Source organism: Paenibacillus caseinilyticus, from assembly GCF_027533645.1.
GTDB lineage: Bacteria > Bacillota > Bacilli > Paenibacillales > NBRC-103111 > Paenibacillus_G > Paenibacillus_G caseinilyticus.
On the sequence record NZ_JAQAGY010000013.1, the window covers coordinates 1 to 57671 of the forward strand.

Consider the following 57671-nt stretch of genomic DNA (forward strand, 5'->3'; position numbering starts at 1 on the left):
GTTGGATCATCCGTCTCACCCACTTTTCGTGATGACTCAATTATACGTCAAAAAAAGCACAGCCACTTCAATTTTCTTGAAGTGCTGTGCTTTTTTATAGGACGGACTTTTTCAGTGGCCTCGAGCTCTCGGCCGGGTTTTTGCCGCGCTGCAAGCCGCCTGCCCGGCGCGATGCCCGGGAATCGGGAAGCCAAGCTGAGAGCTCCTCATCCCCCTCCCGTGGGGAGGGATCCGCGATTTCACTGCATGGACTATTCTGCCTTCCGCCGCCCCGGATACTCCATCCGTAAATCTAGTATTGACACTGAGAATGATAATAGTTATCATTCTTATTGCCACATCGCTCATGAGAATGAATTTCATTATCAGGAAGTTGCGGCGCAGAAAAACATACATAAGAACACTGGGGTAAGGGAGTCAACCGTATGCGCAAAGCCATGTTAAAGATCCACTTGTTTCTCAGCTTGCTTCTCGGCCTATTCATCGTCACGACATGCACGACGGGCAGTATAATCATGATCGAGCCCGACGTGGAGAGCTGGCTGTATCCCGTTCAGAAAGAGCCGACGCCGGGCGATGTCGGGGCGGCTGTGATCCAGCGTAACGCCAATGCATTGAATCCGGAATTCAAGACGGACCGGATCGAGCTGCCAGGGAAGGACGGCTTCTACCATGTCCATCTCTCCAAGGACGGCAAGGACGGCCGGATGATCTATGCCGACCCGGGTACGGGCGAGGCTTTCGGGAAGGTGCTGGAGGGGCGCCCGGAACCGTTCGCGACGATCTATAATCTGCACCGCTACTTCCTACTGACTGACGTGATCGGCAAGCCGCAGGCAGCCTCCTTCGTCGGATGGATCGGTATCGGGCTGTTCGTCATCCTGGCGACGGGGATTTATCTGTGGTGGCCTGGCATCCGCAAGCTGGCGCTCGGCTTCCGGGTGGTGCGAAGCCGGGGCAGGCTGATGCATAACATGAGCCTGCATAAGACGGTCGGGATCGTATCGATTCCCCTTCTGCTCATCCTCACGGTAACCGGCGTAGTCAACGCCTTCGAGAAATCGATCCCCGGATGGGTAGGCTTCAAAGCGAAGGAGGAAGTGCCCGCATCGGCCCTGAAGTCCAAATCCGGTGACACGGCCCTGCTTCCGGTCGATCAGGTGATCGGCTATATCAAGCAATCGTATCCTGACAGCAAGCTGATTAAGATTCAGCTCCCCCTCAAACCGGACCAATCGTACCAGATCGGACTCAAGGAAGGCTTCGGCGCCTCGGCGGGGAGCAACAGCACCGTATATATGGATGCCTCCACCGGTGAGGTGCTGTACAAAACAGACCCGGACCTGGCTATCAATCTGTATAATGCCTGGCGGAAAGGCCTGCACTTCGGAAACTGGGGCGGTGAAGCGACCAAGCTGATCAGCTTCGTCTTCGGCATGATGCCGCTCGTCCTGATGATCACCGGGATCGTGATCTGGAGGCTTAAGGCTTCCGCACGCAAGCGGAACCGGAACAAGCATACGGCCACGCCGGCAGCGGCTTGAGTCATCCAATCGCATAAGCGCTGCATAAGCAAACCCCCGTGCCGGCCGGCACGGGGGTTCTTATTCATTCGTCATGGCTTCGATTCGGTCCCGCTATTCCAATTCTACTGAGAACTGGTGCAGCCACTCGTCGATCCCGGCTGCCGGCACCGCGAGGGCGCGATAGGCCGGAGCGGCTGACGGATAGCCGCCGACCTCGTTCTGGCTGTCCAGAATTCTGCCGGTGCCGTTCAGCGTATCGGTAACGATGCGCCGGTCGACCGTGTCCCGGTCCTTCGGGCGGGCCCCCGCATGCTGGGTGACATAAGACAGCACTTCGCCCGACGGGCGTACGGTCAGCCCGGACGACGGCCAGGAGGGCTTGATGCCGAGCAGCTTCACCCCGCCGAAGGTCTGCGGCACGGCCTTCCCCGTGCGGTCCAGCGCTTTGTTGTCCGCCAGGTAGGCTTCCCCGCTGTTCGAATTCGTTCCCACGAGGCCGAGTCCGGAGACCGTATCCGCTCCATGCTTCATGTAGTTCCCTACGATGCTGACTTTGGGTCCTTGGGGCGTAATGGATGACGAAGTCCACTCTCCCGGCACATAACCGAGCCTGATCGCCCATTTGCCCGGATTGTGGATCACGTTATTGACGATGACCCCGGTCGCGAAGCCTTTGAACCAGGGGTTGCGCTCATCATTATGGGCGAAGAGATTGCCGACGAGAGCCGCATCGTTCACATAATCATGGATCAAGGTTCCCATGGAATGCGGCCCCTTCTCATGCACCGAATCGTGGAGTCCTTCGGCGATGATATTGTTGCTGAACGTCAGCTTCCGGGACGTGCCAGACGGTCCGTCGAACCGGGGACCCGAAGCAGACAAGGTCTCGTCGACGCCCCAGGCGAACGAGCAATGGTCGATCACGATATGGTAGGCATTCGCCCCGTAAGTGGATACATCCGGCTCATACCCGCTCCCCTTCGCTGCTCCCGCATCCCCCATCCGGAAGCGGATATGCTTCATGAGGACATCATGGGTCTTGATCTGCAACCCTCCGCGGATGAACGTAATGCCCGGGGAAGGAGCCGTTTGGCCCGCGATGGTCACATACGGCTCGGCAGCCACCAGCGTCTTCTTGTTCAGATCGATAACGCCGCCCACTTCAAATACGATAATGCGGGGTCCCTTGGTTTCAAGGGCCGCCTTGAAGGAGCCGGGTCCGTCCGCATTCAGATTCGTGACTTTGAGGACAGCCCCTCCGCGTCCGGCGGGAGAATCCACGCCGTAGCCCTGGGCCCCGGGAAATACAGCAGCCGCAGCGGCAGCCTGCGGTGCAGCCCCTGCCGCCGTCAGCAGCGAAGCGAAGATCAGGATGGACGCCACAAGGTTACGGAACAGGTTTCGTTTGATTTCGGTCAGCATCAGAATACCTCCTTTTTTAGTTGCCCGGATGGGTCTTGGTTTGCCGTGCGGATGACTCATCCCCCTCTCTGCGTACGAGGCAGGCAAGCTTGCCCCCGCCTCCTCTCTTATACCTGATCTGGGAAATTACAGCAATGCGCCGATTTTAACTTCATGAGATTCAGGCATGGTCTCGTACCCAGACTGGGCTGTTGATTATCGCGTTACGGCTGCATACAAGATCAACGGCTTCGCCGTCCTTTACAGGACGATGCCCGTTGATAAGATATATAAGAAGACAGGATCGAGCCCTGGCGAGATATAGACACTTATGTATAGAAAAAACCGAACTCCTTGGTAAGGAATTCGGCGGGAAGGAATGCGCAATGTGTTCAAACGCTTCGTTATCGATAAGCCCTCATGGCAGGTTAAGCTTCGCTCAGAGCTTCTTCAATTCATCGATAATATCCTGGGTTTCCATCCGCTGCATGAAGTCCGGGTTGACGTGGGTGCGGCGGACGATGCCCTCCTGGCCCAGAATGAACGTCGCCGTAACCGGGAGTACCCAGCGGCTGGTTTGGTTGAACTCGGTAAGATCCAGCCGAAGCGAATGTTTGAATGTGTTTTGAAGAGAATCGGGCAATTCAAACAAAAGGTTGTATTGTTCGGCGACACGCCCGTCCGGGTCGCTCAGCACCTGGAAGGTCAGCTGCTCTTTCTCCTTCTGGGTCAACGAGTGGTCGGGGCTCTGCGGAGAGACGGCAATCAACCGGCCGCCGTACTGCTGAATCCCAGGCAGTGCTTGCTGATAGGCCCTAAGCTGTACATTACAGAATGGACACCAGGCTCCTCGGTAGAAGGTCAGGACAACCGGACCCTTCCCAAGTTCATCCTGCAGGGAGACTTGCTCGCCAAGCGGATTGCCCAGCGTGAAATTCGGGGCTTGCTCCCCTTCCTTCAAACCAAAAACGGTACCGGATTGCTGCTGCTCCCTGATATGGTGAAGAATCCGCTCCTGGGCCTCTGGGGGCACTTTCGTGATAAAGCCTGCCTTGATTTGTTCCAATTGCTCTTTTACCGACATACGGCAACGCTCCTTTGCCAGATCTTCCGTGATTTCGCTTCACGTCAATAAAAGATACCACTCGGTATCTTTTATTGTAGCATACTTCCAGTCTATGACAAGGGCGCAGCCGCAAAAATTTGTTATAATGACTTATTGGACTATGATCCGTATGGAGGGCTTCATGAAAAAAGGGGACAAAACACGCGAACACATTATCGCCAAATCGGCTGAACTCTTCAACCGGCTCGGCTACGCCGGGGCATCGCTGAACGATATTATTGCCGCCACCGGCATCAAGAAGGGCGGCATATACCGCCACTTTAGCAGTAAAGACGACATTGCCCTTGAAGCTTATGAGTATGCAGTCAATCAAGTCGGCATGAGAATCTCCGAAGCTGCCGGTAAAGAGGAGTCCGCTGCAGGCCGGCTGCTCGCCTTTTTCCGCATCTACGAGGATGTTGTGAACAATCCCCCGTTCGTAGGCGGTTGTCCGCTGCAGAATACGGCCGTAGAGAGTGACGACACCCATCCCGCCTTGCGCCAAAGCGCCCAGCAGGGAATGTACCGGATGCTGGACATGATGAAAAGTATAATTCACGATGGGATCCGCTGTGGTGAATTCAAGGCAGATCTGGATGCGGATGCCCTGGCCACGTTCGCCTTCTCCTTATTGGAAGGGGGCATTATGCTCAGCAAGCTCGAAGGCAGCAACAGGCATATGCAGATGAATATTGCCAGCTTCTCTGCTTATCTGCAGCAGTGTTGTTCCCAAGCACACTGAATGGCCTCCCCTGCTCCCTCTCCGCATTCCAGAACCACGCAAACGAGCCCCCGCTGAAGGAGAACGCACTGACGTTCAACCTCGGGGGGAGCTTTCCTTTCTTTAATTAGTAATTTCAGGAAGGGAATCTACATGTACCTACTCTTTCGTATGCGCTGCAGCGGCATACTTCGTGCGGACGATACGCGTGGCTTCTACCATGTTGCCAAGGGAGTGGACCGTTTCCTCCAGGCCGCGGGTCTTGAGGCCGCAGTCCGGATTAATCCAGAATAACTTTGGATTCAGCACGCGGAGCGCCCGTTCGATCATGCCCGTCATTTCGTCCGTATCTGGTATCCGCGGACTATGAATATCATAGACGCCCAAACCGATCCCAAGCGGGTAGGTGCTGCGTTCAAAGCTGTCAATCAGCTCCCCGTGACTGCGGGAGGTCTCGATCGAGATGACGTCGGCATCCATCGCTTCAATCGAATGAATCATATCGTGGAACTCGCAGTAGCACATATGCGTGTGAATCTGCGTCGTATCCTGTACCGTGCAGGTAGTCATACGGAAAGCTTGGACCGCCCAGGCCAAGTAGCCGGCCTGTTCCTCTTCCTTCAGCGGCAAGCCTTCGCGAACCGCAGGCTCGTCGACTTGGATCATCGCAATGCCCGCCTGCTCCAAGGCTTCCACTTCTTGTCTAAGCGCATAGGCCAACTGGTACGCGATGATCTCGCGCGGAATATCCTCGCGGATGAACGACCAATTCATGATCGTGATCGGTCCGGTCAGCATCCCCTTCACCGGGCGGCCGGTACGCGACTGGGCGTACTTCGTCTCCCGGACGGTCATCTCCCCCGTGAAGGCCACATCGCCGAAGATCATGGGAGGCTTCACGCAGCGCGAGCCGTACGACTGCACCCAGCCGCCCCGGGTGAAGGCAAAGCCCGCCAGCTTCTCGCCGAAAAACTCGACCATATCGGTCCGCTCGAACTCCCCGTGCACGAGAACATCCAGGCCGATATCCTCCTGCAGTTCGATCCACACATCGATCTGCTCCCGGATGAACGCCTCATACTTCTCGCTGCTCCACTCCCCCCTGCGCCATAATTGACGGGCCCTGCGCACCTCTGCGGATTGCGGGAAGCTGCCGATGGTCGTTGTCGGTAATAGCGGCAGCTGCCATTTCTCCTGCTGCAGGGGATGACGCTCGGCGAAGGGACGGCTGCGGCCCTGCGGCTGATGGCGGATCGCGGCGACAGCCTGCTGGATGTCGCTCCGATTGCGCGCCTCCGAACTCTGGAGCGACTGATGAATCCGGTCGTTTTGCTCCAGCGCCCCGGCCAGATCAGCGGCGTTCCCGGTGAGCGCCCCCGCGAGGAGAACAATCTCACCCAGCTTTTGGTCGGCAAAGGCGAGCGCATTCTTGAGCTCGGGCGCAAGTCCAGTTTCCCCCTCTACTGTCACGGGCACGTGAAGAAGACTGCATGAGGATTGAACGATGAGACGCTCCGGACTCACTAATCCGGCGAGCTCTTCCAAGAGGGCCTGCTTCTCGCGAAGCGGCGCCTTCCATATGCCGCGTCCGTCGATGATCCCCGCACCGAGCACCTTGTCGGCCGGAAACCCCAGTGCCCGGATGGATGCCAGATTGCCGGATCGCCCGTGCACGAAGTCCAGACCGATGCCTTGGACAGGCAGCAAGACGATGTCGCTGTAGTGCTCCACGGATTCGAAGTAGGTCTGCAGCATAATGCGGATACCCGGTACTGACGCTGCAAACGTGTGATAGATGTTCTTCAACCGCTGCAGATCCTCCTCGCACAGCTTCGTAACCAGAATCGGCTCATCGATCTGTACCCATCTGACCCCTTCCCTCGAGAGCTCCTGGAGGATCTGGACATATAACGGGAGCAGCCGGCCGAGGCAGGCATCGGTCTCCGATCGCTCGTATCCCTTGGACAGCTTCAGGAAGGTGAGCGGCCCGACGATCACGGGCTTGCCTTCCATCCCGAGCTTCTCCTTGGCTTCCCGGTAGGCAGCCAGCGGCTTATTCTCGGTGAGAACCGGCTGCCTCCCATCCCATTCAGGCACGATATAATGATAGTTGGTATTGAACCACTTGGTCATTTCGCAGGCCGTGGCGTCCTTCGTCCCCCGGGCCATGCCGTAGTAAGTAGACCAAGGGACGACGCCTCCCTCGTAGGGAAAGCGCTGCGGCACGAGGCCGAACATGGCGGCCGTATCCAGCATATGGTCGTAATAGCTGAAGTCATTCACCGGGATCAGGTCGATTCCCTTCTCCTGCAGCGTGCGCAGATGATTCAGCCGGATCTCCTGCAATGCTCCCTGCAGCCCGGCTTCGTCGTGCTGCCCTGACCAGTAGGCTTCCAGCGCTTTCTTCCATTCCCGGTTCTTGCCGATACGCGGGTATCCCAATACACTGCTTCTGACCATCTTGTAAACTCCCCCAAATTCCATATTTTTGTACTGCTGCGGTGGTTTACAAGAAAGATAACATGGATTCCGGGTTATAACGTAACTCCATATAACTATATCTGGCTATATCTTTAGGCTATAGCGAAGCGCGTTAAAAGAGCATTCATAAGTGAAACACCTGCTTCAGTGCCTCTATGTAGGCGGCGCCGAGCTTGGAGAGCGTTATATTCCGGTGGGCGATCCAACCCACATGAATCGTCTCCGTACTCTCGAGCGGGATGGGGATGATTTCATTCCCGTTGAGATCGGCGCTTAGCACCCCCGTCGAGACCGTATACCCGTTCAGGCCGATGAGCAGATTGAACAGCGTCGCCCGGTCATTGACACGTATGCTCTTCTTGCGGGTCATCGTACTGAGAATCTCCTCCGAGAAATGAAAGGAATTGTACTCCCCCTGATCGAAGGAGAGATACGGATAATGCTGCAGCTGATCCACAGTCACACTGGACTGCCGGGCCAGCGGGTTGTGGATGCTGATAAAAATATGCGGGCTCGCCGTAAATAAGCTGTGGAAGAGCAGATTGGCATCCTTGAGCAGTTTGTTGATCACTTTCGAATTGAATTCGTTCAGGTACAAGATCCCGATCTCGCTGCGCAGGCTTTTGACATCCTCGATGATCTCGTGGGTTTTGGTTTCGCGCAAATGAAACTCGTATTCCTCCTGGCCGAATTCCCGGACGAGATTCACGAAGGCATTCACGGCAAAAGCGTAGTGCTGGGTGGATACCGAGAAGTGCTGCGGGGAAGGCTTGCTATTCAGATACCGGCTCTCGAGCAATTCGGCCTGCTCGACGACCTGCCGCGCATAGCCTAGGAATTCCACCCCTTCCTTGGAAAGCGAGATTCCCTTATTCGACCGCTCGAATATCGCAATCTGCAATTCTTCTTCCAGATCCCTGATCGCGTTGGAGAGGCTCGGCTGGGAGATAAACAACCGCTTAGCAGCCTCGTTAATGGACCCCCGGCTGGCTACCTCTATCACGTACTTGAGTTGTTGCAGAGTCACTTGCATGCCCCCCCTTACAGAAGAAACCCGGACCCGGATTCCTTGAATTATACTTCATTATACTGAAATGCCAGGGGTGGATAGCAAATATTCGTTATGATTCATCGGCTGGTTTGCGTAAGCTGCGGCTCTTTTTTTCATTCTAAGGCAAAAAAGCTGCTCCGGCATCCAGCCGGCAGCAGCTCTTCTCTTATGGATTCATAAAATGCAGTTGTTGCAGCGTGCGCTTCAGCATGACTGCCGCTTGGGCACGGGTAGCGTTGTCCTGTGGCGCGAACCTCGACTCCGAGATTCCTTCGATCAGGCCTGCGGACAAGGAGATCGCAGCAGCCTCTCTAGCCCATCCGGCAACACTCGCGTGATCCGAGAATTTCTCCAGCAGTCCATCCTGCGTCTTCGCTTCCAGTCCGCCCAGTTTCAGCGCCCGTACCATCATCGTAACCATCTGCTCGCGGGTAATGGCCGCATGGGGCTGGAATGTACCATCTTCATAACCGCTGATCAGATTCGCTTTCTTCGCCGCCCCGACTGCGCCGGAGAACCAATCCTTGATTGTGACATCAGCGAATCCAACCGCCTGCTCTTCCGTCAAGCCTAATGCGCGTACCAGGAGTGCCGCGAATTCGGCGCGTGTGACCTGTCCATCCGGTGCAAACTGAGCTGGGGATACGCCTTCTACAATCAGCTTGCCGGCGAGCGTTTCCACATCCTTCTTCGCCCAGTGACCGTTCAGGTCACCGAACGTTTTCGAATGCTCGATCACCGTGTAGATGCTGTTCCCTCTGCGCAGCATAGTGGCTTCGGCACCTTCGAACAGCGTCGGTACCGGCACGAGCTTCTGCGTCTGCGGATCATACATCACACCGGCGGCCGACTGCGGATTCACCTCACCCTGCAGTTTGAGCTTGCGTCCGACATAGGTATCGAAGGTGTCGATCGCCTCTGTCTTGCCTTTCACATCAACGAGGATTTCAAAAGAGACCGGCTCACCCAGGATCGTGGCTCCCAGCTTGGAAGCCGCCCCCTTCACGCCTTCTGCTGTGCCGCCTTGAACTTTCCTGATGAGGATGTACAGCTTCACATCGGATTCGGACACGAGATGCTGTCTGGCAAGGACTGATGTGTCCAGCAGCTTCACCGGAAGGCTGTAGCTGCCATTAGCCGAGTCGATCTGCAGGATCGCCCCTTTGTTCTTCGAGTACAATGCTTTCAACAGTTCGGAAGTTACTTCTACCTTGACCGTGTTTCCTTCGGATCCGGCCTCCATCTGGAATACAGTCGTATCTGCCGGTGCCCCGGCAATGAATTCAGCCGCCTTGGAAGCGTCAAGGGTAACCAGCACCGTGCCATTCTGTACGGATTCCTTCAGGAAGTCGTTGAGCTTGACCCCTCCCGGCTTGCTGCTGCCCGTGTTAGTATGGCTCCCATTACTGGCAGGAGGAGCAGCGCTTCCGCCGCTGCTGCCACCGGAGTTGTCGTGATCATCATCGTCGCTGCCCGTACCATCTCCCGGCTCCTCGGTTTCGCCGCCAGCACCGTCTCCCGGCTCCTCGGTTTCGCCGCCCGTACCGTCTCCAGGCACTTCGGCCTCGAACACACCTGCTTGCGCCTTAACGATCACAGGTACTTCCTTCGTGTCATCCAAGGTGGTATACAGCGTCGGCGTCCATGCCACTGCCTGCAAGCCGCCGTGACTCTGCGCAATGTTGACATCCGTTCCATTCAGAACCGAACCGGTGTCCGTGAACTTGGTTCCTTTGCTGACTTGAATGATGGCAGCCGGCTGGGTGCCGGGATCATTCACGAAGTAGTTGTTCTGTGCATAGATCTGCGATTCGTATCCTACGCCCAAAGAATATACGTACGGATTGGTAGGATGGGTGTAGGAGCCTGCGTAATAGTTGTTATACACATGAACCTGACCGTAACGCACGCGCGGTACGCGCTGTCCGGCGTTCTCGTAATAGTTGTGATGAATCGTAACTCTCAGCTTGCCGGCATCGCCTGTCGCCTCATCGCTTCCGCCGATCAGGGTCGTTTTGTCATGATCGTGGAAGTGATTGTACGAGACCGTAACGAGATCGGAAGCATTCGTGATGTCCACGGTACCGTCATGCTGCTGATATTTGCGCCCGAAGTAGGTGTGCTTCGGATCATCCAGCCCGCCGTCATCGCTGAACACGTTATGGTCGATCCATACATGGGTGGACCCTTTGACCGAGACGCTGTCGTAAGCGGAGTTCCAGTTGCCCGACTCCCCGTCGGTCGGGTCCCACTGCGGGAAGTGATCGAACGTATTCTCGAATTCGATGTTGCGGATGATGATATTGTCGACTTTGTCCAGATTCAGGCTGCCGCCGAGAATCTTGGCACCCGATCCCGGAAGGCCGACAATCGTGGTGTTGGAGCCGACCGTGACCTTGATCCGGCTGGCCTGATTGGCTTGGGACTTGGCACGCGCGTCCTCCAATGGGCCTGCCGGGGAATTCTTGCCCCATACGGCAGGGTCGTACGTCTTCAGGTATTCTTCCAAATCATACGCCGGATCCTCGTAGTATTCCCGGCCGACCGGATGGTTGTTGTCATCGACATTCATATCGATGGATCCTTGGATGTAGATGATCTTCGGCGTATTCCCTGCGGCCGCTTTGACAAGCTCACTGCGGCTGCTTACTACGAAAATATTGTCTGAGCTCGCCGCAGAGCCCCCGGTTGTGCCTGTCGTGAAGGAGGCCCACCCGTCATTGGCTGCCAATACTTCCCGGCCGAGATCCGTGCTGCCTGAATTGACGATGTGAATCAGGAGTGGCACGGAGATGCCGTCATATTGGAATGTGAGACTCGCTGTTCCTTCCGGCAGTCCGGCAAGGTACGACTTGCGGATGACGTACCCGCTGCCCGCCGCCTTGTAAGCGGATGAATCGAGCGCCGTATCGCCGTTCTTCACGCTCGTAAGGGTGTATCCGCTGCCGTTGCGTACCGTGACATACACATCCGCTCCATTCGCCTTGTCGAAGCTTGCGAATGAGGCCGAGATCGCCGGTTTATACTGTACCTTCGGCATGAATACCGGAGTCGAAGGATCCCAGCCGTCGAACATGGCCGGTATCGTCATGCTCGCTTCTTGTCCCGTAAGCTGCGTGGCCATTGTTCTTGCACTTGCATTAGCTCCTAGGCCATAGCTGTTGTACTCCGAGAAGTAGCTCGTTTTGCACGTCCCTGCGCAGGCAGCCACCCATCCGCCCGGAAGGAACTTTTTCGAGTCGATCAGCGTATTGATGAAGCTTACCCTTGCATAGTCCTTCCAAGGACGGCCGAGGTCGTACGAGCCCTGCGCCGAAGCATCGTCCACTACCTGCGAGTTCAGGAACAAGTAGCCTTTGTCCGCCACATTCTTCTGGGCTCCCGCTGTAATGTGACCGCCGCCGCCCGTATGGCTGACGAGCACCATTCTCACATTGTCCATCACGACCGCCGGCGCTTCGCCGAATATAAAGTCGACGTCGCCTTCAATCAGGCTGTTGTGGAAATAGTGACGGCCTTGGTTCTTCGCATTGAGACCGTTGTACAGCGTATCCTGGTAGCCCTTGAGTCTGACCGATTCGAACACGGCCATATCGCTCTTCAGCGACAGAGCTACGGCTTGCGCCACGTCGGAACGAGGCCCCGAGCTGTTCTCGATGGTCAGGTTCGCAGCGGTGAAATAATCCGCATTGACTTCGACCGTCTGGCTCAGGAACGTGTTGCCGACATGCCCCGGCTTGCCGGTGGTTGCCGAAGTGCCGGCATAGTCGCCGTACACAATGGACGTAACGTCGATGCCTGCACCGACCAGGCTGACATAAGGCCGGGTGACCTTCAGCTTCTCGGTATAAGTCCCCGGCGCAATCGAGATGACCGTTCTCACGCTGTTGTCCGCAGGGATGATATCCACGGCGCTCTGGATCGTGTTGAAGACGGTTACTCCATCTGCAGCCGCACGCTTGTCTACCGTGAGCACCTTGGCAGGAAGCGCTGCAATCTCATCGCTGTCCACGCTTTCTCCGCCCGCTTTTACAGCAGATACGACATAATAATACGTCGTTCCGTTAGTTACCGCTTGGTCCTGGTAAGAAGCTTCGCCGGACACGGCCATCGTCGTATAGCTTCCGCCCGGGCTGTCCGCTCTCTTGATGTTGTAGGATGCAGCGCCGGGCACGGGATTCCAGCTCAGCGTCACTCCGCCGTCGTCCACTGCGGCTTTCAGCCCTGCCGGCTTCTCCGGTGCGCCGGGTACAACCGCCGCATGCTTCACCCGCAGCTGGTTGGAGATCCGGCTCTCCTGCTGTTCATTCACCGCTGTAACCACGTAGTAATACGTCTTGCCGGCCTGGGCTGTCGCGTCGGTATAGCCCGTATCGTTGACCGTTCCGACCGTCGTGTAAGCTCCGCCGTTAGCCTCGCTGCGCTCAATATGATAGGAAGCGGCATTCGGGACGGATGACCAGGTCAATTCAACTCCTTGCCGGCCAGGTTCAGCGCTGAGCAGCGTCGGAGACTGCAGGGGAGCCGCAGGGGATACCTGCCCCAGCAGCACCGGTTCGCCCAATCCGCCTACATTGCCCGCCGTCAGTCTGTAGTAGTATGTTGTACCGGCGTTCAATCCCGCATCAAGGTAGGAAGTGTCGGTGATTCTCGGCTTGCCATTCACGAGCAGGGAGACATAAGGCCCCGCCGGTGTCGTACTCCTCTCCAGCGTATAGAAGGTCGCATCCTTCTTGGGGTTGGCCGGATCCTTCACAGGATCCCAGGTGATCGTCAGCTGGCCGTCTCTAACCACTGCCTTCAATCCGGTAATCGGAGCCGATGGCGGCGGTACGTCGTTCGGGTAAGCTTCCGCCGTATTCGAGACGTCACTTTCCCCGTTTGCGTTGACACCTGTCACTTTGTAATAAAAATACGTATTGTTCGCAAGTCCCGCTGTAGTATCGGAGTAGCTGTTCGAAGGAACGCTGCCCGCCACGAGGGCATACGGTCCCTCCTGGGATGCGCTTCGGTAGACGTTATAACTGTCCACCCCGCTGGCCGCATTCCAGTTCAGCTCCACCCGCAGGTTCGCGCCTTCGGCTGTGAGGCTTTGCGGTGTCGTGGTCTCCTGCGTATAGGCGGTCACGTCATCCACGTAGGCTTGGCCCGAGGAAGATCCGGCCATCCGGAAATTCACCGAAGCCATATCGGCAACCGGCGTCGTAAAGGCCACATTGCCTTGGTACTGGCCGTTCACAAACAGATCCGCCGTACCCGCGGCGACATCGGCGACATACTTCACGGTGTACCAAGTATTGCCGGAGATGGTTACTGGCGAAGCATTGATGTTAAAAGAAACCGCCGTCTTCTTATTGCTGTCGAGCAGCTCGAGGACATAGGAATCCCCGATCCTTGCCGTCTGCATAAACCGCAGCTGGGCGGTAACGCCCTTCTTGCTCTCCGCCGTTATCGGCGCGAAGGCTTTGTTGAAGCCGCCCCGTCCCGCTCCGTCATTGATCCACAGTACATTCGTCGCATTATCGGCCACGGCCCCCGAAGTGTTGCCGTAGCTGTTGGTCAGACTGCTGTTATGGATTACCGTCGTATTGTTGGTATTCGTGAATGCGCTGATCACTCCATTGCCGAATGGCGCCGTGTACCCGGATGGAAGGGCACCCAGCGTACTGTTCTCGAACGTATCGTGGATGAGGAAGCTGCCCGGCTTCCCCGCGGCTTCAGCCGAATCCGGACCGGCGCCTGCGGCATTCACGGCGCTGACCACGTAGTAATAGAGCGTACCGTTGGTCAGTCCGGCGTTAAGGAAGCTTGTGCCTGTCACATCGGCGGCCACAGACGAGTAAGGCCCGCCTGGCGTCGTACTGCGCTTCACTTCATAAGCCGCCGCGCCCGGTACGCTGGTCCAGGCCAGCGTCAATTCGCCGTCGCCCGGTGCAGCTGTCACATTCGCCGGTGCGGCCGGCACACCTTGGCCGGACGGAGTCGCCTGCACCTCGGCCGATGGGCCGCTCTCGCCGGAAGCATTGAGTGCAGTCACGACATAGGAATACGTTGTATTGTTCGTTACACTGCTGTCGGTATAGCTGGCACTCGCGGCACCGGCACCGGCCTGCAGCTTCTCCGCGATCGTGCTGTAGCCGCCGCCGGAGGTCTGACTGCGTCGTACATTGTAATACGTCGCGTCCGTCACGGTCCCCCAAGTCAGCTGTACCCGGGCATCTCCGGTTTCTGCCTTTAACCCGCTTGGCGCAGCCGGAACCGCTGCGCTGACAGGCAGCGCCGCCGTAAGATCAGACACATCCGTTGTCTGCGAATTCGTGTAAGTATGGAGCAGCGTCACGCTGTCGAACCGGGCTGCTGCACCTGCCTTGGCAGAGGCCAGTCCCACATATGTAGTGGATTGCACATCGGCAATCGTCTTCCCGTTGATCTGCGTCCAGGTGATCGTCGGCCCGGATACCGTTCCGAGGTCATAATAAAAACCGCCGCCCTGCTTCCGGACCCGCATGTATTTGGGCGCGCTTTCAAAGTCATAAAGAACGTTGTCGGTCCCCTGTTTCAACCCCGAATTGCTTGCCGCTTTCGCCGGGTCGGAGGTAAGCCGGGACGAAACATAAGGCTGATATTGGTCATTCGTACCATAGTAATTCCCGAAGAAAAAGGAGCTCCCCTTCTCCAGACTGGTCCGTGCCAGGATCCCCGCCATGGCCCCCTTCACATAGGGGTATGAGGTCAGCTTGGCCATCATCGTAAAATCACCGGTTACCGGAGTATACGCATATTGGAGCTGCTCATCTACTTGATTCGGAACACCGGTTCCTGTTGAATCGCTTATCGCGAACTCTCCTGCCGAAGCATCATAGGAGCTGGATCCGCTCGATCCGCCCAAGCCGATGCTGCTCCAACCGGTGGGAAAACTGGCTGCTTCCGTCCGCCCTGCGCCCGCCCAAGGGACGTAGGAAAACAGCAGCAGCAGACAAAGCAGGATACGGGATGCTTTTCTCATCTGGTCATGTTCCTCCATTCTAGTACGTTCCCTGCTTATTATGCGGGCTGCAGGCTATTACCGCTATAATCATCTCGTTTGATTCGCGCGCTAGATCGCCTCCCTATGCTCTAGCAGCGGTAAGACTGCGCACTTCAGCCTCCATTTCAGCGATATGCCGAATTTAACTTTCGAATCGACGGGAACGCCAAAAAAACAGGAAGGGAAACCCTCATGGTTCCCCTCCCTGCTTCTCTTCGCATCACTTAGTGAAAGTTCAATACATGGGTCTGGTTCTTGCGCATGCGGAACTTCACGAAGTGCTCTACCGATTCAATCTGAAAGTAGATGTTATTCTCCTGGAGATAACGCATCGTCTGCCCCGGCTCAATTCCGTAGGAATGACCCGGATACACCCGCACGTCCGCATCCGCGATTCCCTGCATCCGCTTCACGCTGTGAAACATCTGAACCGGGTCCGCCCCGGCTCCCGTGCACATCCCGCAGCCCTCGGTGAAGATCGTATCCCCGCTGAACAGGCTGCCCGGCAGCAAGTAGCAGGCACCGCCCGCCGTGTGCCCTGGCGTCAGGAAGCAGCGGACCGGGGTTGCTCCAATATGTACGGTATCCAGATCATTCAACCGTATAAGGCCCGGCGCGCCGAATTGGTAGAAATCGCACTCCTGTCCAGTCATGTAGACTTTCAGATGGGGGAACCGGCTGCACAGCGCATCCACGAGGTTGACATGGTCGTGGTGCGCATGAGTGAGCAGGATCGACGTAAGAACGGCGCCCTGCCTCTCCAGCTCGGATAGGATCGTGCCGAGCTCCCAGGCCGGATCGACAACCGCTGCCTGCCCCGTCGCCTGGTCGACGATCAGGTAACTGTAGTTAATATACTGCTGCCAAGTGACCCGAAGCGGAGTCACCTGGCAGGCAGCTTGACTGCTCTGTCTATCTTCCGGAAGCGATAAGACCATTAGGCGTACTCCCCTTTCCGTCCGGCTGCTGCTTTCACTGGCGAATAGGACAATAATATTAAATTCTAGCATAGGAAGAAGAAACTGGGAAGATAGTGTAGAACCTTGGTAAACACCCGAACGTGCCTGTAGTCAGCATTTCACGTGAAGAAGCATACGCCCACTTCGGCTTCCTCAGCAGACTTCGTTACGGAACCCATAAAAAATGCTTGCCTTCGAGTTTACTCGAAGGTATATACTTTGATTCATGGAAAATTTATTAACCATTCGACAAGTCGCTACTGTTACAGGTCTTAGCGTCCACACCCTTCGCTACTATGAGAATATAGGTCTTCTAAGTGACATTGGACGCAATGAAAATGGGTACCGTTGTTATTCTTCAGCAGACATTACTTGGATTGAGTTTTTAACTCGTCTTAAAGCAACTGGAATGCCGATCACCAACATGCTAGAAATCGCCGAACTCCGAAAGCAGGGTGATTCAACTCTAACGGAAAGGAGGATACTTCTCGAGGATCACTATAAAAAAGTTCAACAGCAGATGACTGAACTTCAGAACAATCTTAATTTGCTTGCACATAAAATCGTAATCTACAAGGAGATGGAAGGCAAGTATGAGAAGAGCACTAAATAAGCCCATGTAGATGGGCGGTCAAAAACCATCATCACCCATGATATTCTTGTGAACGCGCGCTCATGAAAGCCATTTCATCCCATATTTGATATTTGGAAAAGGAGAGTTTACAGCCACATGAAAAAGTCATTTCACACTTATATCATCGCGCTCGGCATATTTGGAATCATCAATACGGAACTAGGTGTTGTGGGCATTCTACCGCAGATTACGGACAATTTCCAAATCAGCGTTTCACAAGCAGGTATGCTTGTAAGCATGTTTGCTCTTATCATCGCGCTTTCGGGCCCGTTTATGACATTATTATTTTCAGGAATAAACCGCAAAAAAATCTTAGCAGGTGTCATTGCCCTTTTTGCAATCTCCAATCTTGTTTCAGCATTCGCCCCTAACTACACGGTGCTATTAATTGTTCGTGTTCTACCAGCTTTTCTTCATCCCGTTTATTTCTCGGTTGCATTTGCGGCGGCTGCCAGTTCTGTCCCCAAAGAACAAAGTGCCAGAGCAGTGGGCAGAGTTTTTACAGGCGTAACTGTAGGGATGGTGTTAGGGGTTCCGATCACCTCATTTATTGGGGATCAGTTTTCTCTTGAAGCTGCATTTCTCTTTTCCGCAATGATTAATATTATCACATGTATCGGAATTATAAGTTGGATACCATCCCTACCAGTAACCGAAAAACTGTCCTACGGGAAACAATTGAAAGTTTTGGTGAAACCTCAATTATGGCTTACCATTGCAGCCGCTTGTTTCATTCTTGCATCATTATACTCCGTATATGCCTATTTTGCTGAATATCTTGGAAAAGTAACGAACATGAATGGTAAAACAATAAGTGCCATGTTGATTCTTTTTGGGGCGAGCGGTGTTTTCGGTAACCTGCAGGCAGCAAAGCTATTAAGTAAAAATATGATCAAAACTACCATCTCTTATCCTTTGGTCATGGGAGCAGTTTATTTATTGATATCTTATGCAGGGGCATATATCATTCCAATGACCGTTCTTATCATAGTATGGGGGGCAATTTTTACCGGCGGTCTCATTGTAAGCCAAACTTGGTTAACTTCTGAGGCATCAGAAGCACCTGAGTTTGCCAACAGCTTGTTTGTATCCTTTGGAAATTTGGGTATCGCATTAGGCACCGTAACAGGTGGCTGGTTTTTATCCCAGCTGGGAATACATCAGATTATATATAGCGGTATTGCTTTTCTAATGCTTGCATTCATCTGTATTGGACTAAAAATAAAGCTTTTTGATCAAAAACAGGAGAAGATTTTTCTAGTGAAGAACACCACAAACGATTGATTATTCGAACCAGCGGCAGATGAGGACGAGGAAATTTGAAAGGGACATAGCTGTGCCATGCATTAATATATTAAATATGTTTTGTATATGTTACACCTCAGCAAACATTGTTATATAAAAATTATTGACAGTAGGTTTATTATACAGTAATCTAATCTCAAAAGGAAAACGTTTCCATTCCTACACATTCATGCCGGGTTCATGATACTTGGAACCTAACGAATGGATGGTTTTCCTTTTGATAAGCTTGGTTTCTTAGCTCAGAGCGATGGGGAGCAGATCTGCCCAAAGCCCTATGGCCAGCGAAGGAGGGATACGGTACTTCACCACGAGCAGCATCTTATGCCATTATATTCCACTCAATACACCTATCGAAGGAGATGAAAGATTAATGAAAAAAGTATTCACTATGCTCACGCTGAGCGCCATGATGACCCTGACAGCGGCCCCGGCCTTCGCCCAAACCGCCGGAAACGGATCTGCCCTGGAACCGCTGGTCGAAACGAAGGCGCCAAAATTCATCGGCGAAACCTGGGTCGCGCCCAAGAATCTCTCGCTCGAAGACAAAGTCTGGGGATACCTGGATTCCAAAAAACATACGCTGGGATTCGTAGGCGAAAGCAAAAAAAACATCCGGATCACCAAGAAGGTGAAGGATGCAGAAACGGGTACGCAGCATGTACGGTTAAAGCAGTACATCCAAGGGATTCCCGTGTTCGGCGCGGACCAAACGCTTCACTTCGACAAAGAAGGCAATGTAACCGCCTACATCGGCACGACGGTTCCAGACACCGGGCAGCAGTCGGTCGCTGCGCCCACCCCGAAGATCAGTGCGGAGCAAGCCATTGCCATTGCCAACAAGGATACGGAGAAAAGAGCCGGCAAGCTCGGCGGCCAGCAAAGAACGCAGACCGCCGAACTGAACGTGTATCCGTACAAGGGACAAAATCTGCTCGTGTATATCACCGAAGTCAACGTGCTGGAGCCTGCTCCTCTGCGCGAACAATATTTCATCAACGCCGAGAACGGCGGCATCGTGAACAAAATAAGCCTGTTAGAGCATGCGACCGGCACCGGACGCGGGGTTCTCGGCGACACCAAAACCTTCACGACCTCAGGCAGCGGTTCCCAATACGTGCTGCGCGATACTACGCGCGGACGGGGCATTGAGACGTACTCCGCGAACTATGGCGCCTCGCTGCCGGGTACGCTGCTTACCGATACCGACAACGTATGGAACGATCCGGCGGCCGTAGACGCGCATGCCTATGCGGGCGTCGTGTACGATTATTATAAAAGCACGCACGGCCGAGACAGCCTGGACGGCAGCGGGTCGCTGATCCGCTCGACCGTTCACTACAACCGCAACTATAACAATGCCTTCTGGAACGGCACCCAGATCGTCTACGGCGACGGGGACGGCACCCAATTCCGCTCCTTCTCCGGCGATCTGGATGTCATCGGCCACGAGCTGACGCATGCGGTAACCGAGCATTCCGCCGGCCTGATCTATCAGGGCGAATCCGGTGCGCTGAACGAATCGATCTCCGATATCTTTGGCAACACCATCCAAGGCACGAACTGGCTGATCGGCGACGATATCTACACGCCATCGAGACCGGGCGACGCGCTGCGTTCGATGGAGAACCCGACGCTGTACAATCAACCGGATCATTACAGCAAGCTGTACAAAGGCTCCGATGATAACGGCGGCGTCCATATCAACAGCGGGGTGAATAACAAAGCGTTCTACCTGCTGGCCCAAGGCGGCACGCACTACAACATTTCGGTCGCCGGGATCGGGCGCACAGATGCGGCCAAAATCTTCTATAGAACGCTGACGCTCTACTTGACGTCTTCGTCCAACTTTGCGGCGATCCGCGCTGCGGCCATTCAAGCGGCAACCGACCTGTACGGCGCGAACTCCACGCAGGTTAGCTCCGTCAAAGCGGCTTATGCCGCCGTAGGCGTGGGTACCGCTCCCACAACGGACACTCAAGCTCCGACAGCTCCCTCCGGCCTGACATCGACCGGCAAGACGCAATCGAGCGTGTCCTTGTCGTGGAATGCCTCCACGGACAACACCGGCGTCACCGGTTATGACGTATACAGAGACAGCGTACTGGCGGCTTCCGTAACAGGCACCAGTGCCACTGTAAGCGGACTGACGCCTAATACGGCATATACCTTCACAGTCAAAGCCAAAGATGCTGCGGGCAATGTGTCAGCGGGAAGCAATCCGGTGAGCGTAACGACGGACACAAGCTCCTCGGTGCAGGCATGGGCACCGAATGTCTTGTACCAGGCAGGCGCTGTCGTCTCCTATGGAGGCAGAACGTATAAAGCCCTTCAATCCCACACCTCGCAAGTGGGCTGGGAACCTGCCAACGTTCCCGCTCTCTGGAGCGTAACCAATTAACGGATTCGGCAAAAGTCAAGAGCCCGGGAATACTCCGGGCTCTTTGTTGCGGTATCAGCGGTTTTGGAGACCAGCGGGATTCATCCGACGTCATTGTGCCCCTGCCTTTCGTATGATAGTTGACGAATTGCACCGCGAGTGGGAGAAGCTGGGCTTCGATGACATGAGGCCCTGTCCCATAAGGGATATCCGCCATTGACGGAATACCCTTCGATGACCCCGAGCTGTTCCAGACGCTGGATTCGTTTGGCTGTCGCCGCCATCCCCTATCACCTCCGTAAAGGAACGTATCGCTTACGTCTTGTGCTTGCCCAGAACAATCATGTGGGACTTTGGCAAGGCTGCGGTCGAGGAGCTTATCCTTGTGGTCGGTAAGGGGGCAAGTGGGAATGTCCCGCCTTCTTCCCTTCTCCGGATGACGTGCCTATCATTTCGCTGAAAGCTCAAAAAACCCTCCGTGCCGCAGAAGCAGCAAGGAGGGTTCGGCATACATGCTTAGAAATGAATGCTGAGGTTAGCGCCAATCGAATCTGTCCAAGTCAGTTGGTATGTACCATACGGCAGACTCGGAATCACGCCGTTAACCGACTCCACAACAACGCGTCCGCCAAGCGGAGCACTGTAGTATTGTTTGAATACCACTTTACCGGTTGTTACTTCTGTAAGAATCAGCTGCCCGCCATGCAGGTTTGCAACCGTGCCCGCAGTCACAAGGTTGCCTTGACCTGTAGCCGTGTTGGAATTATACGCTGCGGAAGCCGCCATTGGAATCATGGCAAACATGAACAAGCAAAGCAGCATCGTGAAAATTTTTCGATTGGATTTCATATGAATTTCATCCCTCTCAGCTGATCGATTAGGGGTAATGAGGAGTGAATGCTGGCCAGCGATTCGGTGATCTCAAGTCCCCATACCCAAAATAACAGATTATCATAATTATATCAATATTATATTTTAAATAATTTATACTATAACATTATAAAATGATATGATGGGATTATTCATTTACATTTTAATTGTTTTGTGATATTTTAATGTTGTAGTATAAATATAAGAAAGGAAGTGTGTTATATGAAAAAAAGAATGTTGTCGGTTTTGTTCCTCTGCTTCGCCTTGTTTGCCATCATTCCTATTACCTCCGCTTCGGCAGTAAGCAACCTGCAAATCACGGGTGGAGGCAACCTTGTCATTACCTCACAATTCTCTGGGAAGACGGCTGACGTCGATGTCATCAACCAAAGCGGACAAGTGGTCTTTACCAGAGCGTACGGTTCGTTCGGCGGTACGGGCACGATTGATGCTTCCATTCCCAACCTGCCATACGGCACTTACCGGATTCTGATCGGCGGGCCTGCCCTGGGCTTGTACAACCTTCATTATTCTTTCCAATAACATGCGAAGGCCTCTGTACCTGCTTTATATATCCATCACACAAAAAGGACATGAGACGACCCGGCGGGTTGTCCCATGTCTCTTTTGTGTAAGCGCAGGGATACAAGAGCAGGCAGGTTTATGACCCGTCTTCATCGAGCAGTTCGGCGAGCTCCTTACTTGGCTTCTACCTTACCAAAAACAAAAACAGGGTGGAAGAAAAGCCCCGCCCTGAAATTGTATAAATTCTATAATACCAAAAAAGGCGGCTCCCTTCCTGCCGGAGCAGGATAGAAAGCCGCCTTATAGGTTCTAATAGGAGTCAGATCAGTTCCACTGCAGCGGTAAGCTCGACACGCCGAATACCATATTGCTGTCCACCTGCTTCAGCGGGATGCCCGGGATCCGCCGGATGCCCGGGTATCTTTGCAGCAGTAATCTCAAAGCCGTGCTGACCTCCAACCTCGCCAGAGGGGCGCCCAGGCAGTAATGGATCCCGTGGCCGAACGTAATATGCCGGTTCGGCGTACGGTCGATCCGGAAGGTCTCGGGGTCTGCGAATTCTTCCTCATCGAAGTTAGCCGATAACCGCGGTACGACGACCCGGTCCCCCTCACGGATCAGGTGCTCGCCCAGCATGACATCGCTCGTCACCGTCCGGCCGGAGATAATATCGCTGAGTCCGAGACGGAACGGCGGCATGTACCGGAGCACCTCTTCCAGCGCGCCGGGCAGCAGCTCCGGACGGTCCCGCAGCGCTTCGAAGGCTTCCGGATGCTGATCCAGACAGAGCATCGTGTTGCCGAGCAGATGGCTGGTCGTGAAGTGCCCCGCGATGAACAGCGTGAAGCAGAAGCCCATCAGACCTTCTTCGCTTAAATACTCCCCTTCCACTTCGGAGTCCAGCAGGAGCTGCAGAATATCCTCCTTCGGTTCCCGTCGGTGCTCCTCGATCGCTTCACGAAAAGCCGCTTCGAAGCCGTTCATCGCTTCAAGCACGTGTTTGTCCTTATTGATGATCGAGTTCGTCCACGCTTTGTAATTGCGCCATTGATGTTCGTACGGCATCCCGAGCATGCCGGCAATCACCTTCACAGGAAGAGGGTCGGCAAAATCCTTCATGAAGTCCATCTCGCCCTGCGCGCCCACCTCATCGAGGAGCCCGTTCACAATCGATTCGATCTTCGGCCCGAGCCCTTCGATGCTTCGGACGGTGAACGCCTTGGTGACCAGCGACCTCAGCTGGGTATGCCGGGGCGGGTCCATGCTGACGATGCTCTGGTTCGTTTCCATCCGGCTGGCCGAGGAGAAGGTGGCATAGTCCCCGTCTACCCTTGTGGCTTCCTTATGCCGCATAACGACCCAGATCCGGTAGTCCGGTTCAAAAAAAACGGCATGCTCCGAGCGGACCTCCCGGCACCATTGCCGGGCAAGCCTATGATAATGAAGCGGATCTAACGATTTGTCCTTTACGAACGAGGGCATTTGGATCATGGAATTTCTCTCCTCCACCATTATCTATATCGTTAAGCCAAAGCCTCATACAGTGCATCCAGCCGCTTCGATTCATTCCCGTAGGGCGTCATGATGGTGCTGCTCTCCGGCGGGTTCCGGGGATCCCGGTTGTATTTGGCGAACGCCGCCAGCGTGCCGGAAGGACCCAGATCCACGTAGTGATAACGGGATCCCTCCGGAAGGCTGTCCAGTGCGCTGCGGAAATCGATGGGGGCTCGGACCACATCCCAGTAGTAAGACGGGGGAATGCGGGTTAACACGGAGCCGGTCAAACAGGACACATAGCCGGTTAGCGGGTCCCGTATGGGAATCGTCCGCAGGTAATCCCTGCAGGCGGCAGCGGCGGGCTCGATAAGCGACGAGTGGAACGCATGCGGAACCGGCAGCCGCTGGAAGGCGATCCCCTTCCCTGCAAGCTCCCGCTGAATCCTCTCCAGCGCTTCGGGCCGGGCTGAGACGACAAAATGGGAGTGGAAATTCACCGAGGCAAGCTCCGTCTGCTCTTGCAGCATGTGCCACTCCTTATAGAGTCCTGGGTCATGAAGGATGGCGAGCATCCCCCCCGGTTCGCAGCTGCGGTCCAGTGCCTTGACCTGCTCCACCAGGCACCGCAGGGCATCCTCTGCGCCGATCACCCCGGCGGTGGCGCCGGAGGCGAATTCGCCCATGGAGGAGCCGAGTACATAATCGGGTCGGATTCCCCGGTCAATCAGCACTTGCGCCAGCGCATATTCCGTCATGAAGATGGCGGCATGAGTGTACAGCAGCGTATCGAAGGGCTCCTTGGGACTCTTCGCCCTATCGTACAACCGTGCGATCACGGACTTTCCCGTCAGCTCGCGGAAGGTGAGGTCGAGCTCGTCCATCCATTTGCGGAAGACCGCATGGTAGTCGTACAGCTCCCTTCCCATGCCGTAATACTGCGAGCCCTGGCCCGAAAACATGAATACGATAGACTTTGCCATACAGCCTCCTAGAGCGTTCCTTTTCTGGCCAGCAAGCGATGGCCCCGGGCCGACAATCCTGATGAGACGCAGGCCCGGGGCACGCGGTTTATTTGAACATGACTCTCCAATTCTCGGCGTTCGTGGCGACGAACAGATCCTTGAGGTTCCCGTATTTCTTATAAGGGCAGCAGAATTCCTTGTGCAGGACGAGCAGGCAGGCGTTGCAGGAGATGCAGTCCGCCTTGTCCCGGCCGTCTCCGTGAAGCCAGCGGTTCGGCAGAGCCGGTTCGGAGATCAGCGGGCGGCACAAGGATAGAAAATCGACGCTTCCCTGCCCCATGATCTCCTCCATCAGCTCGATATTGCGGTGTCCCCCGACGAGGATGAGCGGAATGGACAAGCGCATATCTTTGACATATTCATAATAATAGGACTGCTTCTCCGGCGAATTGATCTTCGTCCGCGCTTCGGGAATGGGAACGACCGGGAAGCCGAGCTCCTCTTCTGCCCGGACCAGACAGTCCCACATCCCCCCGCTCACTTCGATCGCATCGACGCCCGTCTTCTCGATTTCCAGCAGCAGCTCAGGGAAATTCTCCTTGCCGATGCCGCCTTCCACGTGGTCGTCGCAGTTTAATTTGATGAGAATCGGAAAATCCCCGACATCCTGCCGCGCGAGGGAGACGATATCCCGGATGATGTTGGCGCGGTTCTGCACGGAGCCGCCGTAGCGGTCGGTCCGCCGGTTCGTGTAGGGCGACAGGAACGAGCTCAGCAGGTAGCCGTGCGCCGCATGGAATTGGACGCCGTCGAACCCGGCCTTCTGCACCCGGATGATCGCATCAGCAAAGTAACGGATGATCCGCTCGATCTCCTCGAGATGAAGCTCGCGCGCTTTCTTCACCAGAATCGGCGATTCGACGGCCGACGGAGCGATGCAGTCCGCAGATACATAGTGATGCACTTGTCTGCCGGGATGGTTCAGCTGCGCGATGACTTTGCAGTCCGGCGCGGTGCGGTGCACGATCTCGGCGATCTGGGCGATCTCCGGAATGAATTCATCGTCATAGATGCAGGCTTGCCCCTCCGTCCGCTTGGCCGTCGGTGTGGCTGCCATCGCCCCGGTGACGATCAGGCCGATGCCGCCTTCTGCCAGGTCTTTGTACACCTGGAGAATCGACGGGGCCATCTTCCCGTCAGCCTCCATCTTGCTCTCGCCGGTTGCGGATCGGACAAGCCTGTTCTTCAGGGTAAGATTGGCTATTTTGCCTTCCGAAAATACCTTATAACCATGTCTGCTCATGAGTACACCTCGATTTTGGATTGGGTCGGAAGGGATTCTCCCGCATACAGTTTGGCGCAGAACGTGCGGATGGCGTCCATCGCCGGGACTTCGGACAACAGCTGGTAATGGCTCGCGGCCTCCACGCTCATCAAGTGGAAGCTGGGCAGCAGCCCCTCCCAGCCTTCCCAGTACGGATCTCCTGCTGCAGCGCTTTCTTCCGGCGCGGACAGGGTGAAATATGGCTCGAGCTCCCCGTAGAATGATCCGCCTGAGCAGCGGAAGTAGTAACAAGACGGCTGCTCCGGGATGGGAAGCGGGTGAATCCGGTAGCGGTCCAACCCGTAAGCGAGCTGGACTTCGATGCTGCGGTGGACGCGATCGCGCCAAGCGGGATCTGCCGTCTTCAGCCCGCGCTCCTCCGCCAGGCGGATCAGCTCCTCGAGGAAGCGGCCGGGCTCGGCCTCACGGAGGTCCACGACTTCATCCCGGTGGATCAGGGGCTCCGCCCAAGAGCCGGCACCCGGCGGGCTCAGGGAGAGCAGCGCCGAATTCACCGCCTGGAGGGCAAGCGTCCTTCGGTAGGCCGCCTCGCTCTGCAGGTCCGTCCGGTACGGGGTATGCAGATACGAATCGAGCATGACGATCGAGCGGACGCGCTGGCCGAGCTCCTGCAGCTGCCGGGTCACCTCGTAAGCGAGACGGCCCCCGAGCGAGAACCCGCCGAGATCATACGGACCCTCGGGCTGTACGGATTGGATCATATGCGTATAGTAAGCCGCCATCGCTTGAAGGCCTTCCAGCGGCTTCCGGCCGGCAGTCCAGCCGCGGGGCTGGATGCCGAAGAAGGGCCGCCCGGTCATCTGGGCGATGGTGCGGTACGCTTGGACCGTGCCGCTGCCTCCGTGGATCCAGAACACAGGCTGGCCGGCGCCGCCCTGCCGGAGCGGGACGAGCTCAGGGAACTGAGGCCAGGCATCTGCCGGATTCCTGGCAGGCCGCCCCCTTCTGGCGAGCAGCTTCCGGGGGGAGTGGTCCGCAGCAGCAGCAGAGCCTGCTGACAGCGGCCGGTAGCCGGATAAGGCAACCGCTGGCGCCGCCGGCTCCTCTGACCGAACGGGGACAGCCTCACCTGCAGTCTCGCGGGCTGCTTCCTCTGTATCCCCCGCCTGAGCCCGCTTCTCCCGCGACAGCCAGCCGGCCAGCTCCCGCAGGGTAGGGTGCTCGTGAATCTGCGCGAGCGTCACGGACACCCCGAACGTCTTGTTCATGTCGCGGATCCATTCCACACCGGAGATCGAATCGAGACCCACCTCGGTGAAAGGCGCTTCCGGATCGACATCGCTCCGCTTCATATCCAGAACGGCCGCGAAGCTTGCCGCAAGATCTTCGAGCAGCTTCTCCGGGGAGAAGTCTGCCGGGTCTGCCCCGCCTGCCGAAGGTTCCGCCCCGGCCGCCGCTGTCCCGGTATCGTCATACCCGCCGCTCCAGGGAGCCAGCATTATCCCGCTCGGCTTCGCGGCATGCGGATCACCGGCCGCCCGGGCCCCATGCCCGCTCCCGCCAGGGGTCAGAACAACGCTGCGCATGCTTGCAGTTACGCTTCCGTCTTCGCCGCACCAGTCGATATCGACCGTGCGTCCCCCCTCCTCCCCCGGCCTGATGCCGCTCTCCCGGATCCACACCCAAGCGGTGGACGCAAAGCTGCCGTAGGTGCGCAGATGCTTCAGGGCAGCGGGCCGCCATGCGGAACCCGGCCCTTCCAGCCAGGCAGCGGCTTGAAGTGCAGACTCCCACACGATGGATTCTGTGTCAGACGCCCCGTCGGCACCGGTGCCGGCAGAAGCCGGTTGACTCAGCTTGGCGAGCACCCCGCCATCACCTGCCTGGAGCTTCTCCAGGCTGCGGTAAGAAGAAGGATAGAGGATGCCTCGCTCCTCCCAGGCTTCCCTGCACTCCGCCCCAGTCCGGCAGCGGTGCCCGGCCGTCTCCTGCAGCGTCCGCAGCTCCAGGACCGGAGCTGCCTCCTCAAATTGGTCCCGTACCGCATAGCCTTGGCAGTATACCACGGGCTCCTCCGAGGTCCCCTGCGGGCTGTATACCTCGAATGCGATGCCGCCCTCTGCCTGTTCGAAGAGGGAGATGTGCACTTCCACTGGACTGCCTTCCCCGGCGGCGAGCGGATCGGCCCAAGCGACATCGGTGAAGAAGAGCTGCGGCTCCGCCGCCCCGAGGCCGGGAGCCTGACGGGCTCCCGCAGCGAAGCTTATCGCCGTGCGCACCATCTCGAGATGCAGGAACTCCGGCATGAATAGACGCCCGGAGCGGGCATCCTTCAACCAGAAGGGCTCCTCTCCCGTGAACACCGAGGTGAACCGCTGCTCGTTGAAATCGGACGTATTCCGGTGTACCAGCGGATGGAGCAGGTGTCCGGACTCCTCTGCGGGCCGAGGCGCAGACGGGGATACTGGAGGCGGAGTTACATCCGCCTCCTCCATTCCCCCGCGGCCGTGGAACTGCCGCAGCAGGTCCATCGCATCTCCTTTGGACAGCCGCCCCTGCTTGACTTCGGACAGCACATAATGCAAAAAATCGGTCATAGGACCCTCCGTTCCCGGGTAGCTTCCCTTGGATTGAGTGGTTGATTGCGCTTGATTTCGTCTACCGCCCGGTCGATGGAGATCGAATCGCTCAGGAGGAGGTCGAGCAGACCCTCATAGAAGGCGCTGTCGAACGCTTCCTCCCCTAGAGACGCTTCCGGCTGGGAGAGAGGGGCCGGCGAGGAGGCTGGAGCCTCTTCTCCGAGGAGCTGTGGCCGGTCCGTCGGAGCCTTCGGCATGCTGCTTAGCGAATTCCCGCCGCCCCCTTGCCTTTCACTCCGGCTGGCGAACAGCCTCGCTCCCTCTCCGCGCTCCAGTCCGTCAGTAATCCAGTAGCGTTCCCTGACGAACGGGTACGTCGGCAGGCCGATCCTCCGCGGCTTCGGACGGCCAGCATAGAGCTGCGTCCAGTCCAGCGGAAGCCCCTTCACCCACAGGTTCAGAAGCTTCTGCACCTTCCTGCGCTGCATCCATTTGCCTACGGTCTCCTGCATTTCCTCATCGGCGGCGAGCATGGAGATCATCTCCTTGTTCGGCTTCACCTGCCCGCGGAACATTGTGGTGGCATCCTTCGGGCTCTCCAGCCACTCGGCCAGTCTCTCTTCGAGTTCGCGTACCGATGTCACGACCCAGGCCGCGCGTTCTTCCATCGCCTCGCGGCCGACTTGAAGCGTGTAAGCGATCGATGGAAGCTCTCCGTCCCTATAGGCTCGCTCGCGGATTGCCGCAAGGAGCTCCCGGCCTTTGGTCCGGAGCTGCTCCTCCCCTTTGGCGGACAGGACGATGGCGGCGGGCTCCGGTGATGCGTCCGGCAGTTCGGCAGAGAGACTGCCGGACGGGATATACTCCTCGACCACCAGATGCGCATTGGCTCCGCCCGCTCCGAAGGACGAGATCCCTGCTCTGCGCGGGTATTCCTTCTCTTCCCCGTGAATCCGGACCACCGGGCGATTCCAGTCGGCCAGCTTCTGCTGGACCGTGAACGGCGTACGGCTGAAGTCGATATTCGGATTCGGCTGCTCGGCGTGGAGCGAAGGCGCCAGCTGGCGGTGGCGGAGCTGCAGCAGGACTTTGGTCAAGCCGGCGATCCCGGCGGCGCTCTCCGCATGGCCAATGTTGGATTTGACCGAACCGACCGCGCAGTACTGCGTATCCTCGCTGTCCTGCTCGAAGGCCCGGGTCAAGCCCGCGATTTCGATCGGATCGCCCAATGCCGTTCCCGTCCCGTGGGCCTCCAGATAGCTCACGGTCCGGGCATGCACTCCCGCCCTCTTCAGCGCACCGGAGACAAGCTCCGCCTGGGCGGCTGGGTTAGGGACCGTATAGCCGTTCGTTTTGCCTCCGGCATTGAGCATGCTGCCCTTGATGACCCCGTAGATCCGGTCGCCGTCCGCCACCGCTTGCTCCAGCGGCTTGAGCAGCACCGCGCCGACGCCCTCTCCGTCGACGAATCCGTCCGCACCCGCCCCGAAGGAACGGCACTCGCCGCCCGCCGAGAGCATATTCATTGCGGATAACCTGAGATAATGGGACGGATCCAGGATGAGATTGACACCACCGGCGATCGCGCATTCGCTGCTCCCGCTGTATATGCTCTCGAGCGCCAGGTGAATGGCGGTGAGGGAAGACGAGCAAGCCGTATCGACCGCAAGGCTAGGACCCTGGAAGTTGAACAGATACGAGACCCGGTTGGCGATGGACCAGTAGCTGGAGCCCGTCGGGTAGCTGCCGTTCATGGCTCCCGCGAAGACGCCTACTCTCCTGCTCCCTCCGCCCAAGGCGGAAGGCGTATAGCCCGCGTCCTCGATGCACTCGTAGGCGGTCTCCAGGAAGAGCCGCTCCTGCGGGTCCATCTGCTTCGCTTCCTTCGGCGAGATCCCGAAGAACAAGGGATCGAACCGGTCGACGCCTTCGAGGAAGCCGCCCCACTTCGTATACATGGTGCCTTTGGCTCCCCGCTCTTCGTCGTAATACTCGCTCCAATCCCAGCGCTCCCTTGGGACCTCGGTGATGCCGCTCCGGCCGTTCTTCAGGTTCTCCCAGAATTCGTCCACCGTACCGGCACCGGGATAGCGGCCGGCGAGACCGATAATGGCCACATCCCGAACGCCTGAAGCGGCGGCGGGCTGCTGCCCTTCGGCCGTCCGCGGACCGCCAGCCGGAAGAAACCGGGACGACCGCCTGGCAGCGGATGTCCAGGGGCTCGATGCCGCAGTCCGTGCTTCTGTGATGACGGTGGCGGGCGCCTGCACGTGTTGATCAGCCTGTGGAGCGCCCGGGCCGAGCTTTGCGGCCAGTTCCTCCGGCCGTGTCTTCAGCAAATGGTCGGCCAGCGCCTCGATGCTCTGATGCTCGAAGAAGAGCGTACTGCTCACGTCGCTGAATACCCCGCTTAGCGCGTTGGTGAGCTGTACGACCAGGATCGAGTCGATGCCGTATGCCTCGAGCGGAGCCGCCGGATCGATCTCCCGGCTCGGCATTTTCAGCGTTCCGGCAATGAGCTCCTGCAGATAGGCGATGCTTCGCTCACGAAGCGAACCGCTCTGTCCGCCCCCGCTGCGATTCGCAGGAGGCTCTGGCAAGGCAGCCTGCGGCTTAGCGATGGAGATAGCCGGCTTCTTCGTAAGCACCTCACTGCTGCGCCGCTGCCGGACCACCCCGTCGCTCTCCGCCACGAGGATCTGCTGTCCCCAATCGTGCGCCTGCTCCGCCGGGAAGAATACGGAACGGAAGCCTTCGTTCTCGAGGACGGTCCGCCACGAATCTGGCGTCAATCCGGGCGAGCCCGGCAGGCGGAGATGGGCATCGCGGTACCTCCACCAGCCGTCGAGCAGGCCGAAGGTCAGATGGGTGAACAAGGAATGGCCATGCAGTTCATTGAGAAGAAGCAGGCCATTCTTCTTGAGCACCGCCTTGGCGTTGCGCAGCGTCTGACGGATATCCTGCGTCGCATGCAGGACGTTGGCCGCAATCGCGATATCGTACTCGCCCGAGAGGAACGGCTGATCCGGGCCGGGCGACTCCACATTGAATATGCCGTAGGACAGGAACGGATTGTCCGGTCCGTACGTTTGCTCCGCATGGAGCAGGAAGGCTTTGGATATATCCGTATAACCGTATTCCTGGATGTGCTCCCGGTAAGGCTTCAGCTTCTGCAGGACTCCGGCGCTCGTGCCGCCGGTACCCGCGCCAATCTCCAGGATGCGGATCCGGGCGGCCGGATCCTGCTGAACGCGCTGCCGCACGTAGGCGGACACCGCATTGCCGACCACCTCGTTGAAGGCGTCCGCGACTGCGTTGTGCTTATAGACTCCTTCGACCAGCGCCATGGAGGAGCCCGGGAAGATGACATCTGTGGCGGGACGCCTGCCGGTCAGAATGTCCGGCAGGGCCCGCAGCGTCGTCTCCACCAGGGCGGTCTGGGCAGACATGCTGCCCGCCTGCCGCCAGCTCAGCTTCCGCTGTTCCCACTCCGCCCACAGGGCGTCCGGATCTTCGGCTGCCCCGGCCCCGGCCCCGTCCGCCGGAAGAAGATTCGCATCCGTCTCTTCCGGCCGGCTCCCGTAAGCTTCGAGCAGAGCAAGGCCGGCCTCGAGCCACGGCTTGTATTTGGCCTGCAGGCCGTCTACTTCCGCAGCGCCTGCCTGCCCGCTATCCTCTTGCCGGGCGAGGCCGAGGGGGCGGAGCTGAGCCCGCAGCAGCCTCGCGAGCAGCGCCTCCATCTCCTGCATCGCGCCCCTGCCTCGTTCGTCCAAGGCGGCTGTCGGCGCCGCCTGAGAGCCTAGCTCCCCGGCCACCGTGCGGATCAGAGAGGGGGAGGCCTCTGCATAAGCCGTCAAGACATCGGTCTGGCTGATACCGTCGAGCCGGATCGCACGGGTCGTCTTCAACAAGGCGAGTTGATCCGCCGGACCGGCGAGCAGCCCGTTCAGCGCTTCCATCCCCTCCCCGGGTTCGATGGAGCCGAAGCCCATCTTCGCCATTCGTTCTTGGTACGCCTTGGAAGCTACGATGCCCACGCTGCCCCAGTAGCCCCAATTCATCATTTTGACCGCGCAGGGCCATGCTTCCGACAAATGCCGGGCGAAGCTGTCCGCGAAGGTGCAGCCCGCAGCATAATTGCTTTGGCCCGCCGCCTTCGTGAAGGCATTCAGGGAAGAGAAGAAGAGCACGAAGTCCAGCGCTTCCCCGCCGAACACCTCCGCCATACGCACGCTGACATCCACCTTCGCGGAGAGCGCACCCCGGAACCGGGCTTCATCCATGTTCGCAAGGCTCTGATCCGCGAGGACGATGGCCGAATGGACCACGCCATGAATACCGGCATATTGTTCTTTGATCGTGCCGTAGGCGTGCCGCAGGGACTCGGCGTCGGCCGCATCGCCGGACACATAGAGCGGAGCAGGCCCCAAGGCAGCCAGCCTGTCGATCTTCATCTGGATGGCAGCATCCTTCGGGCGGCGGCCGATCCAGATGATCCGTGCCTGGAATGTACGGATCATGTATTCGCTCCATACCTCGCCGATGCCGCCGGCGCCGCCGATGACGACATATACGCCGCCTTCGCGGTACAGCGCGGGACGCTCTTGCGTCGTGACGCCCTCCAGCGGAAGGAGCTGCTGGCGGTACCATTCGCCTCCCCGGTAAGCCCAGGCGTTCCCCTGCGGATCCGCAGGCAGGTCCAGCAGATCTTGTACCGGCCAGGCTTCGTCCTTCGCAAGGTCCGCCAGCCGGATGCTCCAGTTCGGATATTCTTTGGCGAGTGAGCCGACCAGGCCATGCACGCCCGCATGTGCCGGATCGACACGGTCACGGGGCAGAACGCCCTGCGTCTGCTCCGTGATCACCGTCCAGGCCAGCGGCTTGCTGCCGTAGCCGAGCTCCAGCATCGCCTTGATCGTCCGGAAGAGGCCGAGGACACCGGCCTGCTGCGCCCCGATCAGATCCGCTTCCCCGTGTGGCGTTGTGACACGGCCCGGTACGATCCAGATCAGATGCCCGATGGCTCCGCAGCGCTCCAGCTTGCCCGCGATCTCCCGGACGGAATCTTCGGGATGCAGAGCAGCCTCCCGTAAGCCGGGCAGCAGCGAATGCATCGCAGCTTTGGCCGCCGGTGTGCCGCCGGCAAGGACCGCTTCGCCGGATGGCGGCGCGAAGCCGCCCTTCCGGTCCAGCCGGGCGGCATCCCATACGGGATGCAGCGTCAGCATGCCGGAGAGGCCCGGTTCGGCCCCCTTGCGTGCTTCGGCGTTTAGAGGCTGCGGCCGGGTGCCGGTCCGGACCTCTGCGTCCAGCAACCGGGAGGAGAATCCGGTCATCCGTACGACGACCGTCCCTTGTTCGGTGCACAGGTCGATATCGAGCTTCTGCACCGTCTGCTCCGGTCCGCTGCCCTCGCTCCAGCGCACGAACGCCCAGAGGTCGGAGGCGAACCTCCCGTATACCTCCAGGGATTCGAGGGCAAAGGGCAGCCGTGCCTTCGGTGTCTGCCCGTCCGCTGTCAGCGCGGAGCCGGGAGCAGACGCCGTCCCGCCGGCCATGAGGCCGATCGAGGCTTGGAATGCCGCATCCACCATACTCGGGTGCAGGACGAATTCATCCTCTGTGGATGCGATGACGACCGGCAGCGACAGCTTAGCCAGCGCCATTCCTTCGCCCGCGTATACAGTTCCCAGCGCCTGATGCGCCGCGCCATAGTCGATCCCCATCGTGCGGAAGGCATGATAGCTCTCTTCCGGTGCCAGGACGGCGAGGCCGCACTGGGCCCGGAGTTTATCGAGGTCCAGATGCGGAGCCGTGCCAGCTTCTCCGAAGAGAAGACGTCCCTGGCTGTACACCGGCATCTCGCCGTCATCGCCGGGCGAACCGCCGTAGACTTCGAAGGCGATCGTCCCGCTCTCCTCCGGACTCAGGCCAATGTGTACTGCCTCCGAATCCCCGCCGACCGTAAGCGGCCGGGTCCATACCACATCCTGCAGCCGCACGGCAGTGCTCCCGCCGCCGCTGTCCTCTTCTTCGCTTAGGCCGCTGGCTCTCACGGCGGCAGCCCGGGCCATCTCCAGATAAGCCGCGCCCGGCAGCATCCGCTGACCCCGCACGACATGGTCCGCGAGGAAGAACTCCCTGCCTGTGAACACTGAGCTGAACCGCTGCTCGGCGAAGTCCGATGTATTGGCGTGGAGCAAGGGGTGAAGGTAAGCGGCGCTTCCCCCGGGAACGCTTGAGTTTGTCACAGGGGCTGCGACTGCGGCAGTCGTTGAACTTCCGGCCGTCTCCGGCAGGACTGGCACCCAGTACCGGTCCCTGGCAAAAGGGTACGTCGGCAGCGAGAGGCGGCTGGGCTTCCGGTCTCCGTACAGCTTGGTCCAATCGATGTTCAAGCCCTGAACCCACATGTCCAGCAGCTTCGCATATTTTCCTTTGCTGAGCCAAGCCTCGACTGCGTGCTGCAGATCCTCGTCACCCGCGAAGACGGCGATCGTCCCGCCCTCGCGCCGGCTCCGTCCCCGGTATAGTTCGTCGATCTCCCGGTCGCCGCGCAGATAAGCTTCCAGCTTATGCGTAAGCTCAGCCACTGACCCGGCACGGAGCGCCAGGCGTTCTTCCATCGGCTCGCGGCCGGTTTGGAGCGTATAGGCGAGATCGCCCAAGGCGCTCTCAGGGACGCTTTCCTCTCGGATGAAGTCCAGCAGCTCCCGCGCCCGCTCCAGCAGCTGCGCTTCCTTACGGGCGGAGAGCAGGACCAAGGCCGGTGTCTGCACGGTGACGGCGTACGCCGGCGAGGCCATCGCTGCGGGAATGTACTCTTCCACTATCAGATGTGCATTGGCGCCGCCCGCCCCGAAGGATGATATCCCTGCCCGCAGCGGATATTCCACTTCCCCGCCGGCCCCTGCGGCCTTCGGCCGCATCCAGGGCGCAAGCTCCTGCTGAACGACGAACGGAGTAGCCCCGAAATCGATATTAGGGTTAAGCACGTTAGCGTGCAGCGAAGGAACCAGAAGCCGGTGGCGAAGCTGAAGGAGCACCTTCGTGAGTCCTGCAATCCCGGCGGCGCTCTCGCAGTGCCCGATGTTCGACTTCGCCGAACCGATGGCACAGCGGAAGCCCTCTTCCCCCTGCTTCAGCGGCCCGAAGGCACGGCTCAATCCGGCGATCTCGATCGGATCTCCGAGGGACGTGCCCGTCCCGTGGGCTTCGATGTAGCTGACCGAACGGGGATCGATCCCCGCTTCCTTCATGGCCCTGCCGATCACCTCGCCCTGGGCAACCGGATTCGGCACGGAGTAGCCGTTCGTCTTGCCTCCGTGATTGATCGCGCTCGCCTTGATGACGCCGTAGATCCGGTCCCCGTCGGCTTCCGCCCGGTGCAGGGGCTTCAGCAGAACCGCGCCCACGCCTTCCCCGGGCACATAGCCGTCTCCGCCCTCGCCGAAGCTCTCGCAGCGGCCCTTGCTCGAGATGAATTTCCCTTGGGCGAGCATCAGGTATTTGTTCGGGTGGATCGAGACATTGACGCCCCCTGCCACCGCAGCGGCACATTCGCCCCGCAGGATGCTCTGGCAGGCGAGATGGATAGCCGTCAGCGACGAGGAACACATCGTATCCACCGCCATGCTCGGCCCTTGAAAATTAAACCAGTACGAGACCCGGTTGGCGATCGAAGACGGACTGCCCGCCATCGCAATCCGGCGGCCCTGCTGCTGCTCCTGGGCGCCGTACAGCTGATACTCTTCGTACATGACTCCGGCATAGACGCCGACCGGATGGCGGCGGCCCTGCTCCCGGTCGAAGCCGAATGTCTCCCGCGTATAGCCCGCATCCTCAACGGCCGCATAGACGCACTGCAGGAAAAGACGCTCCTGGGGATCCATCACCTCCGCTTCGAGCGGCGAGATCTGGAAGAACAACGGATCGAACTCATCCACCCCGTCCAGGAAGCCTCCCCACTTGCTGTACGTAGTGCCCAGCTTGTTCTTATCCTCGTCGAAGTAATGCGAATGATCCCAGCGGTCGCGGGGAATCTCGGTAATCGAGTCTCTGCCGTCCCGCAGGTTCTTCCAGTACTCGGAGATCGTTCGAGCTCCCGGATAGCGGCCCGCGACACCGATAATCGCGATGTCCAGCGCACTGGTGCCGGGAGTCTGCCCGGGAAGAGTAGTCTGCCGGGCTTCTGAGGCTGCGAAGCGGGTGCGCCTTCCTGCCCGGGAGGCTGCTGCGGGAGCGGCTGATGTTTCAGCGCCGCCCTCCGGCTGGGGGGCGGCAGCCATTCGGGCCGTATTGACCGTACTGGCTGTCTCCGCAAGCGTTCCGTCTCCGAGCAGCTGAGTCAGTTTCTCCCGGTGGGCGGACAGGAAATAGTCCGTCAATCCGCTGATATGCTGATACTCGAAGAAGAGCGTCTTGGACAGGGAGCCGAATACCTGCTCCAGATCTTTGGTCATACTCATGACCATGATCGAATCGATACCGTACTTCTCAAGCGGTGCATCGGCATCGATCCGGTGGGCTGGCAGCTTGATCGCCGAGGCGAGAAGCTTCTTGAAGTAGTGGACCGCCCGCTCCCGAAGCGCTTCTGGCGCAGTACCCGGCGTAAGGGCGCTGCGGACCGGCGCGTCCGGCGAAGCTGGTTCCGCGTCCGGTGTAACCGGTGCGGCTGGTGCGGCCGCTGCTTCGGAGGTGCCAGGCGCCGGGCTCCACACAGAGGGATACGTGGGCGCCAGATGATCCGCCAGCTCCCGGATCGTAGGATGCCCGATCCAATCCGCCGCCGTGAAGGCCAGTCCATGCTCCGCCCGAAGGAGGTCGGCTAACCCTCCCATGCCTACGGCATCGAGGCCGAGCTCACTCCACTCCGTGTCGGCTTGAATCCGGGCGGCAGGCACGCCGAGCGTCACGGATACCGCATGGATCAAGGCGGCTTCCGCCTGGTCCCGCTGCTGCTTCCCGTCTCCAGCCGATCGTACCGATTCCGGTATAGAGCCTTCCCCCGCTCTGCCTGCAGAGCCAGGCATGAACGCCTCCAGCCCGCTTTCCAGCCGGCCGCGGAGCCCTTCGGCGACCAGGACCCGGCTTCGGCCCGAAGCCAGACTCCGGTAGAACGCACGCAGGCCGCTGGCCGTGCGCAGCGGTACAATGCCGAGCGTCTCTTGAAGGCTCCGCTCCTGCGCCTCGCCTATGCCCATGCCGCCATCCTGCCACAAGGGCCAGTGGATCGAGAGAGTCCGTCCCCGGCGCTCCCCGGCGCTGGCTAGTTCGCTGCGGTACTCCGCATACGCGTCCATGAATCCGTTCGCGGCCGCATAGTCGGCCTGCCCCACGCTGCCGAGCGCACTGGCAGCCGAGGAGAAGAGGACCAAGAAATCGAGGTCGAGGTGCCGGGTGGCTTCGTCGAGATGCGCCAAGCCGGACACTTTGGGCGCCAGGACGCGCTGCAGGTCCTCCTTGTTCTTCTTCAGCAGGAAGGCGTCCCGCAGCTCGCCCGCACTGTGCAGAATGCCGTGCAGTCCCCCGTGCTCGGACTCGATGCCGCGGATCAGCGCGGATACCGACTGGCCGTCCGTCACATCCGCCTGCCGGTAATCGGCGGCCGCCCCCAGGTGGCGGAGCTGCTGCAGCTGGTGCCGCTTCGCCTCGTCGAGCGGAGACCGTCCGGTCAAGACCAGCGACACGTTCTTCCCCTGCTCCGCCGCTTCCTTCGCGAACAAGAACCCGAGACCTCCGCAGCCGCCTGTAATCAGATATACACCACCGTCTCTCCAAGGCCGTTCCTCGCTTTCATTCTCCACCGCGGTGCCGGCCTTAAGCTCGCTCCATCCGGCGGTATAGCGCTTCCCGTCCCGGTAGCGGATGACCGCATTCGTCCCGCTGCGGCTGCTCTCCAGCAGTTTCGAGATCAGTTCGGACCCGCCGGTCTCCGGATCCACCTCCACACGTTGCCAGGCCAGCTTCGGATTCTCGAGGGCCGCCGTCTGCAGGAACCCGGACAACCCGGCGAATACCCGTGCTTCGCCGCTGTACGGCACGACGAGCTGAATCCAGGCTGATGCGATCGAAGCATCGCCCAGAATTGATTGGGTTTCTTCCAAGAGCCGCTCCGCATAACCAGAGTAACGCCGGTGAAGCGCCGGCTGCTCTGCCTTCAGAATGACGATCCGGCCGCTAAGCGGCCCTCCCGCTTCCTCAGCAGCCTTCCGCCAAGCGTCCTCGAGCTCCTCCCGGGAGTGCCCTGTCTCGCACAGCACGATCACATGAAGATGGCCACTCTCCTGCCGGCTCCTGCCCCCGGTATACACACCGGCAGCCTGCTCGGTCCACACGGGCTCCAGCATCAGGGTACGGAGGGACATGGAGTCTGCGGCCCCTTCCGCAGCTGTCTCCAGCACACGGACAGCGAAGCCCCGGATCCGGACCCGCACCTTCCCCTGTTCGTCGCACACATCGATATCCAGGGTACGCATTCCCTCCCCGGCCGATCCCCGGCCGCTGTACCGGATACTCGCCCACATCGACGGCTCGCAGGCTCCTGCAATCTCCAGACTGTCCAGCGCAAAAGGCAGGATCGGCTTAAGGGCCGGGCCGCTGCCTTCCCCCTGCTCCGCGTCTGCGTTCAGCAGTCCGACCGCCGCCTGCAGCGCCGAATCCAGCATGCCCGGATCGAGAACGACTCCTTCTCTCCCCTTCCATGCAGACGGCTGCAGGCGCAGCTTGGCTAGAACGTGCCCGCTGCCTATGTATACTTCCTCCAAGCCCCGGTGGGACGGGCCGTAGGAGATCCCCATCGCTTCGAAGCGTCCGTAGCATTCGGCAGCCGACAGGCGGCCCTCATTGCATGAGGACAGGAGCGCCGGGATATCGAGTGCTTCCGCCTTAACGGCCGCTGCCGGAACCAAGCTCAGGCGGCCTTCGCTATGAACGGCAGGCTCCTCTTCGCCGCCGGCGCGGCTGTACACTTCATAGGCGATGCTTCCGTCTTCCTCCGGGTACAGCCCGATATGCACCTCGGCCGGCTCGCTGCCCACGAGGAGCGGACGGGTCCAGGCCACATGCCGCAGACGGATGGCGGACGCCCCGCTGCGCAGGCGTTCCAGCGCCCCGGCATCCGACGCTTGCTCGAGCGCCGCCCGTGCCATCTCCAGATAGGCTGCGCCCGGCAGCACGCGCTGCCCCGCCACCACGTGGTCCTTCAGGAACGGTTCCCCGCCCGTGAAGACGGAAGTGAACCGTTGTTCGGACAGATCGGACGTGTTGCGCTGCAGCAGCGGGTGCAAGGCCGGCACCGAAGCGGCAGCCTCCCGCTTCGCTTCAAGCCCGATCTGCGGGAGCGAGAACCGCTCCTTCGCGAAAGGGTGCGTGGGCAGGCCGGATAGCCGTTTGGCCGTGCCCCGCGGGTACAGACTCTGCCAGTCGATAACGCTTCCGCCGGCCCACAGCTCCGCCAGCTTCCGGAAGTTCCGGGAGTGGGCCAAGTGGCGAAGGAAAGCCCTGCCTTCCTCGGTATCGGCGAGGTTGACTCCGTCCTTTTTGCCGGAGCTGCCGATATACCGGTCCGCCGATGGAACCAGGCGGCCCGAGGCGGCCGGTTCGAGCAGCTGGATGAGGGATTCTCTTCCGGCGGCAGCAACTGCGAGCCGGTGAGCCATGCTCTCGCGGGCGGTCTGGAACGTATACAAGAAGCTCGCGAAGTCTACTTCCGGATGAGCCTGCAGGTAAGAACGGACGGACCGGGCATAAGCCTGCAGACTGTCTTCGCTGGCGGCCGAGAGCACGAACAGCCCCGCGCCGGATGCCTCCCCGGGAGCTTCAGCCCATGCCTCACTTGATGCCTCACTTGATGCCTCACTTGATGCCTCACTTGATGCCTCACCCATAGGCTCGGCATCCGTGTGCTCTTCAATGACGAGATGCGCGTTGGTGCCGCTGAAGCCGAACGAGCTGACCACGGCCAGACGCGATCCCCGGGCATTAAGCGGCCAGTCACGCAGCTCGGTGTTGACGAAGAACGGGCTGTTGTCGAAGTCGATATGCTCGTTTTCCTTTCGGAAATGAATGGAAGGCGGCATCTGCTTATGCTTCAGGCTGAGCAGCACTTTAATGAGGCTGAGCACGCCCGCAGCGGCCGTCGTATGACCGATGTTCGCTTTGAGCGAGCCGATGGCGCAGTAGCGCTTCTTGGATGTGAATTTACGGAACGTATGCGTCAAGGCGTGCACTTCCACCGGGTCGCCCAGCTTGGTAGCCGTACCATGCGCCTCCGTGTACTGGATGTTCTCGACATCGATGCCCCAGCGGCTGTAGACCGACTCCTGAAGCCGGCTCTGGGACAGAAAGCTCGGGGCCGTAATACCGGACGTCTGCCCGTCCTGATTCGTGCCGCTTCCGCGGATCACGCCGTAGATCGAATCCCCGTCCCTTCTGGCGTCCGCGAGCCGCTTCAGGATGACAATCCCTGCGCCGTCCCCGACGACGATGCCGTCGGCTTCGTTATCGAAAGGGCGGCACATCCCCGTCGGAGAGAGCATGCCCGCATTATTCATGAACAGAAACGCTCCCGGATGGGAGTAGATCGTGATGCCGCCGGCAATCGCCATCTCGATCTCGCGGTTTCTCAGCTTCTCGCAGGCGATGTCGATCGCCACGAGCGAGGAGGAACAAGCGGTATTGACCGCAAGCGCCGGGCCTTTGAGATCCAGGCAGTAGGCGATGCGGGCCGCCATAATGCTCGTATCGCTTCCGAGCATCGAATGATGGGAATAATCCTGTACGGCCGGATAGCTCATCGTGCCGATGAAGGTGCCCACCTGCTGCCCGCGCTGCGTGTATCCCGCATCCTCCAGCGCCCGGTAGCATTCTTCGAGCACGATACGCTGTGCGGCATCCATCGCATCGGCTTCCTTTGGCGAGATATGGAAGAAGAGCGGGTCGAAGCAGTCGATGCCGTCCATAGCCCCATAGCGGGCAGGCATATCCGAGGCCGAATGGGACTCGAAAAACTCAAGCCAATCCGGATTCTCGATCGGCCCCGTACAGTCTCTCCCTTGGGCGATGAGCTCCCAGAATTCATCCTGTCCCGCAGCGCCGGCGCTGCGGCACGAGAGGCCGATGACCGCGACGTCTTCCTCGGATCCGGAAGAAAGCCCCTGTGCGCCATTGCGCTTCATGTCGGCCTGCCCGGCATTCCCTCCGGCCGCCGGTGGACGGATACTTTCGGCCGCTAGTGCCGGCCTGGGAGCAGCCGCGCTCCCCTCACCGTCCGCGCCACGGGCAGCCTGCCATTGCTGCTCGTCCGCAGGCTGCTTGCCTGCTGCCCGGTATTCGGGCTCGCCGGCGGGACGGATGGCTGCATCCAGGCGTTCCGGCCCGGCTGCAGGTTGCATCTCTGCAGCCCACTCTCCCGGCTCGCCCGCAGGCTCCTCACTACCATCCTCTGGCTCCGCTTCCACAGCCGCACTTTCGCCGCCGGACGGGACGGTGGTGCTCGTCCCAGATAGCGACGGGGAAGGCAGCTCGTTCGCTATATAGGCGGCCAGCGCATCCAAATCATGGCATTCCATCAGAATGCTCGTCGGCAGGGCCAGCTCGAAGCGGATATTCACCGCTTCGAGCAATTCGACCAGATTGATGGATGAGATGCCGAGTTCCTTCAGTGATTCCGCTTCGTGCAGTTCTTCCGGCTCCAGTCCCAGGACTCTCTCGAACACCAGGGCCAGACTTTCCTTAACCTCAGCTTCCCGTTGCCGCTGAAGGTCCGAGTCGTAACTTGGGATCATCGTTGTGTGGCTCCCTCCTACCGAGTTGGAAGTGCGTCCCCTGTCGTGCTGCGGACATGGGGCGGGTACGGAATCGTCCCGCGCCCCAGCATATCCTTCAGCGCTTCCGCATAGGGGGTCTTGCTGGCGATACGGTCCGCATTATAGGCCCGTCTCTCCGTTTCTCCGAGGACCGTGTCCTTACGGAGCTTGAACAAACAATACGAGATCCATCCCCTGCCGAGAGATACGGCGTTGTTGGCGTAGCTGCGCAGAGAGTCCCGCGCTACGGGGGTCAGATCACGCGTATTCCGCTCGCAATCGGGGTCGTGCAGATAGTTCGCCACCCAAGGCGAGACATCGACGATCTCGTCGATCACCAGCCCTTGCCGCGAGATCACCTCGACCCACTCGTCAGCCGTCGCAATGGCGATGCCGATAGCCGGATCCACGATCGGACCGCGCAGATTCGCGATAAAATCCATGAGCAGCACGGTCCCGTCTTCCTGCAGGGAGCCGGCGATGTTAGCGAACAAGGCATGCTTATCCGCAATATGGCAGCAGACTTCAATGCCCATCACGAGGTCGTAGCGGTCCGGGAATGCATCTGCCGCGCTGTCCCTGTGGAAGATGCGGGCCCTCCCGCTTAACTTCATTGCTGCAATGCGTTCATTCCCAAGTTCGGCTTGGGCCTGCGATATCGTGTAACCATGCGTACGCAGATGCGGGTACAACGACGCGATCTGGATGACGTCGGTGCCATGGCCGCAGCCGATATCAAGAACGCGGGACAGACGCCCGAAATCTTCTTTATAGAAAAGAACCTGCCGCAGCTCCACCTGCTTCGCTTTCACGAGAGCGGCCTCCTCCGGATACAGCTCCGGATTCAGCATAACCCGGCTCATCGAGAAGCCCGGGATGCGGGATTCGAACGGACAGAAAGTCAAATACTCTTCCTGGAACTCGGTCGAGCGGTCCATCGCATTGAAGGAGTACAGCTCAGCAGTCTTATTGCCCTCGTCCGCAGAGGGAGGCAGCAGCGCAGCCGCCTGCGCCTTGGCAGGAAGCCCCTCCGAAGGCGGGCTCGCCCAGCATCTTCTTCTTTTGAAGGGATACCCCGGCAGCGACACGATGGCCGGCATAGGACCGGCTTCGAAGAGCCTCGCCCACGGAACATGGGAACCCTTCATCCACAAGGATGCCAGCATCGTCAGATTCCTTGTGCTCCAAGCTTCTTCGAGCATGGCACCCCAACCCTGGGATCCTTCGTCCCCGGTTCCTTGGGACAAGCCCGCCGGCAGCTCTTCCGCTGCCGCGCAGAACTGCTCCAGACGGGCGATGAGCTCGTCCTTGGTCCCGGCGGCGAAGGCCAGGCGCGACTTCATGACTTCCCGGCCGACAGACAGCGTATACGCTATGTCCCGGAGGGAGACCCCGGCAGATGACGCACTGCGGAGAAAACCAATTAGCTGCCGGGCGGTCTCGGTGAGCCGTTCCGCATTCTTGGCGGACAAGACGATCGCCTCGGGAAGCGCCGGGCCCTCGGCCGGCCGATCCTCGGAATGCCGCGGTACGGGGACATATTCCCGGATGACCGCATGCGCGTTCGTCCCGCTGATGCCGGTAGTGGACACGGCGCCGATCCGCGGCCGGTTCCCTTGCGGCGACCACCTTCTCGGCTCGGAGGCCATATAGAACGGGCTCCGCTCCGGCCGGATCAGCTCGCTCGCTTCCCTGAAGCCGGGCACCGGAAGGATCGTCTCGTGCTTCATCGCGAGCAGCATGGCGATCAGGCTCACCACGCCGGAGGCGGCGAACGTATGGCCGATCAGCGGTTTCACCGAGCCGAGAGCGCAGGACGGGCCTTCTCCGGCAGGAGGGCCGAAGGCGCCGGTTAAGGCGGCCCATTCGATGGAATCCCCCACTTTGGCGCCGACACTGTGGGCCAGGAGATACCCGATCCCCTCGGGGCGGATCCCATACTTGCCATAGATTTGCCTGAGCAGCTGCTCCTGGCTCACCGGACTAGGGGCCGACAGGCCGTTCGTCTGGCCGTCGTAATTCACCCCGCTCGCCTCGATCGTCCCGTAGATGCGGTCCCCGTCCGCGATGGCCTCCGACAACGGCTTCAGCACCACGACGGCGACCGCTTCGCCGGGCACCAGCCCGTTCGCGCGACGGTCGAACACGGCGCAGGTGCCGTCGGGGGACAGCATATTGGCTTTGTCCAGCCCTGCATACATCCGGGGCGAGACGGTCAGACTGACTCCGCCGGCCAAGGCCATATCGCATTCCCCGAGCCGCAGCGCCTGGCAAGCTTGGTGAACGGCTACGAGACCCGATGAGCACGCCGCCGTGAGTGCAAAATTCGGCCCTTTGAGATCGAGCTTGTACGCAATACGCGCCGACAAAGTGGCATTCTGGTTGGAGCTGATCTGCCCTCCCCCGCCGGTGACGTCGCCGTACTGGCTTTCCTCGGCCCCGACATAGACGCCGCACGAAGTGCCTTTGATCCTCTCGCCCATGTAGCCCGCATCCTCCAAGGCATGCCAGGCTTCTTCCAGAAAGAGCCGCTGCTGAGGATCCAAAAGCTCCGCTTCCTTCGGAGGAATCTCGAAGAACAGGGGATCGAACTGATCGATCCGGGACAGGAATCCGCCCCAGCGGGACCGGCTCTTGCCCGGCTCCCGGTGCGGATCGCCCGCATAATCGCGCCAATCCCAGCGATCCGGCGGAATCTCGCGGATCGCGCTCTCCCCGGCCAACAGCAGCCTCCAGAAGTCGTCCACCGTGTCCGCCCCCGGGAAGCGACCGCTCATGCCGATGACGGCGATCGGCTCCTGGACAGGGGGCGCTTCGGACAGGCTCTTCGTGCTCTCATCGCTTGCACCGCGCGGAGACCGGACTTCTTCCATCGGAATGGCAGCCTCCCGGCTCTCCGGCCGGCCCCCGCCACCCGCTGGAATCCCGCCTGAATGACTAGAGACGGTAGAGGCGCTTGACGGATCCCTGGAAGCATCCGTGTTACTGCGGCGGTTCGCCTCTCCGGATGCAGCTTCGGATCCCTGTATGCTGCCGGGCGCCTGCCAAGTGGGAACTCCCGGCTCTGCAGCTGGATCCGTCCCCTCCTCCGGCTCATAATACGCCTGCAGGGCTTCCTCCTCTTTCGTTAGGAGATATTCCGACAGTTTCCCCAGCGTAGGATAGCCGTAGATGAGGGACGGCGTCACTTCGATACCGTACTCCCCGGTCAGCAGAGCGGCGAACTGCGTCAAAGATATGGAATCGAAACCGAAGTCGACCATATTCTCTTCGGGATCGAGCCGCTCCGGCGCAATATGGAGCAGCGCGCCGATATGGCGGCGAAGATCATCCAGCAGACGGTCCCCGAGACTCCGTCCCCGCCCGCTGGTTGGCTGCTGCCCTGTGGCTTTGAAGCTGGCCGTCCGAGTCCGTACGGCGGTCCGAGGTGCATCCGCAAGCCCTAAGAAGCGCTCGACCCGGACACGGTCGCCCGCGAGAATCAGATACTGCTCTCCCAGCCCCTCCATCAGCGTGTCGAATAGAGCGAGCCCTTCCTCCTTCTCGAGGTAGCGCTGGCCGCTCGCTTTCAAGTACAGTTCACCCTGATCCGAATCTTCGAAGCCCATGCCGCCGTCTCTCCAGAGCGGCCAGTTCAGCGCGACGGCCCGGCCTCGGCGAAGCCCTTGGCTCCGCAGCAGATTCCGGTACCTGGCGTAAGCCGTCTGGAACCGGCTGCCGACCGCGTAGTCGCATGAGCCAAAATCCCCGAGAATTGCCGACGAGGATGTGAAATAGGCCACATAATCCAGCGGCTCTTCCTTCAGCAGTTCATCGAGCGCTAAGGTTCCCCCGATTTTGGGATGGAGCACCCGGCGGAAGCCCTCCGGGTCTTTGTCCAGCAGATTCGAGTTCTCCTGCACGCCTGCGGCATGCAGAACGCCAAGGATCGGGCCCAGCCGCCCCTTCGCACGGGCCAGTCCTTCCCTCATTAACGGCAGGTCGCTCAGATCTCCCTGCACGTACTCGACCCGGCTGCCAAGCCCCTCCAGCCTCCGGATCTTCTCGAGCCCGTCGCTGCCCAGGGGCGAACGGCCCGTCAGGATCAATCCCACGCGTTCCCTCTGCGCGGCATGGACCGCGAACAGATAGCCGAGCCCGCCCAATCCGCCGGTGATGAGGTACGTCCCTCCGGCTTTCCACACCGGCACGGCGGACGAATTGGGATTCGCCGTGGTCGGACGAATACGGCCCGTATGCCGCTTCCCGTTCCGGTAAAGGACGCTGGCGGGGCCAACGGTACCGAGTTCCGCGCACAGCCGACCGGCCCAACCGCCCATGAGCGGCCCGGCGGATGACCCTTCGCTCTCTGCACAGAGCACTGTCATTGAGCTTCGCGGCAGAACGTTCCCGAGGGAACGGGCGAAGCCGGTCCACGATTCAAGATAACAGCGGTCGAGTTCATCGCCGTACGCACCTGCCGCAACGATTCGCCGGGCTTCCAGTCCACTCGCCGATACCGCTTGGATGAGATGGATCAGCGCCGTAGGATCCTGCACATGCACGCTGCGCTCCAGTGCCCATAAGTACAGCACGCCGTCGACCATGCCGCAGGTTCCCCGGATATGCCGCAGCGCCGCTTCGAACGAGCCGCGGTCATGTGCCCGGACGCTATACGCTTCACCGGAATGCCCTTCGCCGCCCTCGCTCTCTCCGATGAAGATCAGCGAGGTCTGCGGCTGCAGTCTCCGCATGTCAGCGAGGAGCACCTGCCTGCGCTCCGGGTCGGTCAAGAACACGACCAGCGTTCTCGGAGGAGCAGCAGATGAGCCATCCCCCTGATCCAGGGGCAGCTCCTCCTCCCGCCACACTTCCTCGAAGGTCATAGGAGCGGACGCCGCGGTCACTGAAGGTGCCGATTCGCGTGGAACCTCCGCCCCGCTGTAAGGTGCGCGGGAGACCCAGCAGCGCTCTCTGGCAAAAGGATACGTGGGAAGACTCATGCGGCGGGGCCGCACCGGCTCCTCCGCGTACAACTTCGTCCAGTCGAGACGCAGCCCCTTAGTCCATAAGTCGATCAGCCTGGCATACTTGCCGCCCCGGATCCACTTGTCGACGGCCTCCTGCATGTCCTCGTCCGAAGTTAAAGCCGACAGCACTTCCTTGCCTGCCCGCACATGTCCCCGGTACAGCTCGAAGGTCTCATGCCCCTGCTCCAGATAGGCTGTCAAAGCAAGCTTCAGTTCCTCGACCGAAGAGGCGCAGAATGCCAGACGTTCGTCCATTTCTTCCCGGCCGGTTTGCAGCGTATAAGCGATGTTCCTGAGATCGGCATCCGTGTAGCCCTTCTGCTCGGCGACCTCGAGCAGCCGGCGCACGCTTACGCCGAGCCGCTCTTCATCCTTGGCGGAAAGTACAATCAACGCCGGCTGCCGGGGGCTGACTAGGTTGCGGGCTTCCTCCCGCGCCGCCGGTACGTATTCCTCCACCACGATGTGCGCGTTGGCTCCTCCCGCACCGAACGAGGAGATCCCTGCCCGGCGCGGGTATTCCTTGGACTCGCTGCCGATCCGGACCACAGGCCGCTCCCAGGGAGCGAGTTCCCTCTGGACTGTGAAGGGGGTATCCGCGAAGTCGATACCCGGATTCGTGATCCCGGCATGCAGCGTCGGGACGAGCTGCCGGTGCTGCAGCTGCAGGAGCACCTTGGCCAGTCCCGCCATACCGGAGGCGCTTTCGCCGTGCCCGATATTGGACTTGACCGAGCCGATCGCGCAGAATCCTTTGTCGCCGGTATCCCGGCCGAAGGCTTGGGACAATCCCGCGATCTCGATCGGGTCTCCGAGGGCTGTTCCCGTCCCATGGGCTTCCACATAGGAGACCGTTCGGGGATGAACCCCTGCCCGCCGCATCGCTTCGGACACCACATCGCGCTGCGCTCCCGGGTTCGGGACGGTGTATCCGTTCGTTTTGCCCCCTGCACCCAGGGCGCTGCCTTTTAGAATCCCGTAGATATGATCGCCATCCGCCTCGGCCGCCTGGAGCGGCTTCAGGACCACCGCGCATACGCCCTCCCCATCGACGAAGCCGTCGGCGCCTATACCGAACGCCCTGCACGTATCCCCGGGAGACAGCATGCCCGCTGACGACAGCCTCAAATAGTGTACGGGGTCCACGATCAGGTTCACTCCGCCGACGACCGCGCACTCGCTCATGCCGCTGTAGAGACTCTCGAGTGCCAGGTGTATCGCGGTTAATGAGGAGGAACAGGCCGTGTCCACCGCCATGCTCGGACCTTGGAAGTTCATGAGATACGACACCCGGTTGGCGATCGACCAGTAGCTGGCCCCTGTCGGGTAATTCGCATTCATGACGCCTGCGAAGACCCCGACTCTCCGGCTGCTGCCGCCCAGACTTGCCGGGGTATAGCCGGCATCCCCGATGGAAGCGTACGCGGCTTCCAGGAACAAGCGCTCCTGCGGATCCATTTGGGCCGCTTCTTTGGGCGAAATATGGAAGAACATCGGGTCGAACATGTCGATATCCTTCAGGAAGCCGCCCCACTTGGAATACATGCTGCCGCTTTTTCCTTTATGCTCGTCATAATAGTCCCGCCAGTTCCAGCGGTCCGCCGGAATCTCAGTGATGCAGCTCGTTCCCTGGCGCAGATTCGCCCACAACTCGTCCATACTCTCCGCCATCGGGAAGCGTCCCGACAATCCGATAATCGCAACGTCCTGCACCACCGAAGGCTTCGGCTCCACGGGTTGCGAAGGCTGTGCCCCTTCCGTGCGGGAGGAGAAGCGTCCACTCCGCCTGCCTCTTCTGTTCGGCCGTGCGGCCGGGGGCAGAGGAGGTGCAGAACCCGGTGCCGCAGAGGGAGCCTGAGGGAACCCGGCCGGCAGATCTTCGAGGCCTACGAGCTTCCGCAGCGCCTCTTCCTGGGTCCGTATAAAATGCTCCGTCAAGGCGTCGATCGTCTGGTATTCGAAGAACAGCGTGGAGCTGACCGAATCCAGCACCTGCCGGAGGGTTTCCGTTAACTGCACGACAAGGATGGAGTCGATCCCGTACATCTCGAGAGGCTCCGACGAGTCGATCCGGTGGGCCGGCAGCTTCAGCACGCCGCCGATCAAGCCCTTGAAGTAGTGCCGGCTCTTCTCGCGAAGGATCTCCCTGTCTTTCCCCGCCCCTGCCGCAGCCGCAGCGGTCTGCAAAGCCGGGGCCCCCGTAACACCAGGGCTCGGGCCGGCGGCGCCTATCTGCTGAACGCGGTGCTGTGCCGACGACGGCCTGCCTCCCTCCGGCAGACGGATCTGCCTTACGATCCCATTGCTGTGCGCCCCGATCACCTGCTGGCCCCAGGTGTGGGCATGCCGGGCCGGGAATGCTACGGCCGGGAAGCCTTCCTCTTCGAGTACGCGTTGCCAAGCTTCCGGGGACAACGCGGGGCAGCCCCGCGTGCGGATCGCCGCGTCTTCATACGCCCACCAGCCTTCCAGCAGGCCGAAGGTGACATGGGTGAAGAGGTCGCTGCCCGTAATTTCATTGAGCAGCAGGAGGCCGCCTTGCCGGAGAGCCGCCTTCACGTTGCGCAGCGTGCGGCGGATATTCTTCGTCGCATGCAGCACATTCGTGGCGACGGCCAAGTCATAGGCTCCCGCATCGAGGCCCTGACCGGCGAGGCTGTGTTCGGCATTGAACAGGGCGCAGCTCAAATAAGGATGCTGCGGGCCGTATTCTTTCTCCGCATGCATCAGGAAGGCCCGCGAGATATCGGTGAAGCCATATTTCTGGATGGCATGCCGGTAGGGCTTCAGCTTGCGGAGCAGCGTCGCGCTCGTGCCGCCGGTGCCTGCGCCGATCTCCAGAATGCGGAGCTTAGCGTCCGGCCGGCGGCTGAGAATTTCTTCTATATAAGCGGCTGCGGAATCAGCCAGCACTTCGTTGAAGTAGTCGGCCACGGGATTGTGCTTGTACACCCCCTCCACCAGCGCCATCGACGACCCCGGGAAGAGGATGTCTGTGGCCGGCGTGCGGCCGGCAAGAATATCGGGCAGTGCGCGCAGCACGGTCTCGGCGAGCATGATTTGAGCTTCGAGGCCCGGTTCCAGAAGCCAAAGCGCTTTGCTCCGCTCCCACTCTTCCCAGAGCGCCTCCAGCGGCTGTGCCGGCAGAGACGGCCCGCTGCCCCGCAGTTCTGAGAGGAGCGCCTTGCTTTCCTTCAGCCAGCCGACGTAGAATGCTTTGTTCCACGGATAGCCGTTTCCTTGCGCCCCCTCTTCGAGGAGCTGCAGCAAACCTTCGAGCAGTCGGGCGATCCCCTCCTCCACGCTGCGCATCGTGCGGATCAGCGCTTCGGCGCGTCTGAACCGCTCCGGGTGCAGGGGCTGCGAACCATCCGTCCCGGGCCATGCCGGGACACCTCTTGGCGGGATCCCATGGGAAGCCGGGTAGACCGACACATACTCCCCGGCGTCGATCAGGTGCGTGGCGACAGGCCGGTCCGTCTTCATCACGGCGATCTGATTCCAAGGACCCGTGAGCAGCTGCTCCAGCGCTTCCATCGCCTCGGGCGGCTCGATCGAACCGACACCAAGCCGTGCCATGCGCTCCCGGTAAGATTCCGAGGCGACCGCGCCCACGCTGCCCCAATATCCCCAATTCACTACCTTGACCGGGCAGGGAAGCTCCTGTGCCAGAGCGGCGGCATAGCTGTCGATGAACGCGCAGCCCGCGCTGTAATTGCTCTGCCCGGCAGGTCTCGCGAACGCGTTGAAGGAGGAGAAGAACAGAATAAAATCGAGCGGTTCTTCCCGGAACACCTGGGCCAGCCTGACGCTCACGTCGACCTTGGCGGCCAGCGCCGCCCGGAACTGGTCTTCCTCCATCTTCGCAAGCGTGCCGTCGAGAAGCACAAGGGCCGCGTGCACGATGCCGTGAATCTCGCCGTGCCGCTCCTTGATCTCCCGGTAAGCGCGCTGAAGACTGGCCAGGTCCGCCGTGTCGGCGGAGATGTACTGCGGCGCCGGCCCGATCGCCGCAAGCCGGCCGATCTTGGCCCGGATGGCATCGTCGATGGCCCTCCGGCCGATCCACACCACTTGCGCCTGGCAGGTGCGCATCACGTGCTCGGTCCAAGCTTCGCCGATGCCGCCCGCGCCGCCGATGACCACGTAGACGCCGCCTGTCCTATAGGGAGAGGTCTCTGCCACAGCTGGCAGCGACTCCACTTCGACCAGCTTCTGCCGATACCATTCACCACTCCGGTACGCCCAAGCGCCGCCTTCCGGATCCGCAGGCAGCGACTCCAGCATGGAGACCGGGACACCCGCCCCCGTCTCCAGATCGAGCACTCTCACCTGCCAGTTCGGATATTCCTTGGCCATCGACCCGGCCAGCCCGTGAACCGCCGCATGGGCTGCCGGGACGGCTTCATTCGACCTTACATGCTGCGTGCCTGCGGTAAACAGCGTGAAGTCGAGCGGCTGCTCCCCGGCCCCTAATTCCAGCAGCGCCCGAATCAGGCGGTACAGCATCAGCACCCCGTCTTCCTGTGCCTCGACCCATGCCTCGTCCGCGGAAGATGCTGGTGTCTTCCCTGGAGCAATCCATACGATATGGCGCAAGGGAGCACCGGCTGCCAGCCGCTCCGCCACGGCCGCAACGGATGCCCTTCGGGGAAGTTCTAGCACTGATGCCCGGCTCCAATGTTCCAAAAGCGCTTCGCGGACCGCTCCGCTCTCCCCGATCACGAGTACCTCCGCCCCGTCGCTTGGGGGCTGCGCCCTCTGCTCCTGCAGGGAGGACAGCGAAGCGGCCTCCCATACCGTGATCAGGCTTCGCAGCTTCATGCCCCCTTCTTCCTTGGTTTCTGCCGGCTGTAGGTGGACGGGCAGGGGGCGGGCTTCGCCCTGCTGTGCCAGCCTGCGCACGGAGAATCCGATCATCCGGACGCGGACGATTCCCTCCCCGTCGCAGAGATCGATATCGAACTTCTCCACGCCCCCTCCGGGCGCGCTGCCTTCACTGTACCGGAGATAAGCCCACATCCTTGCCGTGCAGCTCCCCAGAATATGAAGTTCCTCGAGGGCAAAAGGCACCGAAAGCCCAGGCTCCCCTCCGCCGTCGAAGTTTCCGAGATGAAAACCGATCGAAGCATGAAGGGCCGAATCCAACAGGCTCGGATGCAGGATGTAACTCTCCAGCGTAGATGCGAGATGGGGGGGCAAGACCAATGCCGCCAAAACTTGGCCCGTGCCCGCATACAAGGTCTGGATCCCCCGGTGTCCATTGCCGTACCGAATACCCAGAGTGAGCAGGGCATCATAGCAGGCAGAAGCATCATAGACGGCGTGGCTGCAGGCCGACCTGATCGCTTCCAGATCCAGATGAGGCACCCCGGCGGGAGCCGCCAGCTCCGCCCGCCCGGTCGAGAACAGCTCAGACTCCCCGTCTTCCGCCGGCAGTCCGCTGTATATTTCGTAATCGATCCCCTCCTGATCTCCGGGATAGAGACCGATACTCACGCGTGGGGGCTCGGTACCGGCTGCCAGCGGACGGGACCATACCACCTGCTTCAACCGCAGGTGATACGGCTCATCCGCCAGAGAGCCTGCCGCCTGCTCCACCGCGAACCTGGCCAACTCGAGCATGGCCGCCCCGGGCAATACCGACTGGCCTAGGACCTGATGGTCGGCAAAGAAGAATTCCTCTCCCGTGAAGGCCGTGCTGAACCGCTGCTCGAGCAGATCGGAGGTGTTCGCATGCACGAGGGGATGCAGAACGGCGGCCGCTGTCCCGGTCACCTGGGCCCGGCTGCTCTCCGGCGTTCCGGGAACCCAGTAGCGTTCCCGGGCGAACGGATACACCGGCAGCCGCATCCGCCGGGGCTCCTCCCCGCCGTACAGCCGCGTCCAGTCGACCGGGAAGCCTTTGACCCAGAGATCGAGCAGCTTGGCGAACTTGCCTTTGGCCACCCAGCTCTCTACCGTCCGCGCCATATCTTCATCCTGGGCGAACAGGGCCAGCGTCTCTTTATTGCGCTTGACGCCGTCGCGGTACAGTCCGTCGACTTCTTCCCGCCCTTCCAGGTAGGCCGTCAGCTTCTCCCGGAGCTCTTCCACCGAGATAGCCGTCAGCGCAAGGCGCTCTTCCATCGCTTCGCGGCCGACCTGGAGCGTGAAGGCCGCATCCACCAGCCGATCTGGAGGCAGAGCCCCGGATGATGCCCACTTCAGCAGGCGTTCGGCCTGCTCGCGCAGCCTCTCCCCATCCCTCGCGGAGAGGAGGAACAATGCCGGGCCGGAAGCCGGAGGCAAGCTGGACCCCGGGCCGGAGAGCGCCGGAGTCGGGATATACTCTTGGATCACGATATGGGCGTTGGAACCGCCCGCGCCGAAGGAAGAGAGCCCCGCCGTCCTCGGCAGCTCACGGGTGACCCCCCGGATCTGCAGCACAGGTCTTTTCCATTCCTCCAGCTTCCGCTGTACTCTAAATGGAGTCCGGGCAAAATCGATATGCGGATTGAGCTCCTCCGAATGGAGCGAGGGAACCAATTCGCCATGCCGCATCTGCAGCAGCACCTTGGTGAGTCCCGCGATCCCTGCGGCGCTCTCGGAGTGCCCGATGTTCGACTTCACCGAACCGATGGCGCAGAACTCCTTGTCTTGCGTGAAGGCTTCAAAGCTCTTGGTCAGTCCCGCAATCTCGATGGGGTCCCCGAGCGAGGTGCCCGTTCCGTGAGCTTCGATGTAGGTGAGGGTGCGCGGATCGATACCCGCCTCGCGGAGCGCCCGGCCGATGACATCCGCCTGCGCGTTCGGGTTCGGCACCGTGTACCCGGTCACCTTGCCTCCGTGGTTCACCGCGGTTCCCTTGATGACCCCGTAGATGGGATCCCCGTCCGCCACCGCTTTGGCGAGCGGCTTCAGCAGCACGGCGCCCACCCCTTCTCCGGGCACGTAGCCGTCTCCTCCCCTGCCGAAGCTCTCGCACCGGCCTTTGCTCGAGACGAACTGTCCCTGCTCCAGCAGCACGTACTTGTTCGGATGCAGGGAGACGTTCACGCCCCCAGCCACCGCAAGCTCGCACTCGCCCTGCTTCAAGCTCTGGCAGGCGAGATGCAGCGCCGTCAGAGAGGAGGAGCACATCGTTGCTACCGCCATGCTCGGACCATGAAAGTTGCAGAAATACGAGACGCGGTTGGCGATAGAGGCGGCATTGCCCGAGAGGGCCACGGGCCGTCCCTGAAGCTGCTCCTGCACGCCGTAGAGCTGGTATTCTTCATACATCACGCCGACATACACGCCTACGTTCGACGTATGATGCCGCCCGGGTACGGCTGCCGCCGTACGGACATACCCCGCATCCTCCATCGCTTCGTACACCCGCTCCAGGAACAGGCGCTCCTGTGGATCCATCGTCTCCGCCTCGCGTGGGGAGATATGGAAGAACTGGGGATCGAACTCATCGACCCCTTCGATGAACCCGCCCCAGATCCGGTTACCGCCGGATCTAGCGGCGCATGAATTCCAGCGGTCCCCGGGAAGCTCCGTAATGCAGTCCTTCCCCTCCCGCAGCACTTGCCAGAACTCTTCTAGGGTCCTCCCTCCCGGATACCTGCCCGACAGCCCGATCACCGCAATATCCATCCCGGCCGGGCCTTCCGATACCCCACTCCGGAATGCCGTATCGTCACCTGAAGCTGCCGCGAAACGGCTGGTGCGTCGGGAACGGGCCGAACGCGGCTGCGGCTGCGCAGGCAGTGATACGGAGCCGGTGTCCTGCCCCTCTGCGGCATTCCGATGCTGGCCAAGCCACGGCAGCATCCGCTCCCGGTACGTCCGTACGAGATAATCGGCAAGCTGACCCAGAGTGCGGTATTCGAAGAACAACGTCTTCGATACCGACCCGAAGGTTTTCTCCAGTTCGTTCGTCATCTGCATGACGACGAGCGAATCCATCCCGTACTCTTCGAGCGGCGCCTCCGCTTCGATCCGGTTCACCGGCAGTTTGATGACGGCGGAGAGCACTTTTTTGAGGTAATGGACCGCATGCTCTCTCAGCTCATCCGCTTCGCTGCCGCCATCATCCGTCTGAGGCTGCGGTGCCGCTTGCGTATGGGCCCTCGTGACCTGGATATCCCCCAGGAAGTCCGTCCTGAGACGCGGGAGCTCCCCCTCCAGCACGAGCACGCGGCTCTCTCCGGAAGCCCAAGCCCGCGCAAGCGCCCGAATCCCGGAGGCCGTGCCGAGAAGCGCCACTCCGTGGCGTTCCAGCAGGATCTTCTCGGCAGCGGGGTCCAGCCCCATGCCGCCCTCCTGCCACAACGGCCAGTTCACCGACAGCATGCGGCCGCTGCGCCGGCCTTCGAGGGCGAGCCCGGTGCGGTAATCGGCATACGCATCCATGAACGCATTCGCGGCGGCATATGCGGATTGCCCCGGATTGCCGAGCGCGCCGGCGGCGGAAGAGAATGCGAGAATAAAGTCCAGCGGCATCGAGCTGCTCGCTTCATCCAAGTTCACCAGTCCGTCCACCTTGGGCGCGAGAACGTCCCGGAGATCCTCCGCGCTTCCTTGAAGAAGCCATCCGTCCCGCAGGACCCCGGCGCTGTGGATGATGCCGTGCAGCGCGCCGAACCCGGTGCGGATCTTCTCCATCAATGCCTCCACGGCCCCGCGGTCCGCTGCATCCGCTTGTTCATAATGCACGCGAACACCGGCGGTTTGGAGGGCATGCAGCTCCGCCAGCTTCTCCGCTCCGAGCGGGGAACGCCCCGTCAGAATCAGGGTGCCTTCCCGGAGGCTGCCAGCCATCTCCCGCGCGAACAGCAGACCGAGTCCGGCCGCCCCGCCGGTGATCAGGTAGACGCCGCCGTCTCTCCATGGCGGAGCAGGGTCACCGCCGGGATCGGCTGCGGTCTCCTTCCAGGTCCGCAGCCAAAGTCCGCCGTCCCGGCAGCGCAGGTGAGCCCCCTGCGCACCGGCGCGGCTCTCCCGCCTGCAGAGGTCGGCGGCTGACTCCCCGGTCTCCGCCGGGTCCAGTTCGATCAGCTGCACGCTGACCCTAGGCTGTTCAAGCTGCAAGGTCCGCAGCATGCCGAAGAGCCCCGTATACAGGCGGGCTGTCCCCCCGCCGCCCACAAGCAGCCGAACCCGCAGCGGGGCATCCCCGCTGTCTTGGAGCTCCAGCTGCAGTCTCTCCTGCAGCGCAGCGGCGGCTGCCTGGTATGAATCCGCCGGGCTTGGTCCCATGGCCGGCAGGGCCCAGCAGCGTACGCCGTCCCATTGGCCTTCCACTGCTTCAACCGCCGGCTGCGGCAGACCGCAGAGGAAGACAATTTCTCTGCGGTCTGCCGCATGCACCGCCTCCGGCTCGCTGCTTGCAGCGTTTTCCGGCTGATCTGGAATCCGTTCCCAGCCGGGCTGCAGGAGCAGGGTAACCTGCCGCGTCCCCGTCGATCCGGCAGGGGCTTGAAGCGTTTGCTTCTCCAGCCTGCGGACCGAGAATCCGCGGATTCGTACGAGCACCCGGCCGGACTCGTCGCAGAGGTCGAGGTCATATTTGGCGGCCGTACCGCTCTCTCCGCTCTCGCTGACGAGGCGCGCGCACACCCGCATCCGGGGAACGCAGGCACCGTAGAGCACGAGCTCCTCGATCGCATACGGCAGCATGGCGGCAGGCTCCCCGCCGCCCAGCTGGAAGGCAATACAGGCCTGCAGCGCGGAATCGATCATCCCGGGATGCAGCGCATACCCACGGGCCGCTTCGTCCATTACATGCGGAAGATGGAGATAGGCAAGCACCTCCCCGCTGCCGGAGTGCACCTCCTCGATCCCTTGGTGGGCAGGGCCGTAGTCCAGTCCCATGGAGCCGAACGCCGCATAGACGGCGGGCCGGTCCCAGGTGCGCTCCCTGCAAGCTTCCCGGATCGCTTCGAGGTCCAGGCGGGGCGCCTCTTCCGCAGCGGGAACCAAAGCGGCGCTTCCCTGGCTGTAGACTACGGCCTCCTCGGAGGCAGTGTACGGCATAGCTGTCATAGCAGACTCCGCCGTCTCCGTCCCATGCACAGAGCGCAGGCTGAAGATCTCATAAGCGATCTCCCCAAGACCGCCGGCTTCAGGGTATAGCCCAATATTCACATGGACGGGTTCCCGCCCTACAGTCAGGGGATGCGTCCAGACGACATGCTGCAGACGGAGCCGTGATGATTCCGGTGTCTGCTCTCCGGCCGCCTGTTCTACCGCTGCCCTGACCATCTCCAGATAGGCCGCGCCCGGAAGCACCCGCTGGCCCAGCACCCGATGATCCGCCAAGAAGAATTCGTCGCCGGTGAAGGTGCTCTGATAACGCTGCTCCCAGAAGTCCGATGTATTGCGCTGCGCCAAAGGATGGAGGCTATCCGGCTGTGCTGAGTTCCCTGCGGCATCCCCCAGACCCTTGGCGAGCGGGCCTCTCTGCGGAATCCAGTACCGTTCTCTGGCAAAAGGATAGGTGGGCAGGCTCATCCTGCGCGGGCTCCCTTCCCCGTACAGCATATGCCAGGGGACGGAATGTCCCAGCAGCCAGGCCTCG

Annotated in this window: 19 protein-coding genes and 2 pseudogenes (1 of these 21 running past the window's edge); 6 read left to right on the forward strand and 15 right to left on the reverse strand. The window is 60.2% G+C overall.

The genetic code is table 11. The annotated features are described in order from the left end of the window. Window positions 1-425: 425 nt before the first annotated feature. On the forward strand, window positions 426-1544 hold the full coding sequence (locus tag O9H32_RS19120) for a PepSY-associated TM helix domain-containing protein (RefSeq protein WP_269867728.1): 1119 nt from the start codon (window positions 426-428) through the stop codon (window positions 1542-1544). Window positions 1545-1637: 93 nt separating this feature from the next. On the opposite strand, the gene O9H32_RS19125 is transcribed toward O9H32_RS19120, so the two are convergent. Together O9H32_RS19125 and O9H32_RS19130 are read right to left on the reverse strand one after the other, a co-directional pair. Further along, entirely contained in the window at window positions 1638-2948 is a 1311-nt protein-coding gene (locus O9H32_RS19125) for a pectate lyase family protein (protein ID WP_269867729.1), read from the reverse strand. Between the two features lie 418 nt (window positions 2949-3366). After that, window positions 3367-4011: a peroxiredoxin-like family protein gene (locus O9H32_RS19130; protein WP_269867730.1), complete on the reverse strand. Its 645-nt coding sequence runs from the start codon at window positions 4009-4011 to the stop codon at window positions 3367-3369. 142 nt (window positions 4012-4153) lie between these two features. Here O9H32_RS19130 and O9H32_RS19135 point away from each other — a divergent pair, with 142 nt between their 5' ends. Further along, complete coding sequence (locus O9H32_RS19135; protein WP_319946943.1) at window positions 4154-4774, forward strand: TetR/AcrR family transcriptional regulator; 621 nt, start codon at window positions 4154-4156, stop codon at window positions 4772-4774. Window positions 4775-4912: 138 nt separating this feature from the next. Here O9H32_RS19135 and metE read toward each other — a convergent pair whose 3' ends face one another. From metE to O9H32_RS19155, 6 genes and pseudogenes are all read right to left on the reverse strand, one after another. Continuing rightward, window positions 4913-7213 (reverse strand): 5-methyltetrahydropteroyltriglutamate--homocysteine S-methyltransferase, encoded by a 2301-nt coding sequence (gene metE, locus O9H32_RS19140; RefSeq protein WP_269867731.1) that lies wholly within the window; start codon window positions 7211-7213, stop codon window positions 4913-4915. Window positions 7214-7358: 145 nt separating this feature from the next. Next, window positions 7359-8261: a LysR family transcriptional regulator gene (locus O9H32_RS19145; protein ID WP_269867732.1), complete on the reverse strand. Its 903-nt coding sequence runs from the start codon at window positions 8259-8261 to the stop codon at window positions 7359-7361. A 190-nt stretch (window positions 8262-8451) separates the two neighbouring features. After that, complete coding sequence (locus O9H32_RS32990; protein ID WP_455072788.1) at window positions 8452-9528, reverse strand: S-layer homology domain-containing protein; 1077 nt, start codon at window positions 9526-9528, stop codon at window positions 8452-8454. A 330-nt stretch (window positions 9529-9858) separates the two neighbouring features. Beyond that, a pseudogene (locus tag O9H32_RS32995) lies at window positions 9859-11079 on the reverse strand (pectate lyase family protein); the annotation flags it as partial. 15 nt (window positions 11080-11094) lie between these two features. Beyond that, a pseudogene (locus O9H32_RS33000) lies at window positions 11095-15309 on the reverse strand (pectinesterase family protein); the annotation flags it as partial. 227 nt (window positions 15310-15536) lie between these two features. Then, window positions 15537-16250, reverse strand: a complete 714-nt coding sequence (locus tag O9H32_RS19155) for an MBL fold metallo-hydrolase (RefSeq protein WP_269867734.1) — start codon at window positions 16248-16250, stop codon at window positions 15537-15539. Window positions 16251-16497: 247 nt separating this feature from the next. Between O9H32_RS19155 and O9H32_RS19160 the strand changes: the two genes are divergently transcribed. The 3 genes from O9H32_RS19160 (at window position 16498) to O9H32_RS19170 (ending at window position 20608) form a co-directional block, all read left to right on the forward strand. Then, window positions 16498-16884 carry a MerR family transcriptional regulator gene (locus O9H32_RS19160; protein ID WP_269867735.1) on the forward strand — a complete coding sequence of 129 codons (387 nt, stop codon included), beginning with the start codon at window positions 16498-16500 and terminating at the stop codon, window positions 16882-16884. A gap of 117 nt (window positions 16885-17001) precedes the next feature. Next, window positions 17002-18189 (forward strand): MFS transporter, encoded by a 1188-nt coding sequence (locus O9H32_RS19165; protein WP_269867736.1) that lies wholly within the window; start codon window positions 17002-17004, stop codon window positions 18187-18189. 391 nt (window positions 18190-18580) lie between these two features. Then, window positions 18581-20608: a M4 family metallopeptidase gene (locus O9H32_RS19170; protein ID WP_319946944.1), complete on the forward strand. Its 2028-nt coding sequence runs from the start codon at window positions 18581-18583 to the stop codon at window positions 20606-20608. Between the two features lie 495 nt (window positions 20609-21103). Here O9H32_RS19170 and O9H32_RS19180 read toward each other — a convergent pair whose 3' ends face one another. After that, window positions 21104-21436 (reverse strand): hypothetical protein, encoded by a 333-nt coding sequence (locus O9H32_RS19180; protein WP_269867737.1) that lies wholly within the window; start codon window positions 21434-21436, stop codon window positions 21104-21106. Window positions 21437-21679: 243 nt separating this feature from the next. Here O9H32_RS19180 and O9H32_RS19185 point away from each other — a divergent pair, with 243 nt between their 5' ends. Then, window positions 21680-22000, forward strand: coding sequence for a hypothetical protein (locus tag O9H32_RS19185; protein ID WP_269867738.1), 321 nt, complete (start codon window positions 21680-21682; stop codon window positions 21998-22000). 306 nt (window positions 22001-22306) lie between these two features. Here O9H32_RS19185 and O9H32_RS19190 read toward each other — a convergent pair whose 3' ends face one another. The 6 genes from O9H32_RS19190 to O9H32_RS19215 form a co-directional block, all read right to left on the reverse strand. Beyond that, window positions 22307-23473: a cytochrome P450 gene (locus O9H32_RS19190; RefSeq protein ID WP_269867739.1), complete on the reverse strand. Its 1167-nt coding sequence runs from the start codon at window positions 23471-23473 to the stop codon at window positions 22307-22309. 32 nt (window positions 23474-23505) lie between these two features. After that, complete coding sequence (locus O9H32_RS19195) at window positions 23506-24459, reverse strand: acyltransferase domain-containing protein (RefSeq protein WP_269867740.1); 954 nt, start codon at window positions 24457-24459, stop codon at window positions 23506-23508. Window positions 24460-24547: 88 nt separating this feature from the next. After that, a complete protein-coding gene (locus tag O9H32_RS19200; RefSeq protein WP_269867741.1) occupies window positions 24548-25744 on the reverse strand; it encodes an NADH:flavin oxidoreductase in 1197 nt (398 codons plus the stop codon). Beyond that, window positions 25741-28323 (reverse strand): thioesterase domain-containing protein, encoded by a 2583-nt coding sequence (locus O9H32_RS19205; protein WP_269867742.1) that lies wholly within the window; start codon window positions 28321-28323, stop codon window positions 25741-25743. The genes O9H32_RS19200 and O9H32_RS19205 overlap by 4 nt, the downstream gene beginning before the upstream one ends. Further along, a complete protein-coding gene (locus O9H32_RS19210) occupies window positions 28320-42092 on the reverse strand; it encodes an SDR family NAD(P)-dependent oxidoreductase (protein WP_269867743.1) in 13773 nt (4590 codons plus the stop codon). Before O9H32_RS19210 ends, O9H32_RS19205 begins: the two co-directional genes overlap by 4 nt. Window positions 42093-42109: 17 nt before the next feature. After that, window positions 42110-57671, reverse strand: the 3' portion of a protein-coding gene (locus tag O9H32_RS19215; RefSeq protein WP_269867744.1) for an SDR family NAD(P)-dependent oxidoreductase. It continues 3122 nt past the right edge of the window; 15562 of the gene's 18684 nt are visible here — the last part of the coding sequence; the start codon falls outside the window, past its right edge; the stop codon is at window positions 42110-42112.

Bases quoted from the DNA above. Each gene is read 5' to 3' on its own strand.
- O9H32_RS19120 (WP_269867728.1), top strand. From the start codon at position 426: ATGCGCAAAGCCATGTTAAAGATCCACTTGTTTCTCAGCTTGCTTCTC.
- O9H32_RS19125 (WP_269867729.1), bottom strand. From the start codon at position 2,948: ATGCTGACCGAAATCAAACGAAACCTGTTCCGTAACCTTGTGGCGTCC.
- O9H32_RS19130 (WP_269867730.1), bottom strand. From the start codon at position 4,011: ATGTCGGTAAAAGAGCAATTGGAACAAATCAAGGCAGGCTTTATCACG.
- O9H32_RS19135 (WP_319946943.1), top strand. From the start codon at position 4,154: ATGATCCGTATGGAGGGCTTCATGAAAAAAGGGGACAAAACACGCGAA.
- metE (WP_269867731.1), bottom strand. From the start codon at position 7,213: ATGGTCAGAAGCAGTGTATTGGGATACCCGCGTATCGGCAAGAACCGG.
- O9H32_RS32990 (WP_455072788.1), bottom strand. From the start codon at position 9,528: ATGGAGGCCGGATCCGAAGGAAACACGGTCAAGGTAGAAGTAACTTCC.
- O9H32_RS19155 (WP_269867734.1), bottom strand. From the start codon at position 16,250: ATGGTCTTATCGCTTCCGGAAGATAGACAGAGCAGTCAAGCTGCCTGC.
- O9H32_RS19160 (WP_269867735.1), top strand. From the start codon at position 16,498: ATGGAAAATTTATTAACCATTCGACAAGTCGCTACTGTTACAGGTCTT.
- O9H32_RS19165 (WP_269867736.1), top strand. From the start codon at position 17,002: ATGAAAAAGTCATTTCACACTTATATCATCGCGCTCGGCATATTTGGA.
- O9H32_RS19170 (WP_319946944.1), top strand. From the start codon at position 18,581: ATGAAAAAAGTATTCACTATGCTCACGCTGAGCGCCATGATGACCCTG.
- O9H32_RS19180 (WP_269867737.1), bottom strand. From the start codon at position 21,436: ATGAAATCCAATCGAAAAATTTTCACGATGCTGCTTTGCTTGTTCATG.
- O9H32_RS19185 (WP_269867738.1), top strand. From the start codon at position 21,680: ATGAAAAAAAGAATGTTGTCGGTTTTGTTCCTCTGCTTCGCCTTGTTT.
- O9H32_RS19190 (WP_269867739.1), bottom strand. From the start codon at position 23,473: ATGATCCAAATGCCCTCGTTCGTAAAGGACAAATCGTTAGATCCGCTT.
- O9H32_RS19195 (WP_269867740.1), bottom strand. From the start codon at position 24,459: ATGGCAAAGTCTATCGTATTCATGTTTTCGGGCCAGGGCTCGCAGTAT.
- O9H32_RS19200 (WP_269867741.1), bottom strand. From the start codon at position 25,744: ATGAGCAGACATGGTTATAAGGTATTTTCGGAAGGCAAAATAGCCAAT.
- O9H32_RS19205 (WP_269867742.1), bottom strand. From the start codon at position 28,323: ATGACCGATTTTTTGCATTATGTGCTGTCCGAAGTCAAGCAGGGGCGG.
- O9H32_RS19210 (WP_269867743.1), bottom strand. From the start codon at position 42,092: ATGATCCCAAGTTACGACTCGGACCTTCAGCGGCAACGGGAAGCTGAG.